Origin of the sequence: Actinoplanes sp. NPDC051494, assembly GCF_044454705.1 — a bacterium.
GTDB lineage: Bacteria > Actinomycetota > Actinomycetes > Mycobacteriales > Micromonosporaceae > Actinoplanes.
This window is the reverse complement of record NZ_JBITDZ010000002.1, coordinates 812979-870649: the sequence shown is the minus strand read 5'-3', so window position 1 is coordinate 870649 and position 57671 is coordinate 812979. Positions and strand designations below refer to the sequence as shown.

At 70.6% G+C, this 57671-nt stretch carries 45 protein-coding genes and 1 riboswitch (2 of these 46 cut by a window edge); of the genes, 28 read left to right on the top strand and 17 right to left on the bottom strand.

Annotated features, from left to right (window positions below; translation table 11 throughout):
• The 6 genes from ACIA6A_RS10585 to pstB all read left to right on the top strand — a co-directional run.
• Window positions 1-382: the 3' portion of a winged-helix domain-containing protein gene (locus ACIA6A_RS10585; protein WP_396097633.1), read on the top strand. The gene continues 335 nt to the left of window position 1, outside the view; only the last 382 of its 717 coding nucleotides appear in the window; its start codon lies beyond the left edge, outside the window; its stop codon occupies window positions 380-382.
• Window positions 383-387: 5 nt separating this feature from the next.
• Complete coding sequence (gene mshD, locus ACIA6A_RS10580) at window positions 388-1257, top strand: mycothiol synthase (protein ID WP_396097250.1); 870 nt, start codon at window positions 388-390, stop codon at window positions 1255-1257.
• Between the two features lie 365 nt (window positions 1258-1622).
• Entirely contained in the window at window positions 1623-2714 is a 1092-nt protein-coding gene (gene pstS, locus ACIA6A_RS10575) for a phosphate ABC transporter substrate-binding protein PstS (RefSeq protein WP_396097249.1), read from the top strand.
• Between the two features lie 36 nt (window positions 2715-2750).
• A complete protein-coding gene (gene pstC / locus ACIA6A_RS10570) occupies window positions 2751-3836 on the top strand; it encodes a phosphate ABC transporter permease subunit PstC (protein WP_396097248.1) in 1086 nt (361 codons plus the stop codon).
• A gap of 100 nt (window positions 3837-3936) precedes the next feature.
• Window positions 3937-4983: a phosphate ABC transporter permease PstA gene (gene pstA / locus ACIA6A_RS10565; RefSeq protein WP_396097632.1), complete on the top strand. Its 1047-nt coding sequence runs from the start codon at window positions 3937-3939 to the stop codon at window positions 4981-4983.
• 16 nt (window positions 4984-4999) lie between these two features.
• The gene (gene pstB / locus ACIA6A_RS10560; RefSeq protein WP_396097247.1) at window positions 5000-5776 is read left to right on the top strand and encodes a phosphate ABC transporter ATP-binding protein PstB; all 777 of its coding nucleotides are present in this window, start codon (window positions 5000-5002) and stop codon (window positions 5774-5776) included.
• A gap of 3 nt (window positions 5777-5779) precedes the next feature.
• Here the strand turns inward: pstB and ACIA6A_RS10555 are convergent, their stop codons facing one another.
• Window positions 5780-6553 carry an NUDIX hydrolase gene (locus tag ACIA6A_RS10555; protein ID WP_396097631.1) on the bottom strand — a complete coding sequence of 258 codons (774 nt, stop codon included), beginning with the start codon at window positions 6551-6553 and terminating at the stop codon, window positions 5780-5782.
• A gap of 60 nt (window positions 6554-6613) precedes the next feature.
• Between ACIA6A_RS10555 and ACIA6A_RS10550 the strand changes: the two genes are divergently transcribed.
• The 3 genes from ACIA6A_RS10550 to ACIA6A_RS10540 all read left to right on the top strand — a co-directional run bounded on the left by ACIA6A_RS10550 (window position 6614) and on the right by ACIA6A_RS10540 (window position 8516).
• Entirely contained in the window at window positions 6614-7594 is a 981-nt protein-coding gene (locus ACIA6A_RS10550; protein WP_396097246.1) for a Gfo/Idh/MocA family protein, read from the top strand.
• Window positions 7595-7658: 64 nt separating this feature from the next.
• Entirely contained in the window at window positions 7659-8090 is a 432-nt protein-coding gene (locus tag ACIA6A_RS10545; RefSeq protein ID WP_396097245.1) for a hypothetical protein, read from the top strand.
• A gap of 45 nt (window positions 8091-8135) precedes the next feature.
• Window positions 8136-8516: a helix-turn-helix domain-containing protein gene (locus tag ACIA6A_RS10540; RefSeq protein WP_396097243.1), complete on the top strand. Its 381-nt coding sequence runs from the start codon at window positions 8136-8138 to the stop codon at window positions 8514-8516.
• Here the strand turns inward: ACIA6A_RS10540 and ACIA6A_RS10535 are convergent.
• From ACIA6A_RS10535 to ACIA6A_RS10525, 3 genes are all read right to left on the bottom strand, one after another.
• Window positions 8486-9493 carry an anion permease gene (locus ACIA6A_RS10535; protein ID WP_396097242.1) on the bottom strand — a complete coding sequence of 336 codons (1008 nt, stop codon included), beginning with the start codon at window positions 9491-9493 and terminating at the stop codon, window positions 8486-8488. The two genes, ACIA6A_RS10540 and ACIA6A_RS10535, sit on opposite strands and share 31 nt — an antisense overlap.
• Window positions 9494-9496: 3 nt before the next feature.
• Window positions 9497-10123: a DUF47 domain-containing protein gene (locus tag ACIA6A_RS10530; RefSeq protein ID WP_396097241.1), complete on the bottom strand. Its 627-nt coding sequence runs from the start codon at window positions 10121-10123 to the stop codon at window positions 9497-9499.
• A gap of 146 nt (window positions 10124-10269) precedes the next feature.
• Window positions 10270-11199, bottom strand: a complete 930-nt coding sequence (locus ACIA6A_RS10525; protein WP_396097240.1) for a hypothetical protein — start codon at window positions 11197-11199, stop codon at window positions 10270-10272.
• Between the two features lie 127 nt (window positions 11200-11326).
• Here ACIA6A_RS10525 and sigJ point away from each other — a divergent pair, with 127 nt between their 5' ends.
• Window positions 11327-12211 (top strand): RNA polymerase sigma factor SigJ, encoded by an 885-nt coding sequence (sigJ, locus tag ACIA6A_RS10520; protein ID WP_396097239.1) that lies wholly within the window; start codon window positions 11327-11329, stop codon window positions 12209-12211.
• Here the strand turns inward: sigJ and ACIA6A_RS10515 are convergent.
• Window positions 12168-12677, bottom strand: coding sequence for a DUF402 domain-containing protein (locus ACIA6A_RS10515; protein WP_396097237.1), 510 nt, complete (start codon window positions 12675-12677; stop codon window positions 12168-12170). The genes sigJ and ACIA6A_RS10515 overlap by 44 nt on opposite strands.
• 165 nt (window positions 12678-12842) lie before the next feature.
• On the opposite strand from ACIA6A_RS10515, the gene ACIA6A_RS10510 reads away from it, so the two are divergent.
• Entirely contained in the window at window positions 12843-14774 is a 1932-nt protein-coding gene (locus ACIA6A_RS10510; protein WP_396097630.1) for an ATP-dependent DNA helicase, read from the top strand.
• 675 nt (window positions 14775-15449) lie between these two features.
• Here ACIA6A_RS10510 and ACIA6A_RS10505 read toward each other — a convergent pair.
• Window positions 15450-16706, bottom strand: a complete 1257-nt coding sequence (locus tag ACIA6A_RS10505; protein ID WP_396097629.1) for an AI-2E family transporter — start codon at window positions 16704-16706, stop codon at window positions 15450-15452.
• Window positions 16707-16866: 160 nt separating this feature from the next.
• Between ACIA6A_RS10505 and ACIA6A_RS10500 the strand changes: the two genes are divergently transcribed.
• On the top strand, window positions 16867-17163 hold the full coding sequence (locus ACIA6A_RS10500) for a GroES family chaperonin (protein WP_396097628.1): 297 nt from the start codon (window positions 16867-16869) through the stop codon (window positions 17161-17163).
• 4 nt (window positions 17164-17167) lie between these two features.
• Here ACIA6A_RS10500 and ACIA6A_RS10495 read toward each other — a convergent pair whose 3' ends face one another.
• A complete protein-coding gene (locus ACIA6A_RS10495) occupies window positions 17168-19288 on the bottom strand; it encodes a PrsW family glutamic-type intramembrane protease (RefSeq protein WP_396097236.1) in 2121 nt (706 codons plus the stop codon).
• A 99-nt stretch (window positions 19289-19387) separates the two neighbouring features.
• Window positions 19388-20647: an aromatic acid exporter family protein gene (locus tag ACIA6A_RS10490; RefSeq protein WP_396097235.1), complete on the bottom strand. Its 1260-nt coding sequence runs from the start codon at window positions 20645-20647 to the stop codon at window positions 19388-19390.
• 64 nt (window positions 20648-20711) lie between these two features.
• Between ACIA6A_RS10490 and ACIA6A_RS10485 the strand changes: the two genes are divergently transcribed.
• The gene (locus ACIA6A_RS10485) at window positions 20712-21356 is read left to right on the top strand and encodes a metal-dependent phosphohydrolase (RefSeq protein WP_396097233.1); all 645 of its coding nucleotides are present in this window, start codon (window positions 20712-20714) and stop codon (window positions 21354-21356) included.
• Here ACIA6A_RS10485 and ACIA6A_RS10480 read toward each other — a convergent pair.
• From ACIA6A_RS10480 to ACIA6A_RS10470, 3 genes are read right to left on the bottom strand one after another with little or no spacing between them, the layout of a single operon-like run.
• On the bottom strand, window positions 21334-21609 hold the full coding sequence (locus tag ACIA6A_RS10480; protein ID WP_396097232.1) for a DUF4031 domain-containing protein: 276 nt from the start codon (window positions 21607-21609) through the stop codon (window positions 21334-21336). The two genes, ACIA6A_RS10485 and ACIA6A_RS10480, sit on opposite strands and share 23 nt — an antisense overlap.
• Entirely contained in the window at window positions 21606-23402 is a 1797-nt protein-coding gene (locus ACIA6A_RS10475) for a glycerol-3-phosphate dehydrogenase/oxidase (protein ID WP_396097231.1), read from the bottom strand. The genes ACIA6A_RS10480 and ACIA6A_RS10475 overlap by 4 nt, the downstream gene beginning before the upstream one ends.
• 35 nt (window positions 23403-23437) lie before the next feature.
• Window positions 23438-24118, bottom strand: coding sequence for a redoxin domain-containing protein (locus ACIA6A_RS10470; RefSeq protein ID WP_396097230.1), 681 nt, complete (start codon window positions 24116-24118; stop codon window positions 23438-23440).
• 316 nt (window positions 24119-24434) lie between these two features.
• Between ACIA6A_RS10470 and ACIA6A_RS10465 the strand changes: the two genes are divergently transcribed.
• The 5 genes from ACIA6A_RS10465 (at window position 24435) to ACIA6A_RS10445 (ending at window position 37775) form a co-directional block, all read left to right on the top strand.
• Window positions 24435-24623: a hypothetical protein gene (locus ACIA6A_RS10465; protein ID WP_396097229.1), complete on the top strand. Its 189-nt coding sequence runs from the start codon at window positions 24435-24437 to the stop codon at window positions 24621-24623.
• Window positions 24624-24632: 9 nt separating this feature from the next.
• Complete coding sequence (locus tag ACIA6A_RS10460; protein ID WP_396097228.1) at window positions 24633-25553, top strand: GNAT family N-acetyltransferase; 921 nt, start codon at window positions 24633-24635, stop codon at window positions 25551-25553.
• A gap of 53 nt (window positions 25554-25606) precedes the next feature.
• Entirely contained in the window at window positions 25607-30958 is a 5352-nt protein-coding gene (locus ACIA6A_RS10455; RefSeq protein WP_396097227.1) for a beta strand repeat-containing protein, read from the top strand.
• Between the two features lie 128 nt (window positions 30959-31086).
• A complete protein-coding gene (locus tag ACIA6A_RS10450) occupies window positions 31087-36453 on the top strand; it encodes an Ig-like domain-containing protein (protein WP_396097226.1) in 5367 nt (1788 codons plus the stop codon).
• 68 nt (window positions 36454-36521) lie between these two features.
• The gene (locus ACIA6A_RS10445; RefSeq protein ID WP_396097225.1) at window positions 36522-37775 is read left to right on the top strand and encodes a Gfo/Idh/MocA family protein; all 1254 of its coding nucleotides are present in this window, start codon (window positions 36522-36524) and stop codon (window positions 37773-37775) included.
• Between the two features lie 926 nt (window positions 37776-38701).
• Here the strand turns inward: ACIA6A_RS10445 and groL are convergent.
• The gene (gene groL / locus ACIA6A_RS10440; protein WP_396097223.1) at window positions 38702-40321 is read right to left on the bottom strand and encodes a chaperonin GroEL; all 1620 of its coding nucleotides are present in this window, start codon (window positions 40319-40321) and stop codon (window positions 38702-38704) included.
• A 624-nt stretch (window positions 40322-40945) separates the two neighbouring features.
• On the opposite strand from groL, the gene ACIA6A_RS10435 reads away from it, so the two are divergent.
• Both ACIA6A_RS10435 and ACIA6A_RS10430 read left to right on the top strand, forming a co-directional pair.
• Entirely contained in the window at window positions 40946-41464 is a 519-nt protein-coding gene (locus tag ACIA6A_RS10435) for a GNAT family N-acetyltransferase (protein ID WP_396097222.1), read from the top strand.
• Window positions 41465-41517: 53 nt separating this feature from the next.
• Complete coding sequence (locus ACIA6A_RS10430) at window positions 41518-41955, top strand: hypothetical protein (protein WP_396097221.1); 438 nt, start codon at window positions 41518-41520, stop codon at window positions 41953-41955.
• A gap of 94 nt (window positions 41956-42049) precedes the next feature.
• On the opposite strand, the gene ACIA6A_RS10425 is transcribed toward ACIA6A_RS10430, so the two are convergent.
• Window positions 42050-43018: a GNAT family N-acetyltransferase gene (locus tag ACIA6A_RS10425; RefSeq protein ID WP_396097220.1), complete on the bottom strand. Its 969-nt coding sequence runs from the start codon at window positions 43016-43018 to the stop codon at window positions 42050-42052.
• Between the two features lie 240 nt (window positions 43019-43258).
• Window positions 43259-44539, bottom strand: coding sequence for a threonine synthase (thrC, locus tag ACIA6A_RS10420; protein ID WP_396097219.1), 1281 nt, complete (start codon window positions 44537-44539; stop codon window positions 43259-43261).
• Between the two features lie 10 nt (window positions 44540-44549).
• Window positions 44550-44658: riboswitch (SAM riboswitch) on the bottom strand.
• Window positions 44659-44897: 239 nt separating this feature from the next.
• Between thrC and ACIA6A_RS10415 the strand changes: the two genes are divergently transcribed.
• The 6 genes from ACIA6A_RS10415 to ACIA6A_RS10390 all read left to right on the top strand — a co-directional run bounded on the left by ACIA6A_RS10415 (window position 44898) and on the right by ACIA6A_RS10390 (window position 50327).
• Entirely contained in the window at window positions 44898-45428 is a 531-nt protein-coding gene (locus tag ACIA6A_RS10415) for a DUF4956 domain-containing protein (protein WP_396097217.1), read from the top strand.
• On the top strand, window positions 45425-46168 hold the full coding sequence (locus ACIA6A_RS10410) for a polyphosphate polymerase domain-containing protein (protein WP_396097215.1): 744 nt from the start codon (window positions 45425-45427) through the stop codon (window positions 46166-46168). Before ACIA6A_RS10415 ends, ACIA6A_RS10410 begins: the two co-directional genes overlap by 4 nt.
• 10 nt (window positions 46169-46178) lie before the next feature.
• Complete coding sequence (locus ACIA6A_RS10405; RefSeq protein ID WP_396097214.1) at window positions 46179-47846, top strand: carbohydrate-binding domain-containing protein; 1668 nt, start codon at window positions 46179-46181, stop codon at window positions 47844-47846.
• A gap of 117 nt (window positions 47847-47963) precedes the next feature.
• Window positions 47964-48962 (top strand): ATP-binding cassette domain-containing protein, encoded by a 999-nt coding sequence (locus ACIA6A_RS10400; protein WP_396097213.1) that lies wholly within the window; start codon window positions 47964-47966, stop codon window positions 48960-48962.
• Window positions 48959-49951, top strand: a complete 993-nt coding sequence (locus tag ACIA6A_RS10395) for an ABC transporter permease subunit (RefSeq protein ID WP_396097212.1) — start codon at window positions 48959-48961, stop codon at window positions 49949-49951. Before ACIA6A_RS10400 ends, ACIA6A_RS10395 begins: the two co-directional genes overlap by 4 nt.
• 94 nt (window positions 49952-50045) lie before the next feature.
• Window positions 50046-50327 carry a DUF3263 domain-containing protein gene (locus ACIA6A_RS10390; protein WP_396097211.1) on the top strand — a complete coding sequence of 94 codons (282 nt, stop codon included), beginning with the start codon at window positions 50046-50048 and terminating at the stop codon, window positions 50325-50327.
• Here the strand turns inward: ACIA6A_RS10390 and ACIA6A_RS10385 are convergent.
• Window positions 50324-52510, bottom strand: coding sequence for an AAA family ATPase (locus tag ACIA6A_RS10385; RefSeq protein WP_396097210.1), 2187 nt, complete (start codon window positions 52508-52510; stop codon window positions 50324-50326). The two genes, ACIA6A_RS10390 and ACIA6A_RS10385, sit on opposite strands and share 4 nt — an antisense overlap.
• 138 nt (window positions 52511-52648) lie before the next feature.
• Between ACIA6A_RS10385 and ACIA6A_RS10380 the strand changes: the two genes are divergently transcribed.
• Window positions 52649-55393, top strand: coding sequence for an alpha/beta fold hydrolase (locus tag ACIA6A_RS10380; protein WP_396097209.1), 2745 nt, complete (start codon window positions 52649-52651; stop codon window positions 55391-55393).
• Window positions 55390-56289: an ABC transporter permease gene (locus ACIA6A_RS10375; protein ID WP_396097208.1), complete on the top strand. Its 900-nt coding sequence runs from the start codon at window positions 55390-55392 to the stop codon at window positions 56287-56289. Before ACIA6A_RS10380 ends, ACIA6A_RS10375 begins: the two co-directional genes overlap by 4 nt.
• 78 nt (window positions 56290-56367) lie before the next feature.
• Here the strand turns inward: ACIA6A_RS10375 and ACIA6A_RS10370 are convergent, their stop codons facing one another.
• Window positions 56368-57522 (bottom strand): hypothetical protein, encoded by a 1155-nt coding sequence (locus ACIA6A_RS10370; RefSeq protein WP_396097207.1) that lies wholly within the window; start codon window positions 57520-57522, stop codon window positions 56368-56370.
• Window positions 57519-57671, bottom strand: the 3' portion of a protein-coding gene (locus ACIA6A_RS10365; protein ID WP_396097206.1) for a DUF4365 domain-containing protein. 414 nt of this gene lie beyond the right edge of the window; only the last 153 of its 567 coding nucleotides appear in the window; the start codon falls outside the window, past its right edge — the gene reads right to left on this strand; it ends in the stop codon at window positions 57519-57521. The genes ACIA6A_RS10370 and ACIA6A_RS10365 overlap by 4 nt, the downstream gene beginning before the upstream one ends.

The following is a 57671-nucleotide window of genomic DNA, read 5'->3' as shown; positions in this document are numbered from 1 at the left end:
TGTCGGCCGCCTGAACAACGCGACCGCGGGGGCCGGTGGCTCGATCCGCGCCGGCGAGCTCAACATCGACCCCGACACCTACGCCGCCAAGCTCAAGGGCCGGCCGCTCGACCTCACGTACAAGGAGTTCGAGCTGCTCAAGTTCCTGGCACAGCACCCGGGCCGGGTCTTCACCCGTGACCAGCTGCTGCGTGAGGTCTGGGGTTACGACTACTTCGGTGGCACCCGCACGGTCGACGTGCACGTGCGCCGGCTGCGGGCCAAGCTCGGCTCGGAGTACGAGTCGATGATCGGCACCGTGCGCCAGGTCGGCTACAAGTTCGTCGTGCCGCCGACCGGCCGTCAGCTCCCCGACAACGAGCCCGTCTCGCTGCCGGTCTGACCTTCATGATCGATATCCGGTCCTCGGACCGGCTCTCCGCTGCCGAGGTGGCCGACGTCTTCGCGTTGGCCACCGCGGCGGACGAAGCCGACGGCATCTCCCCGCTCTCCGAGGACGGGGTTCTGGGCCTGCGTGGCACCACCCACCATCACCTGCTGGCGATGGGTGAGGGTGGCGAGCTCGCCGGCTACGCCTACGTGAACGACAGCGGTGACGGCGAGCTCGTCGTGCACCCGAAGCACCGGCTGCGCGGGCACGGTTCCGCCCTGCTGGCCGCCGCCGGCGACGGTGAGCTGCATTTCTGGGCGCACGGCGATGATCCCGGCGCCCAGGTCTTCGCGGAGAAGGCCGGTTTCACCCGCGCCCGTGTGCTCTGGCAGATGCGCCGCTCGCTGCATGACCTTCCCGACGTGCCGCTGCCCGCCGAGGTCCGGATCCGCGCGTTCGTGCCGGGTTCCGACGACGAGGCCTGGCTGGGCGTCAACTCCCGGGCGTTCGCGCACCACCCCGAGCAGGGCCGCTGGAGCGCCGCCGACCTGCGCGTGCGCTTCGCCGAGCCGTGGTTCGATCCGGCCGGTTTCCTGCTCGCGGTCGATCCGGCCGACGACCACCTGCTCGGCTTCCACTGGACCAAGGTGCACCCCGCCGAGGGGGACGAGCCCGCCATCGGCGAGATCTACGTCCTCGGCGTCGACCCGGACGGTCACCGCCGCGGCCTCGGTGCCGCGCTGAGCGTCGCCGGCCTGCGCCATCTGGCGGGTCTGGGGCTCGGTGACGCCCTGCTCTACGTGGACGAGTCCAACGCCGCAGCGGTCGCTCTGTACCGCCGGCTGGGCTTCGAGGTCTTCTCCACCGACATCCAGTACGCCCGCTGACCCGTTCGGGTGATCAGCACGTGAACGGATCGGGTACCCCCGGGCCAACGATCGGTTAATGTCTCGGGGGTGACCCCGCTCACATATCAGGGGTAACTTCCGTCCCGAATCGGTCGGACCGGCCCGTCGTAGGCGAGGTCGACGCCCGTATTTGGCTGACATTTCGGTCAAAAAGCCTTCGGTTCACGTAACGGACAACCCCACCTCAGCAACAGGCAATACGAAGGCGCCTACGTGTTCACCCTGCGTTCATTTAGGCCGGGGAAGCCGGTCACCTGGCCCTTTTAACTTTCCGGTTGTGCCGATGAAAGTTCGGCACACCGGGACACGGAGCCCGGAGATGCGATCCATTCGAAGGGAACACCGTGAAGCTCCAGCGGTTCTACGTTGCTGGTATTGCCATGACCGCCGCCTTCGCGCTCACCGCGTGCGGCTCTGACAACGCCGAGCCCAGCTCGGCCGGCGGCGCCTCCGCCGCCAACGCGAGCTGCGCCGCGGGCGACCTGACCGCGCAGGGCTCGTCGGCGCAGAAGAACGCCATGGACGAGTGGATCAAGACCTACGCCAGCCAGTGCGCCGACGCCAAGATCGGCTACGAGGGCACCGGCTCCGGCGCGGGCATCCAGGCGTTCATCGCCGGGACCGCCGACTTCGCCGGCTCGGACTCCGCGCTCAAGGAGGAGGAGCAGCCGCAGGCCGACGCCAAGTGCCCCGGCGGTGCCGCGCTCAACCTCCCGATGGTGACCGGCCCGATCGCGGTCGTCTACAACGTCGACGGTGTCGACGCCCTCAACCTGTCGGCTTCGACGATCGCCAAGATCTTCGCCGGCACGATCAAGACCTGGAACGACCCGGCCATCGCCGCCGAGAACGCCGGCGTGACGCTGCCGGCCACGGCCATCGCGACCGTGCACCGCTCGGACGAGTCGGGCACCACCGACAACTTCACCAAGTACCTCAGCAAGTCCGCCGAGGCTGACTGGAGCTTCAGCAACGCCAAGGCGTGGAAGGCCCCGGGCGGCACCGGCGCCAAGGGCTCGGACGGCATCGCGCAGGCCGTCAAGAGCACCCCGGCCTCGATCTCCTACGTCGAGCTCTCCTTCGCGGAGAACAGCGACCTGAAGAAGGCCAAGGTCAAGAACGGTGCGGGTGAGTTCACCGAGCTGACCGGCGAGAGCGCCGGCAAGACCATCGCGGGCGCCAAGATCGAGGGCACCGGCGACGACCTGAAGCTGGCCATCGACTACAACACCACCGAGGCCGGCGCGTACCCGATCGTCCTCGTCACGTACGAGATCGCCTGCAGCAAGGGCAGCCCGAAGGCCGCCGCCATCAAGGGCTTCCTGACCTACACCGCGAGCACCGGCGGCCAGTCGGCCCTCGCCGAGCTCGGCTACGCGCCGCTCCCCGAGTCGGTGCGCAGCAAGGTCGAGGCCTCGGTCGCGAAGATCTCCTGAAGCACCCACCCCTCCTAGACGACAGCGAGCGAGCGAATGGGTGACAATCCCTCCCGCTCGGCGAGCACCAGCGCCGGTGGATCGGGTGTGACAGCGCGTCACACCCGGTCCGCCGGCAACGGCCTATCGCCGACCCCTCCCGACGACAGCTACGGAAACCGTCCGCCGCTGGGTGGCGGGAGTGCGCTGCCCAAGAAGGCCCGGTTCTCCATGGAGACCGGCTTCAAGGCACTCAGCACGGCCGCCGGTGCGATGGTGCTCGTCATCATCCTCGCCATCGCGATCTTCCTGATCTCGAAGGCCATCCCGGCCCTCAACGCCAACAACGCGAGCTTCCTGACGTCGAAGGAGTGGTTCCCGAACGAGACGGAACCGCGCTTCGGCATCGCCGCGCTCGCGTTCGGCACGGTGCTGAGCTCGGTGCTCGCGCTGCTCATCGCGGTGCCGATCGCGCTGGGGATCGCGCTGTTCCTGTCGCACTACGCGCCGAAGCGGCTGGCCACGCCGCTCGGCTTCACGATCGACCTGCTCGCCGCCGTACCCAGCGTGGTGTTCGGTCTCTGGGGCCGCGACGTCTTCCGGATCCCGGTGCAGGACTTCTCGGTGTGGCTCAACAAATACTTCAGCTGGATCCCGCTGTTCGGCGGCGACGGCCCGTTCGGCCGCTCGATCATGCTGGGCTCGCTGGTGCTGGCGATCATGGTGCTGCCGATCGTCACGTCGCTGTCGCGCGAGGTCTTCCAGCAGACCCCGCCGATGAACGAGGAGGCCGCGCTCGCGCTGGGCGCCACCAAGTGGGAGATGATCCGGACGTCGGTGCTGCCGTACGGCAAGCCCGGCGTGCTCGCCGCGGTCATGCTCGGCCTGGGCCGCGCGCTCGGTGAGACCATCGCCCTGGCGCTGACCCTCGGCATCACGTTCGGCATCTCGTTCAACCTGATCCAGAGCGGTGGCAACTCGATCGCCGCCAACATCGCCAACAGCTTCGGCGAGGCCAACGCCACCGGCCGCGGCGCGCTGATCGCCTCCGGTCTGGTGCTGTTCGCCATCACCCTGGTCGTCAACATGATCGCCCGGGCGATCATCTACCGGCGCCGCGAGTTCAGGGACAGTGCGGCATGACCGACTGCACCGGAGCGAGCTTGCGAGTGAAGGGCCACAAGGGCATGCAAAAGGTGAGCGCAGAATGAGCCTTCTCGAGCGTGAGACCCCGGGCGTCGTCATGACGCCGGACAACATCCGGTCGAAGAAACTGCCGCTGTTCGCCGACCTCGGCATCGCGGTCGCCGCCCTGGTCATCTCGGCCGCGCTGGTGCTGGGCACCGGCATCGGCAACTGGGTGCTGGTCGTCTTCCTCGGCGCCGTCTTCTACCTGGCCGGGCTGTACCTCGCCGCGAGCCGGGTGGAGGGCAGGCGGGCCGCCAAGAACAAGATCTGGCGCGCCATGATCTATTCGGCCTGCATCCTGGCGATCCTGCCGCTGGCCTCAGTGGTGTGGACGCTGCTCTCCAAGGGCGTGGGCCGCCTGGACGGCGACTTCTTCGGCACCTCGATGGCCAACATCGGGGCCCGGGACGCCAACGGCGGCGCCTACCACGCCATCATCGGCACGCTGGAGCAGGTCGGCATCGCCGCCCTGATGGCGGTGCCGGTGGGCGTGCTCGGCGCGATCTACCTCGTCGAGTACGGCCGGGGCAAGTTCGCGCTGACGGTCCGCTTCTTCGTCGACGTCATGACCGGCATCCCGTCGATCGTGGCCGGCCTGTTCGTGCTGTCGTTCTGGGTGCTCATCGTCAGCCCCTGGTTCAACGACGGCGTACCCCGCTTCTCCGGTTTCGCGGCCTCGCTCGCGCTGACCGTGCTGATGCTGCCGACCATCGTGCGGTCCACCGAGGAGATGCTGCGCCTGGTGCCCGGGCCGCTGCGCGAAGGCGCGTACGCGCTCGGCGTGCCGCAGTGGAAGACGATCCTCAAGGTCGTCCTGCCGACCGCGCTGCCCGGCATCGTCACCGGTGTCATGCTCTCCATCGCCCGGGCGGCCGGCGAGACCGCTCCGGTGCTGCTGGTCGCCGGCGGTGCCGCGGCGATCAACATGGACCCGTTCGCGGGCAACCAGTCCTCGCTGTCGCTCTTCGTGTACCAGCAGGCGGGCGACGCCTCCCGCTTCGCCCCCGACCGTGCCTGGACCGCCGCGCTGACGCTGGTCTCCCTGGTCCTGATCCTGACCATCGCAGCGAAGCTGCTCGCCCGCCGCAACCGGCTGTCCTGAGTAAGAGGTGACCTCCATGGCCAAGCGCATCGAGGCGAGCAACGTCTCGTCCTACTACGGCTCGTTCAAGGCGATCGACAGCATCTCGATGGCCGTCGAGCCGAAGACGATCACCGCCCTCATCGGCCCGTCGGGCTGCGGCAAGTCGACGTTCCTGCGGTCCATCAACCGCATGCACGAGGTGCTGCCGAACGCCCGCATCGAGGGCCGGCTGACCATCGACGACCAGAACATCTACGACGCCGACGTGGACGTCACGGCCGTACGCCGGATGATCGGCATGGTCTTCCAGCGCCCGAACCCGTTCCCGACGATGTCGATCTACGAGAACGCGGTCGCCGGCCTGAAGCTCAACGGCGTCAAGAAGAAGTCGCTGCTCGACGACGCCGCCGAGAAGTCGCTGCGCTCGGCGAACCTCTGGGACGAGGTCAAGGACCGGCTCAACCGGCCCGGCGCCGGCCTCTCCGGCGGTCAGCAGCAGCGGCTCTGCATCGCCCGTACCATCGCGGTCGAGCCGCAGGTCGTGCTCATGGACGAGCCCTGCTCGGCGCTCGACCCGATCTCGACGCTGGCGATCGAGGACCTGATGTTCAAGCTGAAGGACCAGTTCACGATCATCATCGTCACGCACAACATGCAGCAGGCCGCCCGGGTCAGCGACAAGACCGGGTTCTTCTCGATCGACAAGACCGGGGAGCCGGGCCGGCTCATCGAGTACGACGACACCCAGAAGATCTTCTCCAACCCCACCGAGAAGAAGACCGAGGACTACATCACCGGCCGTTTCGGCTGATCCTCAAAGCTCGGGAAGCGTCACCACAGCGCCGCCGTCCGCCGTCAGCTCCACCCGGGGCATGATCGGCACGGCGGCGTTCCGCTTCCGGCTGGCCAACATAAGATCATCAATGCTTCGGTACGACCTGAGCTGGCGCAAAGTCGTCCGCGTAGGTGGGAGCATGGTCAGGCCGTTGGCGGCCGCCGGGCTGATCCAGGTGGTCGAGCTCGCCTCCCCGGACACGTCCCGCGCGCGCTGAGCGGCGGGCAGCAACGCGACGAAGAACCACGTGTCGAACCGCTTCGGCTCGAACTCCGGCGTGACCCAGCGCGACCAGGGCAGCAGGAGATCGTCGCGCATCCGCAGCCCCCGCCGGGCCAGCAGCGTGGCCAGCGACAGCGAGTGGCCGGCCACCGCCGCCCGATCGGCCTCCCACGAGGGGCCGCTGACGTCGCCGACGGTGCGCTCCGGCTCCCCCACCGGCCCGGCCAGCAGCACACCGGACTCCTCGAACAGCTCCCGGACCGCCGCACCGACCACGGCGCGGGCCTGCTCGCCAGGCACCCCGAGCCGCTCCGGCCAGTCGGTGCGGATCGTCTCGGGACGGTCGGACGGGTCGACCCGCCCACCCGGGAAAGCGTGGACACCGCCGAAGACCATCGTGGTCGCGCGCTTCAGGACGTACACCTCGAAGGTTTCCGGGTCCAGGAGCACGACGGTGGCCGCGGGGCGCGCCGGAGCGGGCGGACCGGTGAAGTCCCTGGCCCGTCGCGCCATGGCCGGCGGCAGCGGCATGGATTCGCTCACACTCACGATCCTCCCACTGGGAGCGCGTGGGGCGATACCGTGGCGATCATGACCGCTCAGACCACCCGCTGGGGCATCCTCGGCACCGGGGGCATCGCCAGCACGTTCGCGTCCGACCTTCCGCTCGTGCCCGGCGCCGAGCTCGCCGCGGTCGGCTCCCGCACCCAGGCGGCCGCCGACGCGTTCGCGAGCAAGCACGGCGCCGCCCGCGCCCATGGCTCCTGGGCCGACCTGGCCGCCGACCCGGACGTCGACGTGATCTACGTGGCCACGCCGCACGCGTCGCACCATGCCGCGAGCATGGTCTGCCTCGAGGGCGGCAAGGCGGTGCTCATCGAGAAGCCGATGACGCTCGACCTGGCGCAGTCGGCGCAGCTCGTGCAGGAGGCCCGCACCCGCGGGCTGTTCCTGATGGAGGCCATGTGGATGCGGCTCAACCCGGCCGTCCGCAGGATCCGTGACCTGATCGGTGACGGTGCGATCGGCGACGTGGTGACGTTGCACGCCGATTTCGGCCTCCAGGGCCCGTTCGAGCCGAGCCACCGGCTGCGCGACCCGGCCCAGGGCGGCGGCGCGCTGCTCGACCTCGGCGTCTACCCGCTGCACTTCGCCGACCTGATGCTGGGCAACCCGTCGACCGTGCACAGCTGGGCCCGGCTGACCCCGGAGCAGGTGGACGAGACCACGGGTGTGCTGCTCGGTTACGCCTCCGGCGCGGTGGCGGCCCTGACCTGCAGCATCGCCGGAGAGTCCCGCAACAACGCCACCATCACCGGCACCCTGGGCCGCATCGAGCTGCCGTCGGGCTTCTTCAACCCGCAGGAGTTCACGCTGGTCCGGGGCGGCAAGGCGGAGACGTTCGAGCTGCCGTACCCGGGTCGCGGCTACCAGTTCGAGGCGATCGAGGTGCAGCGCTGCATGGCCGAGGGCGAGCTGGAGAGCCCGCTCGTGCCGCACACCACCACGCTGGATCTGATGACGTTGCTGGACACCATCCGCGCCGAGATCGGCGTCGTGTACGGGGGTTGATGCAGCAACTTGTCTCATGCATACTTTCCCTATGCACAGCTGTCATGGTTCAAGTGCACCCCCGGTGCACGACGCCACGGTGCATTGGAAGGTGCAGGTCCACGGGACACGCGGTGGACGCGAGCCGTTCACCGCGTTCCTCGACTCGCTCGACCCGTACCGGCGGGCGGTGCTCGCGATGGCGATCCGCACCGTCCTGGCCCGCCAGGGTCACCACGTCTGCGGCACGGAGTGGGGCCGCGCACTCGGCCAGAACCTGTACGAATTCCGGGTCCGGCGGGAGCTGGCGACCATCTGCCACGAGGCCGGCATCGAAGCGCCCGACGTCCCCGGCGGCGGCAAGGTGCTGCTGCGGGTGTTCTTCGCGGTCTACGGGGACCGCATCGTGCTGCTGCTCGGCGGCTACGACAAGGGCGCCGACCCGTCCGACCGGCGCCAGCAGAAGGAGATCCGGCGGGCCCGGGCGCTGCTGACGGAACCCCGCCGACACGTTTGACACCGCCATGCGTCAAAACGCATAATCCCTGGCGGGAGGTGCCCCGTGACGGGTCGTTCGTTCGACGAGGTGATGCGCGGCTACCCCGCGGACGACGCCGGGGTGCACCGGGTGGCCGACGCCGCCAGGGTCCACTTCGAGGCCGCCTACGAGCGGGATTTCGGGCTCGGTGAGCGCATCGCGGGCCGCCGGGAGGAGCTGGGGCTGACCCAGGAACAGGTCGCCGAGCGGTCCGGCGTGCGGCAGTCGGACATCTCGCGGATCGAGCGCGGCCGGGCCAACCCCACGCGGGCGACGTTGGAGAAGATCGCTGCGGCGCTGGGCGCTCAGCTCACGCTCGTACCCATGGGCGCGGTCCCGATCGAGACCGCGACCATGGATGCCGACCCGGACGGTCAGCTGAAGAGCGGGCGCACGCAGAAGTAGACGACGCAGGAGATCGTCGCCGCCGCCGGGAACGTGGTGACCCAGGCGACGATGATGTTGCCGGCGACGTTCCAGCGGACCGCATTGAGGCGCTTGGTCGCGCCGACACCCATGATCGCCGAGGTGATCGTGTGGGTGGTCGAGATCGGCGCGTGCAGGACCAGGGCGTTGAAGAACAGGACCGAGGCGGCCACGATCTCCGCGGCGAAGCCCTCGGCCGGGCCCAGGTCGATGATCTTGCGACCCAGGGTCCGGATGATCCGCCACCCGCCGGCGTACGTGCCCGCCGCCAGCACCGCCGCCGAGGTCCAGAAGACCCACCACGGGATCTCCGTGGAGCTGCTCTGGAAACCACCGGTGTACAGCGCGAGGACGACGATGCCCATGGTCTTGGCGGCGTCCTGCATGCCGTGACCGACCGACATGAACGCCGCCGAGACGGTCTGGGCGACGCGGAAGCCGCGGTTGAGCTTGCCCGGGTTGCCCCGGCGGAACGACCACAGCAGCGCCAGCATCACGCCGAAGCCGAGCAGCAGGCCCACCACCGGCGAGGCCACCATGGGGATCAGCACCTTCTCGGTGATGGTGCCCCACTCGATCTTCGCGTCGGCGGCGAAGAGGGTGGCGCCCACCAGGCCGCCGAAGAGCGCGTGCGAGGAGCTGGACGGCAGCCCGAAATACCAGGTGATGAGGTTCCAGGCGATGGCGCCGCAGACCCCGGCGAAGACCACCCCGAGGCTGGGCACGCCGGTGGGCAGCTTGACCAGCCCGTCACCGACGGTCTTGGCCACCTCGGCACCGAAGTGGGCGCCGATGAAGTTGCCGACCGCCGCCATGGCGAGGGCGACCCGCGGCGTGAGCGCGCGGGTGCTGACGCTGGTGGCGATGGCGTTCGCCGCGTCGTGGAAGCCGTTGGTGTAATCGAACGCCATCGCGGCGATGATCACCGCCGTGACGGCATAGAATTCCGGGGACAAGGCCTAGGACTCCTTGACCGTGATGGTCTCGACCGTGTTGGCCACGTGCTCGAACGCGTCGCAGGCGGCCTCCAGCTCGTCGGCCACCTCCTTCATCTTCAGCACGGTGAGCGCGTCGTACTCCCCCGAGAAGAGACGCACGAGCAGCATCCGGTATGCCCGGTCGCCCTCGTTCTCGAGACGGTTGATCTCGATCCAGTACTCCTCGAGACCCTTCATCGACCGCAGCCTCGGCATCGAGTCCGCGGTGATCTTGGCCTGCTGGTCGAGCACGTTGACCAGCTCGTGCATCTCCCGGGGCAGCGACGGCAGCTCGGTCAGCCCGTACAGGTACAGCAGGTTCCCGACCGCCTCGAGGTGGTCCATGACGTCGTCGAGCTGCGAGCCCAGCGAGTAGATGTCCTCGCGGTCGAACGGCGTGATGAACGTCGAGTTGATCTTCTTGTAGAGCGTGTGGGTGATCTCGTCGCTGTCGTGCTCGACATCGGTCAGCCGATCGCTGACGGATTGTACGTCGACGCCCGGGAGCGCCAGCTCATTGAGCAGCTCGGTGCCGCGCACGAGGTTCTGGGCTGCCCGGCTGAACAGCTCGTAGAAGGCGCCCTCGGTGGGGCGGAAGGAGAACTTCACGGCGCGGACCTCGCTGAAGGGTGGGCGGATTCGAGGGAATGCTAGGAAACGCCTCTCCGGTTGCCGAGCCCGCCTACCCCCGCTCAACACCAGTTCAGTGTTCGTTCACCTCTCGTTAACCTTGAACGCTCACTTATCCGTACTTTTCAGACGGACTGGGCGAGATCCCGGCGCGGAGTCGGCGACGGACGGCGCGGTGCCGCGGGGGGCGACGCGGCCGGCACCCGGCGATGGCGGCGCAGATACCGGGCCAGCCCGGCCTGATCGGGGTCGGCGATCACATCGACCCCCGCCTCGATCAGCTCGTGCCAGATCGCCCGGCGGGCCGGCCGGCCGGCGGGTGGCAGACCACCGACCCGGACCGTACGGCCCTCCTCGTGCGCGCCGGCGACCAGGGCGTGCAACAGATGGCGCTCCTCGGCCGGGAACGGCTCGCGGCCGTCCCAGCCGAACCGGCGGGCCCACTGCTCGCTGATCATCGGCACCAGGGCGGGCGGGGCGCCGTAGTTGCCGATGTCGTCGAACGAGCCGTCCGCGAACGCGTAGCGGCGGGGCTGGCCGGCGAGCAGCTCCCGCACGTCGACGATGCCGGCCACCGCGACGGTGACCGCGCCGGACTCCAGCCGGCCGTCCAGGCACCGGCTCAACAACGCGGCATGGTCCCGCAGTTGCTGGTCCAGCATCCGGTAGGCCCGGAGCAGCGTCTCCGCGTCCCGGGTCGGCCCGGCGAACTCGACCACCAGCCGGAACGGCACCCGCTGGTCGCGCGTCAGCCGCCCGCCCCGGGACCGGACCCGGGCGAACAGCGGCGCCAGCACGAGCCGGCGCAGGGTGTGCCCGGGCCGCGGGTTGCCCGGCCCGAGGAACAGCTCGCCGTGCGGGCCGGGTCGCACCGGCACGGTCAGTCCGGCCAGGCCGTGGCGCAGCACGTCCGGCAGCGGGTCCTCGACCCGCTCGGAGACCACCGCGTGCCCGGCCGGCAGATAGGGACGGGGCCGGCGCACCGCCGCGACACCGGCGGTCACCGCGCCGGTGACCCCGGCGAGCCCGGCCAGACCGCCCAGCAGGGTCGCCATGTCCTCCGCCACCGTCGTCCCCCGTTTCGCATCTACTGCTACGCAAATGAGTTCAAAACGCCTATACCGTTCACCACTGTGTCACATGTGACACCGGTGGCCGGGCAATGTCGCGCAGAATTCCACCATGACGACAGTGGCCGTGGACGAGTTCGAAGCCGAGCGGTCGCACCTGCTCGCCGTCGCCTACCGCATGCTCGGCAGCCGCGCCGAGGCCGAGGACGCCGTCCAGGAGGCCTGGCTGCGCTACGACCGGACCCGGCAGCACGGCGACGAGATCCGCGACCTGCGCGGATGGCTCACCACCATCACCGGCCGGATCTGCCTCGACGTGCTCAAATCCGCCCGGGTGCGCCGCGAGGCCTACCCCGGCCCATGGCTGCCCGAGCCGGTCGTCTCCCGCCTGGACGACCCCGCCGAACAGGTCGAACTGCACCAGGAGGTCAGCCTCGCCCTGCTCGTCGTCCTCGAGAAACTCAGCCCCGAACAGCGCGTCGCGGTGGTCCTGCACGACGCGTTCGGCCTGCCGCTCGACGAGGTCGCGGGCGTGCTCGGCACCAGCGTGCCGACCGCGCGCCAGCACGCCTCCCGCGGCCGCCGGGCGATCGCCGAAGGGGAGGCCCGGCACACCGCCGACGTCGCCGAACAGCGCCGCGTGCTGCAGGCGTTCCTGGCCGCGGCCGCCTCCGGTGACCTGAAGGCGCTCGCGGCCGTGCTCGCCCCCGACGTGGTGGCGCTGCACGACGGCGGCGGCGTGGTCAGCGCGGGCCGCAAACCGGTGTACGGCGCGGACCGGGTCGCCCGGTTCTATGCCGGGATCCTCGCCCGGCGCGGCGACGCCGACGCCATCAAGGCCGAACAGGTGCTGGTCAACGGCGCCGCCGGCATGCTCATCACCGGACCCGGCCTGCTGGCGGTGCTCACCGCGACGGTCGCCGACGGCCGCGTCACCGCCCTGTACAACCAGCTCAACCCGGAGAAACTGACAAGAGCCATTTCCGGTACGCGGTAGCGAACGGTTCGGTGCCGTCCCCCAACGCCGTGAAGAGCATCGTGGCCGCGGCGCGAGCCTCGGTGACCACCTCGTCGGGATAGCCGAACCCGACCCGGTGCTCCTCGAACTCGTCCTCGTCGCGCAGCTCGATCAGGCCCGAGTCACGCCGGCGCGACACGTCCAGGTCGAGGTCGACGAGGCGCACGGTGTCACCCTCCCAGCGCGCGGGAGTGGTGATGTCGCAGTAGACCTCGCTGGTCCGCGGCTGCGGGTTGAACATCCCGGTCCACCACGCGTGGTGCGGGATCAGCAGCACGAACGGGATCCGCTCGACGGACGGCCGGCCGTGGTAGACCGACGGCGTGCCACGGGTCACACCTACCCAGACGCCCAGGTCGTCCTCGCTGAGACGCCGGGCGAGATAGTCCCGGTGAGCCGAGCCGTCATACTTGCTGTAGACGACCCTGACCGTCGCACTCGCCATGACTCCGACCCTACTGGTGCGACGCTTCTGTCGGGGGTCCCGGGTACGGTCTTGACCGTGACAGCCCCCGCCAAGTCCCGCCGCACGAAAGCCTCCGCCAAGGACCTGCTCTCCGCAGCGGTCGGCGCGGTCCCGGGCGGCTCCACCCGCCCCGGCCAGGAGCAGATGGCGGAGGCGATCGAGAAGGCCGTGAAAGAGCGCGAGCACCTGCTCGTGCAGGCCGGCACCGGCACCGGCAAGTCCCTCGCCTACCTGACCCCGGCGCTGCTGGTCGACGGTCCCGTCGTGGTCTCGACGGCCACCCTGGCGCTGCAGCACCAGCTGATCGAGCGCGACCTGCCCCGCCTCGCCGACGCGGTCGAACCGGTCCTCGGCCGACGCCCCACGTTCGCCGTGCTCAAGGGCCGCCACCACTACCTGTGCCTGGCCAAGCTCGACCACGCCGACGAGGAGGCCCCCACCGACACGCTGTTCGACGACGCGCCGCCCCGGGCCACCCAGTGGCTGGGCGAGGCCGGCCGGCTCGGCAAACAGATCCTGCGCGTGCAGGACTGGGCGGAGAAGACCAAGACCGGCGACCGCGACGAGCTCGACCCGGGCGTCGACGAGACCGCGTGGCGTCAGGTCTCCATGCCGGCCCGCGACTGCGTGGGCGCGGCCCGCTGCCCGTACGGTGCGGACTGTTTCGCCGAGGCCTCCCGGGTCCGGGCCCGCGAGGCGGACATCGTGGTCACCAACCACAGCCTGCTCGCCGTCGACATGCTCGCGGAACGCCACATCGTCCCGCCGCACAAACTCCTCATCGTCGACGAGGCCCACGAGCTGGCCGACCGCGTCTCCTCCGCCTCCCAGGCCGAGCTGACCCCCGAAGCGGTCGAACGGGCCGCCCGGCGCTCCCGCACCCTGCTCCCCCAGGACGTCGCCGAGTCCCTCGCCTCGGCGGCCGACTCGCTCACCGTCGGCCTCGCCGACATCCCGGCCGGCCGGCTCACCACCGGCCTGCCCCCGCACCTGCACGAAGCGGTCATGCTGATCGAGGCGGCCACCCGCAAGGGCCTGGAGACCATCGGCGACATCAAGGCCGACGACCCCGACCCGGTCCGCAAACAGCAGGCCAAAGCCACTCTCGACGACATCTCCACCACCGCCCAGCGCCTCCTCGAGGAAAACGACCACGACGTGGCCTGGATCGAGAAGAACGACCTCGGCAGCGGCCGCCGCGCGCTGGTCGTCGCCCCGCTCTCGGTGGCCGGCACGCTCGCCTCCCGGCTGTACGAAGACCGCACCGTGGTCGCGACCTCGGCCACCCTCACGCTCGGCGGCCGCTTCGACACGGTGGCCCGGGCCCTCGGTCTGCCCGCCGGAACCCCCGCCCAGGTCCCGTCCCCCCGCGGCCTCACCCCGGACGCCCCACCGGTCGCCGGCGACGGCTGGACCTCCATGGACGTCGGCTCACCCTTCGACTACCCCAAGCAGGGCATCCTGTACGTCGCGTCGCACCTGCCCCGCCCCGCCGCCTCCGGCCTCCCCGACAAGGCCGGGGAGGAACTCCTCCAGCTGGTCGAAGCGCTCGGGGGGCGCACCCTGGGGCTGTTCTCCTCCCGCAAGGCGGCCACCCAGGCGGCCGAGCTCGTCCGCAGCCGCACCGACCTCCCGGTGCTGCTCCAGGGTGAGGAAACCCTCCCGATCCTGGTCCGCAAGTTCAAGGAACAGAAGGAAAGCTGCCTGTTCGGCGTCATGTCCCTCTGGCAGGGCGTCGACGTCCCCGGCGACGCGTGCCAGCTGGTGGTGATCGACCGCCTCCCGTTCCCCCGCCCCGACGAACCCCTGGCTGCGGCCCGGGCCGCAGCGGTCGATGCCACCGGAGGCTCCGGCTTCGCCTCGGTGAGCGTCCCGATCGCGGCGATCCGCCTGGCCCAGGGCGTGGGCCGCCTGATCCGCTCCACCGGCGACAAGGGCGTGGTCGCGGTCCTCGACTCCCGCCTGGAAACCGCCCGGGGCTACGGCGCCTTCCTCCGCAAATCCCTGCCCCCGTTCTGGTACACCACCCGCCAGGAAGTAGCGATCGGCGCCCTCCAGCGCCTCGCCAAGAGCTGACCACCGGCACGTGACCGACGTCACTCCGCAGGAATCCCGGGTTGCGCGGCGCTGGTCAGGCTTCCCACGGCGCCGACAATGGCGTCCGCGCAATTACACGGCGCTTTATCGCGACTTGCTCGACCGCGCAATCGTGGGTAGCTTTTCCTCAGCATTGCATTAACCCCCTTCGACGCCAGCTGCTTGCAGCCAACCGGTGGCCAGTAATCGCTGGCACAACCGAGGGGGGTAAAGCGGTGCACAAAGAAAGAAGTAAGCCGGGCAGGTCGGCCAGTCGCCGGGAACCGGAGCGCGGGTGGCTGTCGCGGCAGCTTTCCACGCTTGAACAGGCACTACGTGTCCTGTTCATGGTGGCGCAGCTGGTGCACCTGCTCCACGAGGGCCCCCTGACGGGAGCCCTCGCCGAAGTACTGAACGCGATCAAGAGCTGACGGGCCTGAGATCGCTTCACCGGTCGGGGTCCGTTCACTGCGGGCCCCGACCGTTTATTCCGCCTCAAGTATGTCCAGCAACGTTCCGCATCGCAAGCACTTCGGCCGACTCGATGCAAGAATCTCTCACCGAAGTCGATACAACTCTTTCCGAAGTCCATTCACCGCAACTCTCACCGAAGAGCAATACCAACTCTTATCGCTTTACCCATTGAGCGGAACACCTTCGGTAAGGCGCAGCAACTCAGGAGACAGCTGGGTCGCCGCTGGCGGTTACCACTACGGCGTGGGGTGGGATCTCGGGGCGGCGGCGGGCCAGGCGGCGGATGCCGGTGTTCAGGACCGCGATCAGCGGGACCGCCACCAGGGCTCCGATGATGCCGGCCAGGACCACGCCCGAGGCGATGCCGATGATCACGACCAACGGGTGGATCGCTACCGCGCGGCCCATGATCAGGGGCTGCAGGATGTGACCCTCTACCTGCTGGACCAGGATCACCGCACCGAGCACGATCAGGGCCACGATCCAGCCCTGGTCGACGAGGGCGATCAGCACCGCCACCGCGCCCGAGACGCTCGCGCCGACGATGGGCACGAACGCGCCGAGGAAGACCAGGGCCGCGAGCGGGAACGGGAACGGGACGTCCAGGACCACCAGGGCCAGGCCGATGCCGGTCGCGTCGATGAACGCGACCAGGACCGTCGCCCGGACATAGGCGCCGAGCGTCGCCCACGAGGCGTCCCCGGCATCCGACAGGTTCCAGCGCACGTTGACCGGGAACAGGCGGACCAGGAAACGCCAGATCTTGCGGCCGTCACGTAGGAAGAAGAACGTCGCGAACAGGACCAGCAGCATGCCCGCCGCCAGCTCGAACAGGGTCGCCGCGGTGGCCACCCCGGTCGCGGTGAGCTGGGAGGTGTTGGCGTTCACCCAGGTCTGCGCGGAGTCGATCGCCTGGTTGACCTGCTCGTCGGAGAGGTGCAACGGACCGGTCCGGGCCCAGTCCTGGATCTGCCGGACACCCCGGCTCGCGTTGTCGGTCAGCTGCGGCAGACCGTCCACGAACTGGTTGATCACCAGGGTCAGCGTCCCGGCGACCCCGGCGAGACCGCCGATCAGCACCAGGAACGTCGCCAGCGACGGGGGCAGGCGGGCCTTCAGCAGCCACCCGACAGCGGGGGCCAGCAACGCTGAGAGCAGCATCGCGATGGCGAGCGGGATGACCACGATGCTGATGACGCTGATGAACCGCAGCAACACCCACCCGACCACCCCGACCACGATCAGCCGCCACGACCAGGCGGCCGAGATCCGCAGCGAATGTGGCACCTCGGCGTCGTCCCGGCTGGCCGTCGAAAGGTGCTCGAACTCCGGCGGGGCGGCGGGCAGTTCGTACGCGACCTCGGGCTCCTCGGCCGCGAGTTCCGCGGCCCGGGCCGTCCGCACCGATTCCCGGCCCGCGTTGTAGGCCCTGCGCAGGTTCGCCCGGACCCGTTGCAAGCGGCTCAACCCGAAGACCCCCTCGCCGTAGTCACCCTGCCCATGGTGGGCAAGCCCTCAGCCACCGTAGTCGAGTCCGGCACACGTGCACGTCAGGCGCGGGCGTACCGTCCTAGCCGTGAGCACCGACACCCAGACCGAGGCCGGACTCCCGATCCGCATGCTGCACGACCGGGTCCTCGTCCGCCTCGACGGCAGCGAAGGCGAACGCCGCTCCAGCGCCGGGATCCTCATCCCCGCCACCGCGTCCATGGGCCGACGATTGTCCTGGGCCAAGGCCGTCGGCGTGGGCCCGAACGTCCGCTCCATCGTCGTCGGCGACCGGGTCCTCTTCGATCCCGAGGAACGCTCCGAGGTGGAGTTGCACGGTCAGGCCTACGTCCTGCTCCGCGAGCGGGACGTGCACGCGGTGGCGGCCAGCCGGGTGGAACCGGACGGCACCGGCCTCTACCTCTGAGCCCTCACCAGGGCGACTCGCCGCCGGCCTGGCCCTCGGTCTGGCCATCGGTCTGGCCCTCGGGCCGGCCGCTGGTCCGGTTACCGGTCTGGTTACCGGGAGACGCCGTCCCATGCCCGGCCTGCTGATCCGGCTGCGGGCCCGGAACCTGACCACCCGACTGCCCATGAGCGGGCTGACCCTGCGGCTGACCGTAGGCAGGCTGCCCCTGCGCTTGACCATAGGCAGGCTGACCGTAGGACGGCTGCACCTGCGCCTGACCGTAGCCAGGCTGACCGTAGCCAGGCTGACCGTAGGACTGCTGGCCATAAAAAGGCGGGCCATAGGAGGGCGGGCCGTAGGAAGGCGGGCCGTAGGAAGGCGGGCCGTAAGACGTCTGACCGTGGGCATTTTGACCGTTGGAAGGCTGCCCCGGCGGCTGGGCGTAGGACGGCTGACCGTAAACCTGCTGACCGTGGGGGGGCTGGGCGTAGGACTGGCCGTAGGGCGGCTGACCAGGACCGTAGGCGGGTTGCTGACCATACGGTGACGCGTAGCCGGGCTGCTGGCCGTAGGGCGTCGGGTAGCCCGGTTGCTGACCGTGAGCCGCGTACGCGGGCTGTTGGGCGTAGGTGGGGCCGTACCCCGCGTACACGGGGATCTGGGGTGGCAGGCGGACCGGGAGGGGCACGACCGGCTCGAGGGGCGCTCCTACCGTGCGGGTCACGCCGTCCGGGAAGGCTATCTGGTAAGCGTTGCCGTCCCAGAATGCTCGCGGCGCCTGGGGGTCGCGGCCGACGAAGATCGCGCGGAAGCCGGAGATGTCCGCGAGCAGTTTGCGTTCCTCCTCCTGGGCTCGGAGCAGGTCCTGCGGGTCGCTCCGGAGCCCGCGCTGCATCCCGTCCCGCAGCAGGGCGAGCTGGGTGGAGGCAAGCTGGAAGCCGCGCATGGCCCGCAGGCCGCTCTCGCCCGCGACCCGTTTTGCCCATTGCCGGGCCGAGTTGCGGCGGCCGAGGCTGCCGAGCGTGGCCACCTCGGGTGGGGACAGCCAGCCGGCCCGGACGTAGTGCGGGAGGATCCGCTCGCTCAGCCGGCCTTCGTATCCTCGGAGCGCGATGGCGAACCCGACCGCCGCGAAGAAGAAGGGGACCATGAAACCGAGGTACCCGTACAGCATGATGATGGTCTGGCCCGTCGCCGCCGAGATGGTCGGCAGCAGGTTGAACGTGCCGTGCAGGATCATCGCGAGCAGCAGGCCGGCGAGCGGGGCGAGCCAGCGGACCCAGCGGGCGGCCGAGCGCGACGCGAGGCCCAGGCCGATGCCGGTCATCGCGGTGAACAGCGGGTGGGCGAAGCCGGTGAAGACGATGCGGACGATGAAAATCAGGAAGACGTTCTGCACGCCGGTCGCCGGTCCGTACTGGTCGGCGCCCGCGGCGTAGCCGTGACCGCCGAGGTAGAGCACATTTTCCACCATGGCGAAGCCGAGCGCGGAGAGCCCGCAGTAGACGATGCCGTCGGTGATCCCGGACCATTCCTTGCGGCGGCGCCAGAACAGCAGGACCGGGCCGAGCGCCTTCATCGACTCCTCGATGAAGGGGGCCACGAGCACCGCGACCAGCGCCTCGGGCAGGCCCCAGCTGTCGAAAAGCTTGGCGGTGCCGGTGTTGACGCCGATCGCCACCAGGGTCGCGACCACCGCACCCCAGGCGAAACTGAACGCAAGGTAGCGGAACGGCTCGGGCTCGTAGCGGTCGAGCCACAGGAACGCGCTGGCCAGCAGCGGCACCGGCAGGATCGCCGCGGTCAGGCCGATGACCAGGCCGGTCGGGCCGTTGCTCGAGCCCAGAATGATCAGCATCGCGATCGAGCACGCCGCGAAGAAGACGATGATCCCGGTCAGCGGCAACCAGCGCCGCCATCCGGCCCGGCGGCCGGTCGTGACCGGAAGAGCAGACCCGGATTCCATCGGTACGACGTGAGCGCCGCCGACCGTGGCGAACCCCAACGAAGCGAGCCCCTCGGAACCCGCGCCGGACGCCGCACCACCAAGGCCGGCCGATGCCGGGGCGGGCTGGTCGGCGGGCGTCCCGGAGGTCGGATGCTGTTCCGGGGCGGGCGCGCTGCCCGGCGCTACGTCGGCCATGCCGTCAGCGTAGCCACCCGGCGGCACCCAGGTAGGTCCCCGCCGGTCTCCCTGCCGCCAAACGGATCTTCATCGGAATAAAGCCGACAAAACAACCAATCAGACCGAGTTCGACCCGGATGCGTCGCGCGGCTCGACCCGTCCGACCGCCGGCGGCGTCGGAGAAGCGGGCGCGTTGGTGGGTTGGGTGGGGCGGTCTTTGCGGCGGGTGGTGCGGGGGCGGTTGTGGTGGCCTACCGCCCGGCGGACCAGGCGGGGGGCCTCGGCGTAGTTGATGCCGGTCGCCCGGAGGAGGTCGGAGACCGTGGTGCGGACCTGGGCGACCACCACACCGCCGGAGAAACCTACGCCCTCGGAGTAGGCCCGGCCGGATTCGGCCGCGGCTCGGAGCGCTCGCTCCCGGGTCGCCTCGGGTTCGGTGCCCCGGGACCATTCTTCGCGGAGGAGTTCGATCGCGTCGCCCAGGAAAGATACCGAGGTCGGGAGGCAGTCCGGGATGGTCTCGTTGTCGTCCAGGGCGGTGATGACCCGGCGGGTGAGGACCCGGACGTTGCGCAGTGCGTGGGTCAGGTGGGGTGCGCCTTCCACATACTGGGCGAGCGCTCCTCGGGAACGCCAGCGGGCCGGGGCGAAGGCGATGTTCTCGCTGGCCGCTGTCACCGCCGCGGCGAAGGCGGTGAAGGCTCCCTCGGCTGTTCGGAGTTGTTCCAGGGCCGCTCGGACCCGGTCGTTGTCGTCGGATCTCATGCCGGTGGCGACCGCGTGCAGGCCCTCGGTCATCGCCGCGAGGGCCGGGTCGGCGGCTCGGCGGACCACGGTCAGGGGGTTGAGTGGCAGCAGGACCGTCATGACGACCAGGCCGACCGCGCCGCCGACCAGGGCGTCGAAGAAGCGGGTGTAGGGCAGGTTGGCGCCCGAGGTCAGGGTGGCGACCAGGATCGCCGAGGAGGCGGACTGCACCACGAGCGGGGTGCCGCCGCCGACCGCCGCCGCGACGGTGACGGCGAGGATCACGACCAGGCCGATCTGCCAGGGGCCGGCGCCGATGAGCAGGATGATCCCGTCGCCGATGGCGATGCCGATGGCCACGCCGACGACGAGTTCGATGGTGCGCCGGGCGCGCTGCCCGACCGAGGAGGCCAGGGTGATCACCGCGGCGATCGGGGCGAAGAACGGGCTGGGGCGGCCGATCAGGTCGTGGGCGATGTACCAGGCGATACCGGCCGCGACCCCGGCCTGGACGGCGAGGGCGAAGCCGCCGCGCGCCCGGGCCCAGCCGGCCCGGATGCCGGTACGGGAGCGGCCGTGCAGGTCGGTGAGCACCGCGGGCAAACCACTCTGCGACCCGGCGTCCGTCATGCTTCAGAACCCTAATCGCAGGGCGCGGCGGACCGGCGGCGCCCGCGGGAGAACAATGGTGTCCGTGACATCACTTCTCGACCGGTGGGTCGATGCCGTGCGTGGGGCCGGGGCGACCGCCGAGGAGCAGGATCTGGCCGCGGCCGGCGCCTATCTGCTGGGGCGCTGGTCCGAGCCACAGCGGCAGTATCACGACGTGCACCATCTGAGCGCGGTGCTCGACGTCGTGGACGAGCATGCCGGTCTGGTGCCCCATCCGGACCGGGTGCGGCTGGCCGCGTGGATGCATGACGCGATCTACGATCCGCGGGCGCTCGGGGACGCGAACGAGCGGGACAGCGCCGAGTTCGCCGAGGGGCTGCTGACGACCGTGGGCATGCCGGCCGAGGTGTCCGCGGAGGTGGCCCGCCTCGTGGGGCTGACCGCGGGGCACGCGACCGGCGACGACGATCCGGACGGCGAGCTGCTCTGCGACGCCGACCTGGCGATCCTGGCCACGGACCACGAGCGGTACACGGCGTACACCGCGGCGATCCGGCGGGAGTACGCGCACATCTCGGACGACACGTTCCGGGCGGCGCGGGCCCAGGTGCTGGTCTCGTTGCTGGAGCTGCCGGCGATCTACCGCCATGCGCCGTTGCGGGAGCGGTGGGAGGCCACCGCCCGGCGGAACATGGAGGCCGAACTCAGGGTGCTGGCCGCCGGTTGAGGTGTTTGGGGCGGCGCAGGCCGGCCGCCCGGAGCCGGGCGGCGATGTCACGGGACGCCACGAGCTGGGCGCCCTGCGACAGCGCCGCCGGGAACAGCGACTCCGGGATGTCGTAGTGGTCGCGGTCGAACCCGCGGCGGGGCACGCCCAGCATCGCGGCGAAGACGTGCAGTTCGTCGTACGAGACGTCGCTGACCAGGTGTGACCAGAGCCGGCCGCGGCCCGGCCAGCGCGGCTCGTCGACCAGGATCAAAGGTCGGCTTCGAGCAGGTCCACGCCCCGGTCGGCGGCGTAGCCCCGGACGTCCTGCACGCCGAGGCGGGCGGCGTCGGCGGTGAGGTCGTCGGGCATCTTCTGGGACTGGCGTTCGGCCTCGACCCGGGCCAGGTAGTGCTCGACCTCGCGGTCGCGGACGGCTTCGTCCCAGCCCAGCGCGTCGCCCATGATGGCGGCGGCGTGCCGGGCGGTCTCGGCGCCGCGGTGGGCGGTCTCGAACGAGATCCGGGTCCGCCGGGTGAGCACGTCGTCGAGGTGCAGGGCACCCTCGGCGGTCGCCGCGTACGCCACCTCGGCGGCCAGGTACTCCGGGGCACCGGCGAGCGGGGCGGCCAGCGCGGGATCCGCGGCGATCATGGCGAGCAGGTGGGTGGTGAGCGTGCCGTACCGCTCGAGAAGGTGTTCGATGACGCCCGCGGTGATGCCGTGGCGCCGGGCCGCGTCCTGCCGGTCGCGCCAGGCGGAGGCGTAGCCGTCGGCGCCGAGCAGGGGCAGCTGGTCGGTGCGCGACGGCCGGGTCACGCCGAGCCGGCGGGCGGCCACGTCGATCACGTCGGCGGCCATCACCCGGTAGGTCGTGTACTTGCCGCCGGCCACGAGCAGCAGGCCCAGCATCGGCTCGACCACGGCGTGCTCGCGGGAGAGCTTCGAGGTGGAGTCGGCCTCGCCGGAGAGCAGCGGCCGCAGCCCGGCGTAGACGCCTTCGATGTCGTCGGTGGTCAGCGGGCGTTCGAGGATCGTGTTGACCTGGTCGAGGAGGTACGTGATGTCGCGGGCGGACGCGGCCGGGTGCGAGCGGTCGAGTTCCCAGTCGGTGTCGGTGGTGCCGATGATCCAGTGCCCGCCCCACGGGATGACGAACAGCACCGAGGTCGGGGTGCGCAGGATCAGCCCGGCGTCACCGGTGATGGCCGAGCGGGGCACCACGAGGTGGACGCCCTTGGACGCGCGGACCCGCAGGCCCTGTTTGACGCCGACGTCGCTGAGCATGCGGCCCATGTCGTCGCTCCACACGCCGGTGGCGGCGACGACCTGCCGGGCGCGTACCTCGAACTCGGGCTCGTCGGGTGATTCCAGGTCGCGAACCTTGACGCCGACGACCTGGCGGGCCTCGCGGACGAAGCCGGTGACCCGGGCGCTGGTGACCACGGCCGCGCCGAGGCTGGCGGCGGTGCGGCCGAGGGTGACCACGAGGCGGGCGTCGTCGACCTGGCCGTCGTAGTAGCGGATCGAGCCGGTCACCTTGTCGGCGCGCAGGCTCGGGAACAGCTGGCGGGTGCCGTCGCGGCTGAGGTGCTTGTGCAGCGGCATGCCGCGGCCGGAGCCGAAGACGCCGGCGAACACGTCGTACGCCGCGACGCCGAGCCCGTAGTAGAACCGGTGCCAGACCCGGGCGGGCGGCGAGGCGGTCTCCAGCGGCACCAGCAGCGGCACGGGTCGCACCAGGTGCGGTGCGAGGCGGCTGGTGAGCAGCCCGCGCTCGGTGAGCGCCTCGTGCACCAGGTGCAGCTCGAGCTGCTCGAGGTAGCGCAGGCCGCCGTGGATGAGTTTGCTGGACCGGCTGGACGTGCCGGCGGCCAGGTCGCGGGCCTCGACGAGGGCGACCTTCAGGCCACGGGACGCGGCGTCCAGGGCAGCGCCGGCGCCGGTGACACCGCCGCCGATGACGAGCACGTCGAACTGCTCGTCGCGCAGGCGGCGCAGGTCGGCGACGCGTCGTACCGGTGAGAGCCGTCCGGCGGAGTACCGGGAATCCGAGGGAGAACGCACGTCCCCACCGTAGCGCCGTGATGCCGTGCGCCGTATCAGTGCCGGACCCGATGCAGCATCTCGTCGACGGAACCGGCCGGATCGGGCACCGGGAACTGGACGCTCCGGACGATCGCACCCGCGTCGACGAGCAGGGTGAGGCGCTTGAACCGGTCGGTGCCGCCGGCCCGGAACGTGGGCAGCCGCAGGCTCGCGGCGAGTCTGCCGTCCTGGTCCGAGACCAGCGGGAACGGCAGGTTCGCGTGTTCCGCGAACGCGGCCTGCTGGTCGGGGCGCTGCGAGCTCACCCCGGTGATGTGTACGCCCAGTGCGGCGAATTCCGCGGCCCGGGTCGCGTACGTACGGGCTTCGAGCGTGCACCCCGCCGTGCCCGGGATGTCGCCCCATCCGGGTGGGTACGCCTGCGCGCCGGGTGCGAAGGCCCCGGGGAAGAAGAAGAGGACGGTCGGCCCGTCGACGGTGATCGGCACCCGATGCCCGACGAGGTCGTGGACGCGGCGGATCTCCTCGGAGCCCGGGGCCGCGGTGAGCGAGCCGTCGCCCATGACGTGCCGGGTACCCCGGTCCTGGAGCGCGATCAGCACCGGCAGCAGGCCCTCGCCCTTGGCGGTGAGCAGGTAGTCGTAGCGCGGCGGGCGGTCGGAATACGCGGCGCGGCGCAGGACCCCGTGCTCGACGAGGCTGCTCAGCCGCTCGGTGAGCGCGCGCCGGCTCATGATTGGAACTCACTCGAGGCGGTCATGGTGAGCGTTTTCTGGCGGTGGTGGCTGGCCGGGACCAGCAGCGAGCTGGGCTCGGCGGTCGGGGGTGTCGCGCTCCCGCTGACGGCGCTCGCACTCGGCACCGGACGCAGCTTGCTGATCCTCGGTGTGGTCGAGGTCGCCGGCTCCTTCCTCATTCCGGCCGGCACCGGCCGGGCGGCCTACGCGGCCTTCACCGCCGGGGTTCTGCTGTTCGCCGGCGGGAGCGTGGTGGGCAGCGTGACCACCCGGACGTACCGGCAGGTCGAGCCCGCCGGAGCTGCTGGCCCGGGTGATGGCGACGGTCCGGTTCGTCTCCTGGGGTGCCATCCCGGTCGGCGGCCTGGTCGCCGGCGCGCTGGCCGGGCCGCTCGGCGCCCGGGCCGCGCTGCTGATCGTGGCGGTGGTCTCGGTCGCCGGGCCCCTGGTCCTGTGGTTCTCCCCCGTCCGCACCGAAAGGGATCTGGCAGCTGTTGGGTAGGTTCGCTGCGTGGACGACGAGTTCTGGATCTCCGAGCTGACCGACGACGACGTGCCGGCGGTCGTCGCCCTGTGCGGTGTCGCGCTCGACCTGCCCGAGGACGCGGCCGAGGCGGCGGAGATCGTGCTGCGGCTGCGCGAGACCACCGGCACGGAGGGCTGGTCCCGGACGCCCCGCCGGCTGACCGGGTTCGTCGCGGTGCGCCCGGGCAACGAGGTGATCGGCGTGGTCCTCGGCTCGGTGTCGCACCGGGACCCCTCGATCGGGCACGTCGACCTGATCGCGGTCGACCCGCGGGAGCGCCGCCGCGGGGTGGGCCGGGCGCTGCTGGCCCGGGTCGAGGGCGCGCTGGCCGGGCTCGGCGCCGGCGACGTGGTGCTGGCCGGCAACGCGCCCTACTATGCGTGGCCGGGCATCGACGTGCGATACACCCCGGCGGTCTGCGCGGCGATGGCGCTGGGCTTCGAGCAGGACCAGCAGCCGGCCTGGAACATGACGGTCCAGCTGACGGAGACCCCGGAACCGCAGATCGCGCCGGGGGTCACCGTACGCCGGGCCGCGCTCGACGACGTACCGATGCTGATCGCCTTCGCCCTGGCGAACTTCGGCGAGGGCTGGGCCGGCGAGATCGCGCATTCGGTCGGCCGGGCCCGCGCCGGATGCCACGTCGCGTTCGACAAGGACGGCGCCATGCTGGGCTTCGCCGCGTACGGCAGCTCCCGGCCGAGCTGGTTCGGCCCGATGGGCACCGACCCGGCGGCCCGCGGGCTCGGCATCGGCAACCTGCTGCTGCACCGTTGCCTCGCCGATCAGCGGGCCGAGGGCCACGACCGGGTGCAGATCGGCTGGGTGGGCCCGTTGCCGTTCTACGCGAAGGCGGTCGGCGCCCGGGTCGAGCGGGTCTTCCTGCAATACCGCAAACAGCTCTGAGCCGGCGCCTCGGCTGCACCTGAACGGCACTTCCCGGTCCCTAGCTTCAGGGAATGCTTGTTCTGCGCTCCAGGCCGAAACGCGCGCTCGCCGTCCTCGTCGTGCTGGCCCTCGGCCTCACCATGACGCTGTATATGAGCCGGGCCGAGGCCGTCATCACGACGGCGTTCGGTCAGGAGTTCGGGACCAACGCGAACGGCGCGATCCTGATGCGGGGCAACGTCAACCTCGTGTGCCCCGCCGCGGCGACCGGCTGTTCGGGAGCCCAGGGCGGCACCGGGTCGACCTCGGACGAGACGTTGAACAACAACGGTTACGTCATGGAGGCCACCGGCGCCGACGCCGGCAACGGCATCATCAACTCCAGCAACGCCACCATCACCATGCCCGCGAACAGCACCGTGCTCTTCGCCGGGCTGTACTGGAGCGCGAACACGGCGGCCGGAACGAGCGGCGCGGCGGCCCTGACCGAGGCCGACAAGAACAAGGTAAAGATCACCGTGCCGAAGACGGCCGGCTGGCAGACCGTCACCGCCTCGCGGGTGGACGTCACCAACACGACGATCTACCAGGGCTTCGCGGACGTGACCTCGATGGTCGCCGGCGCCGGCAACGGGTTGTACTCGGTGGGCAACATCCAGGCCGGGACGGGCAAGGACCGGTACGCGGCGTGGTCGCTCGTCATCGCGTACCAGAACGCCTCGCTGCCCATGCGCGACCTGCGGGTGTACGACGGTTTCGGGATCGTCAGCAACAGCTCCACCAGCGTGGACATCACCGTCAACGGCTTCCTGACGCCCCCGGGCGGCAACGTCACCACCACCATCGGCACGGTCGTCTACGAGGGTGACCTCGGCAAGACCGGTGACGCGCTGAAGCTCAACGGCACCGCGCTGTCCGACGCGCGCAACCCCGCGGACAACTTCTTCAACAGCACCATCAGCGAGGGCGGCGCCCTGGTCACCGACCGGACGCCGGGCTTCTCCAACACGATGGGCCTGGACGTCGACCAGTTCGACGCGAGCAACAAGCTGGCGAACAGCGCCACCAGCGCGACGCTGACCCTGACCACGGCCGGGGAGATCTTCTATCCCGGTGTCGTCACGTTCACCACCGACCTCTACGCCCCCGACCTCACCGCCACGCTCACCGGCACCGACAAGACCGGCGACGCGGGCCGGCTGATGCCCGGCGACGAGATCGAGTACTCGATCAGCGTCAACAACAAGGGCAGCGACAACAGCGTCGCGACCGTGCTGACCGACGCGATCCCGGCCGGGACCACGTACGTCCCGGGTTCGCTGAAGATCGACGGCACCGCGAAGACCGATGCCGCCTCGGACGACACCGCCGACTACAGCAGCGGCCAGGGCAAGACCACGTTCCGGCTCGGCACCGGCGCCACCGCGTCCGCCGGCGGCACCCTGACCTCGAACGCGACCACCGTGGTGACGTACCGCGTCAAGGTCAACGACAACACCCCGTCCGCCACCGTCATCACCAACGTCGCGTCGCTGGCGTACAACGGTGACCACACCGGCCGCATGCTCACCGGCACGAGCAACGTCGTCACCGCGACCGTCGACAAGCCGGTCGCCGACCTGTCCGCCACGCTGACCGTCGGCCCCACCACGGTCCAGCGGGACGGCACCCCGGACGCGGTCGTCTACCAGATGTCGGTGAAGAACAACGGCACCGACCGCGAGCCGCTCGCCGTCGCGAAACTGACCCTGCCGGCCGGGGTCACCCCGGACTCGCTGCCGGCCGGCTGCACCCAGTCGGGCCAGGACATCACGTGTGCCCTGGGCGCGATCGTCGGCGGCGCCACCACGACCGTGGTGCTCAACACGCACGCCGGCAACACCGGGCCGCGCAGCTCGGTGGCGACCGCGGTCGCGTCCGGCTCCGGCACGGACAACACGGCCGGCAACAACACCGCCACCGCGACGCTGATCGTGAACACCCCGCCGAAGGCCGTCGACGACACCGTCACCACGAACACCGGCGTCGCCAAGATCATCACCGTGCTCGCCAACGACACCGACGACGACGGCGACACGCTGACCGTCGCCACCGGCACCGCCCCCGGGCACGGCACGCTGGTCGTCAACCCGGACAAGACCATCACGTACACCCCGGAAGCGGCGTGGGCCGGCAGCGACACCTTCACGTACGTCCTGAGCGACGGCAACAACGGCAGCTCGACGGCCACCGTCGTCGTGCACGTGGACAACGCGCCCCCGGTCGCCAACGCCGACCCGGCAAGCACCCCGGCGGGCACGATGGTCCCGATCGCGGTGCTCGCCAACGACACCGACGCGAACGGCGACCCGCTCTCCATCCTCTCGTTCACCCAGCCCGCCAAGGGTTCGGTGGTCCAGAACGGCACGTCGCTGGAATTCACCCCGAGCTCGGACCTCAAGGGCAACGCCACGTTCACGTACACCGTGTCGGACGGCCGGGGCGGCACCGCCGTCGGCACCGTCACGGTCACCGTCGCCAACGCCGGGCCGGTCGCCACGAACGACAGCACCACCACGGCGTACCTCACCGACGCGGTGATCGACGTGCTGGCCAACGACACCGACCCGAACGGCGACCCGAAAGCCATCGTCTCGGTCACCCAGCCGGCCAACGGCACCACCACGATCACCGCCGGGAAGATCACGTACAAGCCGGCGGCCACGTTCTCCGGCGTCGACACGTTCACTTACGTGATGGAGGACGACGAGCACGCCACCTCCACCGCGACGGTCACGGTGACCGTGCTGAACGCCCCGCCGACCGCCACCGGCACGGCCGTGAGCACCAACTACGCGGCCCCGGTCACGATCAACTGGGTCCCGCTGACCAACGACCCCAACGGGGACACCCTGCACGTCTCCGGCACCGGCACCCCGGCGCACGGCACCGTCGCGCTGGACGGCACCGGGAAGATCGTCTACACCCCGGCGAACGGGTACTCGGGCCCGGACTCGTTCGGTTACACCGTCTCGGACGGCAAGCCCGGTGGCACCGCCACCGCCACGATCACCGTCACGGTCGCCAACGGCGTCCCGGTGGCCACCCCCGACGTGGTGACCGCCCAGCGCAACGTCCCGCTGAGCGTGGCGGTGCTGGCCAACGACACCGACCCGAACGGCGACCCGCTGACCGTGACGGTCGACGTCGCACCGGCCCACGGCACCGCGGTGGTCCAGCCGGACGGCACCGTGCTGTACACCCCGGCGGCCGGGTACCAGGGCGCCGACACGTTCCACTACACGATCTCCGACGGCAAGCCCGGTGGCACCGCCGGCGCCACGGTCACGCTCGCCGTGGTGAACTCGGCGCCGATGGCCCAGCCGGACGCCGCGGTCACCCCGACGTCGACCCCGGTCACCATCGCCGTGCTCACCAACGACACCGACCCGAACGGCGACCTGCTCAGCGTCATCGGCACCACCGCCCCCGGGCACGGCACCGTCACGGTGTCCGGTGGTTCGCTGCTCTACACGCCGGCGCTCGGCTTCGCGGGGACCGACACGTTCACGTACACGATCGAGGACCCGGGCCACCTGACCGGCACCGCCGTGGTCACCGTGACCGTGCAGAACGCCAACCCGATCGCGGTCCCGGACACCGCCGTCGCCAAGGCCGGCTCCTCGGTCGTGGTCAAGGTGCTGGCCAACGACACCGACCCGAACCTGGGCCAGGTCCTGCGGGTGCTCTCGGTGACCAAGCCGGCGCACGGCACCGCGACCGTCAACCCCGACGGCACGGTCACGTACAGGTCCGACCCGGGCAGCACCGGCACCGACACCTTCGACTACGTCGTCACCGACGACCAGGGTGGCACCGACGTCGGCAGCGTGACCGTCACGATCGACGCGCCGCCGGTCGCGACGCCCGACAAGGCCACGACGAAGCCGGGCGCCGCCACGGTGATCGACGTGCTCGGCAACGACACCGACAGCAAGGGCTCGGCGCTGACGCTGGTCTCGGTCACCGCACCGAAGCACGGCACGGTGAAGATCGTCAACGGCAAGGTCAGCTACACCCCGGACGCCGGGTACGCGGGCCCGGACACCTTCACCTACCTCGTGCGCGACGCCGACGGTGGGGAGTCCACCGGCCAGGTCTCGGTGGACGTCGCGAACGCCGACCCGGTGGCGGTCACCGACCGCGCCGCGGTGATCAAGAACGGCAGGGCCGACATCGACGTGCTGGCCAACGACACCGACGTGAACACCGGGCAGAAACTCACCGTGACCTCGGTCGGGCCGCCGGCCCACGGCAAGGCCACGGTGACCGCCGACGGCAGGATCCGGTACGTGCCGGACGCGGGCTTCACCGGCACCGACACGTTCACCTACGTGATCAGCGACGGCAACGGCGGCAGCGCGACCGCCACGGTCTCGGTGACGGTCACCGACAGCGCGCCGGTCGCGCTGCCCGACGAGCGCACCACCGCGTACGAGCAGGCCGTGCGGATCAAGGTGCTCGGCAACGACATGGACCCGAACGGCGACCCGCTGACCGTGGTCGGCGTGACCCAGCCGGAGCACGGCACGGTGACGTTCACCGGGACGTCGGTGAAGTACACGCCGCCGAAGGGCTGGTCCGGGACCGCGTCGTTCACGTACACGATCAGCGACGGGAGCACGACCTCGACGTCCACGGTCACGGTCACGGTCGGTGCACCGCCGGCCGTACCGGACAAGACCGCGACCGCCCTGCCGTCCACCCCGGTCAAGATCGACCTGCCGACGGTGGACAAGCACAACACCGAGGTCACCGTGGTCAGGATCGGCAAGCCCGCGCACGGCACGGCGAAGCTGAACGCCGACGGCACGGTCACCTACACGCCGGACGACGGCTTCGCGGGGGCGGACAGCTTCTCGTACTCCGCGGTCGACGCCTACGGCAACATCGCCAGTGGCACGGTCAAGGTCACCGTGACCGGGCCGAACGCCGCGCCGAAGGCCAAGGACGACGCGGCCGCGGTCAAGGCCGGCAAGTCCGTGGTGATCAAGGTGCGGGACAACGACAAGGATCCGAACGAGGACCCGCTGACGGTGGTCAAGGTCAGCAAGCCCCGGCACGGCAACGCCGTGGTCAACGCCGACGGGACCATCACGTACGCGCCGGACGACGCGTACCTCGGCGGGAAGGACACGTTCACGTACACGGTCAGCGACGGCCGCGGGGGCACCGACACCGCGACGGTGACCGTGTCCGTGCACCAGGCGGGCAGCCAGAATACCGACGGCGGGTTCCGGCTCCCGAAGACCGGTGCCGACATCGCGTCGGTCGGTGGGGTCGGCATCCTGACCCTGATCGTCGGAGCCGCGCTGTTCTTCTTCGGCGACCGCAACCAGGGCCCCGGCCGGCACCGCCCGGGCAGGCACGCCGGCAGCCGATGAAATGAGCCTGCGCCCCCGCCGCACCCGAACCGCACCCGGCGGTTCATAACGTCAGACGAGCCCGGACCACCAGGTCCGGGCTCTTCTGTGCGCCCGTGATCCGGGTGCCTGGACCGACAAGGGCTCGCATGCCTGCTCTGCGCACCGCACCGCACCGCGCGCTCGCCATCCTGGTGGTGATCGCCGTCGGCATCGCCATGACCTTCTACGTGAGCCGGGCCCAGGCGGTCATCACCACCCCGTTCGCCACGACGTTCGCCATCAACACCAACGGTGCGATCGCCCTGCGCGGCAATGCGAACCTCACCTGCCCGACCGCGGCGACCGGCTGCACCGACGCGCTCAACGCCGTCGGCACGGGCGAGGCGCTGAACAACAACAACTACGTCATGGCCAACGTCGGTGCGGACGCCGGCCAGGGCATCTTCAACTCCAGCAGCGCCACGGTGGCGCTGTCGGCGGACAGCACGGTCCTGTTCGCCGGGCTGTACTGGAGCGCGAACACCACGGCCGGGACCTCCGGTGCGGTGGCGCCCTCGGCCGCGGACAAGGACAAGGTCAAGTTCCAGGTCCCCGGTTCGGCGACCTGGACCACCGTCACGTCCACGGAGACCAACGTCGACCCGTCCACCAGCGCCTACCAGGGTTACGCGGACGTCACCTCGATGGTCACCGGAGCCGGCAACGGGTCGTACGCGGTCGGCAACATCCAGGCCGGCACCGGCAAGGACCGCTACGCCGGGTGGGCGCTCGTCATCGCGTACCGCAATCCCGCCCTGCCCATGCGCGACCTGCGCGTCTACGACGGTTTCGGCGTCGTCAGCAGCGGCTCGAGCAGCGTCAACATCACCGTCGACGGCTTCCAGACCCCGCAGTACGGCACGGTCACCACCGCGATCGGCACCGTCGTCTACGAGGGTGACCTCGGCAAGAACGGTGACGTGCTGAAGCTCAACGGCACCGCGATGACCGACGCCAAGAACCCGGCCGACAACTTCTTCAACAGCACGGTCAGCGAGGCCGGCGCGTCGATCGGCTCGCGGACGCCGAACAACCTCAACCTGCTCGGCGTCGACGTGGACCAGTTCGACGCGTCCGGGCGGCTGGCCAACAACGCCACCAGTGCGACGCTGACGCTCACCACCACCAACGAGACGTTCTACCCGGGCGTCATCACGTTCAGCACCGACCTGTACGCGCCGAACCTGACCGCCACGATGACCAGCTCGGATGTCAACGGCGGCGACCTGATGCCGGGCGACGAGATCGAGTACGTGGTCTCGGTGATCAACGACGGCACCGACGACGCGATCGAGTCGGTGCTGACCGACGCGATCCCGGCCGGTACCACGTACGTCCCGGGCTCGATGAAGATCGCCTCCACCGCGGTCACCGACGCGACCGGCGACGACACCGGCGAGTTCGTCACCGACTCCGCGCAGGGCACCGGCACGTACCGGATCGGCACCGGAGCCACCTCCAGCGCCGGCGGCATGCTGATCCCGAACGCCACCACGACCATCACCTTCCGGGTACGGGTGAACGACTCCGTCCCGACCGGCTTCACCGTCACCAACCTCGCGAACGTGTCGTACACCGGAGCGCACACCGGCCGGAAGATCGCCGGGTCGAGCAGCGCCACCGGGGTCGCCGTGACCCAGCCGCAGTCGGATCTGTCCGCCGCGCTGACCGTCGCTCCCGGCATCGTGCAGCGCTCGTCCTCGCCGGCCGCGGTCACGTACACGGTCTCGGCCACCAACAACGGCCCGCAGCGGGAGCCCCGCGCGGTCGCGATCCTGACCCTGCCGGCCGGCGTCACCGCGGGCACACTGCCCGCCGGTTGTGTCGCGGCCGGCCAGGTCGTCACGTGTCAGCTGGGCGCGCTCGCGATCAACACCACCGGCACCGCGCAGATCCCCGCCACGGTCGCGAACACCGCCGCCGCCTCCGCGGTGGCCTCCGCGACCGTGTCCGGCGGCGGCAACGACAGCAGCGGGGGCAACAACACCGTCACCCGTACGCTCGCCGTCAACACCGCCCCGCAGGTGCGCGACGACCCGGGCCGCACCACGAACACGGACCAGGCCGTCACGGTGACCGTGCTGGCCAACGACACCGACGCGGACAACGATCCGCTGAGCAGCAGCGTCGCCACCGCACCCGGGCACGGCACCGCGGTCGCGAACGCCGACGGGACCGTCACGTACACGCCGGCCGCCGGCTGGGCGGGGACCGACACGTTCACGTACCTCGCCGCCGACGGGCGCGGCGGCAGCGGCACGGCCACCGTGACCGTGATCGTCGCCAACGCCGCACCGGTCGCCACCGACGACACCACCGGCACCCCGGCAGCCACATCGGTCACGCTGAACCCGCTGACCAACGACACCGACGCGAACGGTGACACCCTGTCGGTCACCGCGGTCACCCAGCCCGCCTCCGGCACGGTCACGTTCACCGCGACCTCGGTCACGTACGTCCCCACGGCGAGCTTCGCCGGGGTGGCCACGTTCGGGTACACCGTCTCCGACGGCCGGGGTGGCACCGCGACCGGCCAGATCCGGGTCACCGTGGCCAACGCCGCGCCGGTCGCGGCGAACGACGTCGCGACCACGGATTACCACACCGACGTGGTGATCGACGTGCTCGGCAACGACACCGACGCCAACGGTGACACCCTCGGCATCACCGCGGCCGCCCAGCCCGCGCACGGCACCACGGTCGTGGCGTCGGGCAAGGTCACGTACCAGCCGGCCGCCGGGTTCTCCGGGACGGACACGTTCACGTACACGATCTCCGACGGCCACGGCGGCACCGGCACCGCCACCGTCAGCGTGACCGTGGCGAACGCCCGGCCCACCGTGACGACCACGAACCTGACCGCCCCGACCGGGTACGGCACCCCGGTCACCGTCGACGTGCTGGCCACCGCCACCGACCCGAACGGCGACCCGCTCGGCGTCACCGGTGTCACCGCCCCGGCGCACGGCACCGTCGTGCTCGACGGGACCGGCAAGCTCGTCTACACGCCGGCGACCGGGTACTCGGGACCGGACAGCTTCGATTACACGATCTCCGACGGCAACGGGGGCACGGTCACCGGCACGGTCAGCGTGACCGTCGCCAACGGCATCCCGGTGGCGCTGCCCGACGCGGTCACCGGCGAGGCCAACACCCCGGTCACCATCGCGGTGCTCGCCAACGACAGCGACCCCAACAACGACCCGTTGACCGTGACGATCGACCAGGCCCCGGCCCACGGCACCGCGACCGTCGGCGCCGACGGCACGGTCGTGTACACCCCGGTGGCCGGCTTCCGTGGCGGCGACGGCTTCCATTACACGATCTCCGACGGCCGGGGCGGCACCGCCGGCGCCGCGGTCACCATCACCGTGGTGAACTCGCCGCCGACCGCCGGCCCGGACTCCGGCAGCACGCCCACCGACACCCCGCTGACGCTCGACGTGCTCGCCAACGACACCGACCCCAGCGGTGACGCGATGACGATCACCGGGTTCACCAACGGCGGCCACGGCACGGTCGCGCTGACCGCCGGGAAGCTCGTGTACACCCCGCACAAGGGCTTCGCCGGGCCGGACACGTTCACGTACGCCATCGAGGACCCGGCGCACGGCACGTCCACCGCCGTCGTCACCGTCACCGTGCAGAACGCCAAGCCGATCGCGGTGCCGGACTCCGCGTTGGCCCAGCCGGGCATGACGATCACCGTCAAGGTGCTGGCCAACGACACCGACCCGAACATCGGCCAGACGCTGCGGGTGGCCTCGGTCAGCACCCCGGCCAAGGGCATCGCCGCGGTCCGCCCGGACCAGACGATCTCGTACACCGCGGACCCGACGAGCACCGGCACGGACACGTTCGACTACGAGGTCACCGACGACGCCGGCGGCACCGACACCACGACCGTCACGATCATCATCAACTCGCTGCCGATCGCGGCCGCCGACAAGGCCACCGCGCCGTCCGGCAAGCCGGTGGACATCGACGTGCTCGCCAACGACACCGACTTCGACGGCGAGGCGATCGGCCTGGTCTCGGTGACCCAGCCGAAGCACGGCACCGTCGCGATCGTCAACGGCAAGGCCCGCTACACCCCCGAACCCGGGTACGCCGGGGCGGACGCGTTCACATACCTCGTGCGCGACGCCTCCGGTGGCCAGTCCACCGGCCGGGTGTCGGTGACCGTGGACAACGCCGACCCGCTCGCCGCACTCGACCAGGGCGCGGTGGCCAAGGGCGGGAAGACCGTCATCGCCGTGCTCGCCAACGACAGCGACGTCAACCCGGGCCAGCAGCTCACCGTCACGACGATCGGCACCCCGGCGCACGGCCGGGCCACGCTGACCGCTGACGGCAAGATCCTGTACGTGCCGGACGCCGGTTACCAGGGCAGCGACCGCTTCGACTACACGATCAGCGACGGCAACGGCGGCACCTCCACCGGCACCGTCGTGGTGACGGTCACCGGCAGCGCCCCGGTCGCGCTGCCGGACACGCGGGAGACGCCGTACCAGCGCTCGCTCGCGATCCCGGTGCTGGACAACGACATGGACCCGGACGGCGACGCGCTGACCGTCATCGGTGTGACCCAGCCGGCCGACGGGACCACCACGTTCACCGCCGGCGCGGTCACGTACTTCCCGCCCGCGCGCTGGTCGGGCAAGGCGTCGTTCACGTACACGATCAGCGACGGCACCGAGAAGTCGACGTCCACGGTCACCGTCGTGGTCGGGGACCCGCCGGCCGTACCGGACAAGGCGGCGCAGGCCCCGCCGGCCACCCCGGTCACGATCGCGCTGCCGGTCAAGGACAACAACGACAAGGCGGTCACCGTGGTCAAGGTGGGTCGACCCGCCCACGGCACGGCCAAGCTGAACGCCGACGGGTCGGTCACGTACACGCCGGAACCGGGCTTCGCGGGCGCGGACAGCTTCTCGTACTCCGCGATCGACGCGAACGGCAACATGGCCACCGGCACGGTCAAGGTCACCGTCGCCGGGCCGAACGCCGCGCCGAGGGCCACCGACGACACGGCCGCCGTCGACGCCGGGAAATCCGTGGTGATCAAGGTGCGGGACAACGACAAGGACCCGAACGAGGACCCGTTGACGGTGGTCAAGGTCAGCAAGCCCCGGCACGGCAACGCGGTGGTCAACGCCGACGGGACCATCACGTACGCGCCGGACGACGCGTACCAGGGCGGGAAGGACACGTTCACGTACACGATCAGCGACGGCCAGGGCGGCACCGCCACGGCGACCGTCACCGTGACCGTGCGCCAGGTGTCCACCACCCCGACCACCACCGAGGCGGGATTCAACCTGCCCAGGACCGGCGCCGACGCCATGACGGTCGGCGGGATCGGCGTCCTCACCCTGATCGTAGGCGCGGCGCTGGTCTTCTTCGGCGGCACGACCGGTCAGCGTGGGCCGGGCCGGCACCGGCCGGGCAAGCACAGCGGGGTCAACCCGTGACGGCTTCCCCGATCCACGCCGGTCCCCTTTAATGAGGATCTCCACTCCAACCCGGCCCGGAGGCGCCCATGCCCGCAGTGACTCTGGCCATCGCCGGGGCCGGCCTCCGGGGCGAGACCTACGCCCGGCACGCGATCGCCGGCGGACGCGGCCGGGTCGTGGCGATCGCCGAGCCCGACACCCACCGACGGCACCGCCTCATGGCCGAATTCGACATCGACCCCCAGCACGCGTACGAGGACTGGCGCGACCTGGCCGCCCAACCGCGCCTGGCCGACGCGGTGATCGTCGCCACTCAGGACCGCATGCACGCCGGGCCGGCCGTGGCCTTCGCCGACCTCGGCTACCACATCCTGCTCGAGAAGCCGATGGCCCCGACCGAACCGGAAGCCACCGCGATCGCTGAAGCCGCGATCCGCAACAAGGTGATCTTCGCTGTCTGTCATGTGCTGCGCTACACGCCGTATACGCGAATGGTCCGGCAGTTGCTCGCCGAGGGAAAAATCGGCCGGCTGGTCAGCGTGCAGCACCTCGAACCGGTCGGCTGGTGGCATCACGCGCACTCGTTCGTGCGGGGCAACTGGCGGCGCTCCGACACCTCCGGGCCGATGCTGCTCACCAAGAGCTGCCACGACATCGACTGGCTCGTCCACCTTTTCGGCAGCAACCCGACCCGGGTCAGCTCCTTCGGCAGCCTCACCCACTTCCGGGCCTCCGAGCGCCCCGCCGAGGCCGCCGACCGGTGCATGGACTGCCCGCTGAAGCAGACCTGCCCGTACTCCGCGGAGAAGTTCTACCTGGCCGCCCTCGCCGACGAGTCCCAGCACTTCTGGCCCCTGGGCGCGATCACCACCGAGTTCACCGAGCCCGCCGTCCGCGAGGCGCTGCGCACCGGCCCGTACGGCCGCTGCGTGTACGCGAGCGACAACGACGTGGTCGACCATCAGGTGGTGACCATGGAGTTCGCGGACGGGGCCACGTGCTCGTTCACGATGAGCGCGTTCACCCCGGCGGAACACCGGCACACCCGGCTCCTCGGCACCCACGGCTACCTTGACGGAGACGGCCGCTCGGTCCGCTACGTCGACTTCCGGACCGGCCACGAGGAGACCATCGACGCTTTCGGCGAGGCCGGCCCGACCGCGGCGGACGGCCACGGTGGCGGCGACGAGGCCCTGACCGAGGCATTTTTGGCAGCGGTGGCGGCGGGCGACCCGAGCCTGCTGTCCTCGGACGCAACCCAGAGCCTGGCCACCCACCGAGTGGTCTGGGCCGCCGAGGAAGCCCGCCGCACCGGAACCGTAATCACCCTCGCCGGCTGAACCGGTCCCGATCAGGCTCAACCGCCCTCCACAATGCCTGGCAGGCACGCGCCAGCTGCCAGTGTGGCGACCACACCCCGCCAGGCACGGTCAGCACGCGTCACTGCCGCCGGATTTGTTCGGGTATCGGCCCCGCCAGGCTTGATTGGCACGCACCACCCCTGCCGGACTTGGGTGGGTATCTGCCTCAGCGGGCCCGGACGGTATGCACCACAACTGCGGACTTGGCCTTTGTGTGCCACCGCCGACGGGACGCTCCACCCGGCCGGCCCTGACCGGCGAACGCCATAGCCGCGCTTGGGCGGTACGCGCGCGCCACCACCGCCGGGCCTGGCCAGCAAGTCCACCGCCGGGCTTGTGCGGCAAACGTCACCGCTGGGCTTGGGCGGCAAGTCCACCGCCGGGCCTGGCCAGCAAGTCCACCGCCGGGCCTGGGCAGCAAGTCCACCGCAGGGCCTGGGCAGCACACTTCACTGCCGGGCTTGGGCCGGCACACGAGCCACCCCGGCCGACCCTGACCGGCAAACGCCACCGCCCGACTTTGACAGCACGCGCCACCCCCGCCGGCTTCGGCCGGCAACCGCCATCGCCGCGCTTGGACGGTACGCGCCGCCCCTGCCAGGCTCAGACGGTGACCACCACGCCGGACTTGGGCTGAATGCTCCACCCACCGGGCTTATCGGGTGACCACCACGCCGGGCTTGGGCGGGACGCTCCACCCGCCAGGCTCAAAGGGTGACCACCAACCGCTGAGCCTGGGCGGAACGCTCCACCCCGCCGGGTTCAAAGGGTGACCACCACCGCTGAGCCTGGGCGGGACGCTCCACCCCGCCGGGATTGGGCGAGAGGGCCGTCGGTGGGCACGGAAAAGCGGGCCATCCCGGAGGACGGCCCGCTTTCTCAGATGGTGCCTGGTGGGGCTGGACTCAGAAGTCCATGTCCCCGCCGCCGGGGGCGGCCGGGGCCGGGTTCTTCTCCGGCTTGTCGGCCACGACGGCCTCGGTGGTGAGGAACAGCGCGGCGATCGACGCGGCGTTCTGCAGCGCCGAGCGGGTGACCTTGGCCGGGTCGATGATGCCCGCGGCCAGGAGGTCGACGTACTCGCCGGTCGCGGCGTTCAGGCCGAAACCGAGCTCGAGGTTGCGCACCTTCTCGGAGACGACGCCACCCTCGAGGCCGGCGTTGACGGCGATCTGACGCAGCGGGGCGTCGAGCGCGACGCGCACGATGTTCGCGCCGGTGGCCTCGTCGCCGACCAGGTCGAGCTTGTCGAACGCGGTCTTGCCGGCCTGGACCAGCGCCACGCCACCGCCGGGGACGATGCCCTCCTCGACGGCCGCCTTCGCGTTGCGAACGGCGTCCTCGATGCGGTGCTTGCGCTCCTTGAGCTCGACCTCGGTGGCCGCGCCGACCTTGATGACCGCAACGCCGCCAGCCAGCTTGGCCAGGCGCTCCTGCAGCTTCTCGCGGTCGTAGTCGGAGTCCGACTTCTCGATCTCGGCGCGGATCTGGTTGACCCGGCCCTGGATCTGCTCGGCGTTGCCGGCACCGTCGACGATGGTCGTCTCGTCCTTGGTGATGACGATCTTGCGGGCCGAGCCGAGCAGGCTCAGGTCGGCGGCGTCGAGCTTGAGGCCGACCTCTTCGCTGATGACCGTGCCACCGGTGAGGATGGCGATGTCGTCCAGCATGGCCTTGCGGCGGTCACCGAAGCCCGGGGCCTTGACGGCGACGGACTTGAAGGTGCCACGGACCTTGTTGACGACCAGGGTGGCCAGGGCCTCGCCCTCGACGTCCTCGGCGATGATCACGAGGGGCTTGCCGCCCTGCATGACCTTCTCCAGGACGGGGAGCAGGTCCTTGACCGCGGAGATCTTGCTGTTCGCGATGAGGATGTACGGGTCGTCGAAGACGGCCTCCATACGCTCCGCGTCGGTCATGAAGTAGGCCGAGACGTAGCCCTTGTCGAAGCGCATGCCCTCGGTGAGCTCGAGCTCGAGACCGAAGGTGTTGCTCTCCTCGACGGTGATGACGCCTTCCTTGCCGACCTTGTCCATGGCCTCGGCGATGATCTCGCCGACCGTGGAGTCACCGGCGGAGATGGAGGCGGTGGAGGCGATCTGCTCCTTCGTCTCCACGTCCTTCGCGATCTTGCTCAGCTCGTCGGAGACAGAGGCGACAGCGGCCTCGATGCCCCGCTTGAGGGCCATCGGGTTCGCGCCGGCCGCGACGTTGCGCAGACCCTCGCGGACCAGCGCCTGGGCCAGCACGGTCGCCGTCGTCGTGCCGTCACCGGCGACGTCGTCGGTCTTCTTGGCGACCTCCTTGACCAGCTCGGCGCCGATCTTCTCGAAGGTCCCCTCGAGCTCGATCTCCTTGGCGATCGACACACCATCGTTGGTGATGGTGGGAGCGCCCCACTTCTTTTCAAGGACGACGTTGCGGCCCTTGGGACCGAGCGTCACCTTGACGGCGTCGGCGAGCTGGTTCATACCACTCTCGAGGCCGCGACGAGCTTCCTCGTCAAATGCGATGATCTTGGCCATACGGCTGTGTCCTCCTGGACATTCGCGGTGCCGGGCCTCCTCGGCCCCGCTCTCCGCTGGTTGCGGAACGCTGCGGACGTCGCCACCTGGCGATGCGACGTCCTCAGGTCGAGCCGGCTAGCCCGCGACGACCGGTCCCGTGCCTCGGCGCCGATGGCAGCACCTCGGCCGTGACCCCACCGGGTCGACCTGTTTGGCACTCACATGTCGCGAGTGCCAATGACCTGTTTAGCACTCTGGGGGGTCGAGTGCAAGGACAACAGCCATGTCCGGAGGGGCTGCGCAACACCTTCTTGATCACGATGCGTGAACGATCCTGGGTACCGGGGTCCAACGTCGCGGACGGAGGTGACGGCGGTCACCCGTACCGGCGATGGACCGATCGACCAAAAGCCCGTATTGCCGTCTATCCATGCGCGAATAGTGTTCCCCTGTGGGCTTTTTGCCGGTTTTTACATAGACGCGTACGGGAGTCCGGCAGCAAGTCCGCAGCCTCCCCGACCCCACGCGGAGCGCCTCTCCACAGTATCGCGAAAGCGGTGCGATAGTTACTGAACGTCACCACCTCCGGGAGCCCCGTGGCCCGGGCTTGCCGCACGTCGCCGCAGGGGGTATTCAAAAAACATGACCAGCACTCTGGCCCCACCGATGACCGTGCACCGGGTCACCCCCGAGGACGCGGCCCGGATGCGTGCCCTGCGCCTCGAGATGCTGGCCGACAGCCCGCTGGCTTTCCTCGAGACGCTGGCCCAGGCGGCGGCCCGCCCACACGCCGACTACCGGCGCCGGATCGTGCAGGCCTCCAGAGGCGACCAGCTCGCCCAGTTCGTCGCGGACCCGGGCGGCCGACTGGTGGGCCACGCGGGCGGCACCGTCCTGCCCGAGTGGCCGGGCGCCACCGTGGTGTTCGCGGTCTACATCACGCCGGCCTTCCGCGGCCGGGGCGTGCTCGGCGCGCTCGTGGACGCGGTCGCGGAATGGTCGCTGGCGATCGGGCGCAGCGAACTGGTGCTCGAGGTCGTGGTCGGCAACGACCGGGCGGTCCGGGCCTACGAACGGCTCGGCTTCGAGGACACCGGCGCCCGGGTCCCCCACCCGTCGGTGCCCGGTCTCAAGGAACTCCAGATGCGCCGCCGGGCATGAACCGGCCCGCCGCCACCGGGTGGTGGGCACGGACGCGGGCGGTACTCAACGCGGTGAACGGTACGACCGGGGTGGGGCTCGCCGTGGCCGTGCTCAGCGGTGCCCGGGTGCGGCGGGGACGGGACGGCATCCTGGTGGCCGAGGGCTACCGGCGCCGGGTGCCACCGGCGCACTGTTTCACCATCGGGTCGGTGGTGATCACCCGCCGGAGCGCCGAGTGGCTGTTGCACGGGGATCGCGCCGGGCTGTTCGCGCATGAGGCCCGGCACGCGGGGCAGTATGCCGCGCTCGGGCCGGTCTTCTGGCCGGCCTACTGGGTGGCCTGCGGTTACTCGTGGGCGACGACCGGCTGTTACGGCAGTCGCAACGTGTTCGAGCGGCATGCCGGGCTGAGCGGCGGCGGCTACGTGGAATCCCCGCTGCGCCCGGCCCTGCGCCGGGTCACGCGGCAAGCCGAAAGCCCAAGGCGAGGCACGCCGACCAGCCGGTGAGGCGGCGCGCCGGCCGCGCAGGAGAGCCGCGAATCGGGCAGCGACCGGCCAGCAGCAGCGCAGCGAACACCGGCCGGCGAGGCAGCGGGGGTGGTCAGATGGTTGCCTGCCACTGGGTCCAGGTTTCGCGGCGCTGGAAGCCGAGGGAATCGTTCACTCGGAGCATCGCGGCGTTGGCGCTCGCGTTGAAGGTGTCGATCGCCTGAAGGTCGGGGCGGGCGCTGCGGGCGTACGAGAGGTTGCTGATCTTGATGGTCCGGCCCAGGCCGTGGCCGCGGTGGTCCGGGTCGACGATGGTGATCTGTTGCCAGGCCTGCCAGCGGATGTCGTTGGGGCAGGTCAGCTGGGTCCACGCGATGGCGCGGCCGGTTTCGGTGTGTATCGCCGCGACGTTGAAGGACGTGCGGTTGCGGGACACTATCGCCTGCTCGGACTGACGGAACCGGGTGGCGTCGATCTTCTCGGCCTCCACCGCCAGGTCTCCGTTGGGCGCGTCCGTCATGAGCCGGCTGTCGAGGTAGGCGAGGTCGTCGACGTGCTCGTCGGGCGCGTGGTCGGTCCAGTGGGCGAGGCGGTAGCCGTCCGCTACCGGAGCGGTGAGACCCAGGGCGTCGAAGTCGGCCACGTCGAGGCGGCTGCGGGTCTCGGCCAGACCCGCCGTGGCACCCATCGCGGTGGCGAAGGCCGGGCCGTCCGGGAGGCGGTCGACGGTCGGGGCGATCAGGTGGGACCGGCCGTGGGCGTGGGCGCGTTCGGTGGCCAGTGTGTACAGCGCGCGGCCGAGGCCCTGGCGCCTACGAGAAGGGTGCACCGCCAGCTGGACGTGGCCGAGGGTGAGGTTGTCGAGGGTCGGGAAGTTCAGTTCGAGCACGCCCGCGACATGCCCGTCGCCGGCTCGGGCGATGTAGTGCTCGCACGTGTGTCCCGGCCAGGGCTGATGGATGCGGGCGCGGAACGCCGCGTGTGACCAGTAGGGGATGTCCGGGGTGTCCGCCTCGGCGGAGGCCTGGTTGACGAGATAGGCCGCGTCTTCGTCGGTGGGGCTGAGCGGGGTGATGTCCACCCGGCGTATGGTCCCCCGGAAAGGGGGCCGGCGTAAGCGAATTTTGGTCGAGAGGGCGCGCGCACAGTGCCTCCGGCGCTGGGTCGTTGGGCCCCTAGGAGATTGTCGCCAAGCTCAAAGGTGGGGCCTCGTACGGCGTCGCGCCCTCCCGCGTAGAGCATCCTGCCGATCCCGTGGGTCCCGCGCAAGACCTCGCGGGTAGGAATTCTCGACAGTGGGCAGAGAGCTGGTTACGCAGAGTCAGCCGAGCAGGCCGGCCTCGCGGGCGCCCTTCAGGGACGGCTTGATCGTGTGGGTCGGGCCGACCAGACCGGCGACCGCGTCGATGGTCTTGAGGCCTTCGCCGGTGTTGTAGACGACGGTTTCCTTCTCGGGGTCGAGCTTGCCACTCTCGACGAGCTTCTTGAGCACCGCGACGGTGGTGCCGCCGGCGGTCTCGGCGAAGACACCGGTGGTACGCGCGAGCAGCCGGATGCCCTCGCGGATCTCGTCGTCGTCGGCGTAGTCCATCCAGCCGCCGGTGCGCTTGACCGCTTCGATGGCGTACACGCCGGCCGCCGGGTCGCCGATGTTGAGCGACTTGGCGATACCGGTGGGCTTGACCGGGGTGATCGTGTCGGTGTCCCGGTGCAGCGCGGTGGCGATCGGGTTGCAGCCGGCCGACTGGGCGCCGAAGACCGTCCAGCCACCCTCGGGCGCGTCGACCAGGCCGATCTCGACGAGTTCGCTGAACGCCTTGTCCACCTTGGTGAGCAGTTCGCCGGAGGCCATCGGGATGACGACCTGGGCCGGGATGCGCCAGCCGAGCTGTTCGGCGACCTCGTAGCCCAGCGTCTTGGAGCCCTCGGCGTAGAACGGGCGCACGTTGACGTTGACGAACGCGGTGTCCTCGAACTCGTCGGTCTCGACCAGCTCGCCGCAGAGACGGTTGACGTCGTCGTACGAGCCCTCGATGGCGACCAGCTCCCCGCCGTACACCGCGGTGGTGATGATTTTGCCGGGTTCGAGATCGCTCGGGATGAACGTGATGGAGGGGACGCCGGCCCGGGCGGCGTGTGCGGCGACCGAGTTGGCCAGGTTGCCGGTGGACGCGCAGGCGAAGCGGGCGAAGCCGAGCTCGCGGGCGGCGGTCAGGGCGACGGAGACGACCCGGTCCTTGAACGAGTGGGTCGGGTTGGCGGAGTCGTCCTTGACCCACAGCGGGGCGCGCAGGCCGATCTCGGCGGCCAGGGCCGGGGCGCTGACCAGCGGGGTCATGCCGGGGTCGAGGGTGACCCGGGTGGCCGGGTCCTGACCGGCGGGCAGCAGCGCGGCGTAGCGCCAGATGTTCTGCGGGCCGGCTTCGATCTGCTCGCGGGTCACCGCGGCGAGGGCGGCCTGGTCGTAGGCGACTTCCAGGGGGCCGAAACACTCGTAACACGCGTGCTGCGCGGCGAGCGGGAATTCCGCACCGCAACCGCGGCAGACAAGCGCGCGGGCGGGGCTGGTGGTGGTGCTGGGGGCGTCGACGGTCGACGTCATGGCGGGCTCCTTCTCATCTTCCCCGGCTCGGAACGCCGGGACGGAATTAGCACCTGCCACGAGCGTGGTGGTTGCCGGGGTTTCATCGGGCCGTGTCCCTCTACCCCTCTGGATGAGGTATTCAGTTGTGTGACGGCCAGTTTACGTGGCGGTACGGCGTAGAAGCCCACGCAATCCCGAGGTGTGAGCGAACCCTCGTTGATTAAATCGACATACATCGATGGATTCACAGCTGATTCTTAGGTTCGGATCCGCCGGGACACCCTAACCTCCATAGACAGTCATGGATTGTTAGCGCTCTGTTCACCTGGAGGTCCCGGTGCCCCGGCTCACGCTGTTTCTGATCGACCTTGTCGCCGTGAGCGTCCTGGTCTTCGGCCTCTACTTCCCCCGGCACCGGCGTCGTGACCTGGTGACCGCGTACCTGGGCGTCAACGTCGGCGTGCTCGCCGTAGCCGGGGCGCTGACCTCCAGCACCGTCGGCGCCGGGCTCGGCCTCGGCCTGTTCGGCGTGCTCTCGATCATCCGGCTGCGCTCGACCGAGCTCGACCAGCACGAGGTCGCGTACTACTTCTCCGCCCTGGCCCTGGGCATCCTCGGACCGCTCGGCGGCGACGTCATCTGGGTCCCGCCGGTGCTGATGGCCCTGGTCATCGGCGTGATGTACGTCGGCGACCACCCCCGGATCTTCCGCAGCTACCGGCGCCAGACCGTGGTGCTCGACGAGGCCATCACCGACGAGACCGCGCTGACCGCCCGGCTCGAACAGGTGCTCGGCGGGCGGGTGCACAAGGTCACGGTCGAACGCGTCGACCTGGTCACCGAGACCACCACGGTCGAGGTGCGCTACTCCCATCCCGTACTCGTGAAAGAGAGCGTGCCCGCGTGATCGCCGAGACCCTGGACCGGCTCGCCCCGATCGGGCTGGCCGAGCTGACCGACCGCGCCGAGCTGATGACCCGCCGGGACCGCAAGTACGTGCTGCGCCGGGCCGACCTGCACGCCCTGCTGCCGGCCCTCACCCGCAACGCCCGGCCGCTCGACATCGACGGCCTGCGACTGTTCCGCTACGCCTCGGTGTATTTCGACACCCCGGAGCTGACCAGTTACCGCCTCACCGCGCTGCGCCGGCGCCGCCGGTTCAAGGTCCGGACCAGGACGTACGTGGATTCCGGCACCTGCTGGCTGGAGGTCAAGACCGAGGCCGGCCGCGGGGGCACCGCCAAGAACCGGCTCCCGCACCCGCCGGACGACCATCACGACGTGACCCCGGGCCGCTGGTTCGTCGACCGCCTGCTCGGGGCGGAACCGGGACTGCTGGGACCGGTCGTGGCCACGCACTACCACCGGGCGACGTTGTTCCTGCCCGACTCGCAGAGCCGGCTGACCATCGACGTCGACCTGACCTGGTCCGACCTGGGCACCGCCACCCAGCTCAGCCTGCCGGACCTCGTGGTGGTCGAGACGAAGACCCGGACCGTGGCGGCCGAGGCCGACCGGCTGCTCTGGGCGCACGGACACCGCCCGATCGCGATCTCGAAGTACGCGACCGGCCTCGCGGCGATGCGCCCCGACCTCCCCTCAGGACCGTGGCGCCGCCTCCTCCGGCGTCATTTCTCCCCCTCTTAAGGAGCGCTGAATGCGCAAGACCCTCGTCCCCGTCGCCGTTCTGATGGCGACCCTCATCGCGGTCCCGGCACCGGTGTATGCGGCGGCCGGCCCCGCCGCGGCTCAAGCCCTGGCGGCCAACGCCCCGGATCACGACGATCCGGCCGACCACACCTGGAGCACCGCCACCGAGATCGCGGTCACCCTGACCGGCACCGGAGCCACCTCCACCGGACCGGGCGTCACCATCAGCGGCAGCACGGTGACGGTCACCGCCGCCGGGACCTACCGCTTCTCGGGGTCGCTCACCAACGGGCGGATCGTCGTGAACAGCACCGGCACCGGCATCGTGCGGCTGATCCTGGCCGGCACGAGCGTCACCAGCGCCACCGCGGCGCCGCTCGCGGTGACCGCCGCCGACGAGATCATGGTGGTGCTGGCCGACGGCACCACCAACAGCCTCACCGACGCCGCCGCGTCGACCCAGACCGCGGCCCTGTTCAGCGAGGCGGACCTCACCCTCACCGGCAACGGCGCACTGACCGTACGGGGTAACGCCGCGGACGGTATCGCCACCGAGGACGGCCTGGTCATCGACGCCGGGGCGCTCACGGTCAACGCCGCCGACGACGGGATCCGGGGCCAGGACTATGTCTATCTGACCGGCGGCACGCAGCAGGTCACCGCCGGTGGCGACGGGATCAAGTCCAACGAGGACACCGACACCACGAAGGGGTACGTGTACCTGGGCCCCGGAACCCGTACGGTCACCGCCGCCGGGGACGGTGTCGACGCGACCACCGACGTGATCGTCGCGGGCGGCGGCCTGTCCGCGACCACCGGCGGCGGCGCCACCACGACCCCGGGGGAGAACTCGGCCAAGGGCGTCAAGGGCGGTGCGCTCGTGGTGCTCAGCGACGGCACGGTCAACGTCAACTCCTCCGACGACGGCGTGCACTCCAACGTGCGGATCACCATCGACGGCGGCGCCCTGACCGCGGCCAGCGGTGACGACGCGGTGCACGCCGACACGGCGCTCACCGTCTCGGCCGGCACGGTCACGGTGACCAGGTCGTACGAGGGACTGGAAGCCATGCAGACCACGCTGGCCGGCGGCACGATCACCGTCACCGCGACCGACGACGCCGTGAACGCGGCCGAGGAGGGCGTGCCCGAGATGCAGAACGCCCCCAACGCGTTCATCAAGGTGACCGGCGGCGTGGTCACCGTCAACGGCGGCACCGACGGCCTGGACAGCAACGGCATCCTGGCCATCTCCGGCGGGACGGTGGTGGCCAACGGCTCGCCGACCCGGGGTGGTGGCGAGGGCGGTCTGGACTCCAACGGCGCGCTGACGATGACCGGCGGCACCATCGTGGCCACCGGCGTGACCGCGTCGACCAGCACGCTGCCGACCAGCGGGCAGGGCTGGGTGGCGTACTCGTTCTCCGCCAACCAGCCCGCCGGCACGGTGTTCCACCTGGCCACGACGTCCGGCACCCAGCTGGCGTCGTTCCGGTCGACCCGGGTGCTGAAGGGCGTGATCTTCGACCTGAGCACGATCACCCGGGGCACCCAGTACCGCGTCTACACCGGCGGTTCGGTGTCGGGCACCGCGGTCGGCGGCGGCCTGTACACGGGCGGCACGCTCTCCGGCACCCTGGTCGCCACGGTGACGGCCGGCTCGGGACGCGCCTGATCGCAGCGCCGAGCCCTCATATGCCTGCTTTGTGGGGGTTCGGCGCGCTTCAGGAACGGGGTGGCGCCGGGTGCATAGGGTGACGCACGTCATCGTCGCCCCATGAGGAGGTCCGGCTTGAGTGCCGTGCTGGAGATAGCGGGTCTGCAGAAGACCTACCGCAGCCGGAAGGGGGTGCGTAAGGCCCTCGACGGCTTCGACATGGTCGTCGAGGCCGGGCAGGTGGACGGCTTCCTCGGACCCAACGGATCCGGCAAGACCACCACCCTGCGTACGCTGCTCGGTCTGATCCGCCCCAACGGCGGCCGGATGGCGATCCTCGGCCAGGAGGTGCCCCGGGCCCTGCCCGAGGTCTCCAAGCAGGTCGGCGCGATCGTGGAGAGCCCGCAGTTCTTCGGGAACTTCTCCGCCCACGACACCCTGTCACTGCTCGCCGACGCCGGTGGCATCGAGAAGCGCCGGGTCGTCGAGGTGCTCGAACTGGTCGGCCTGCGGGACCGTTCCAAGGACCGGGTCAAGACGTACTCGCTGGGCATGAAGCAGCGGCTCGCGGTCGCGTCGGCCCTGCTCAAGAACCCGAAGCTGCTGATCCTGGACGAGCCGGCGAACGGCCTCGACCCGGGCGGCATCCGGGAGATGCGCACCCTGATGGCGGACCTCTCCGCCTCGGGCATGACGGTCCTGCTCTCCAGCCACATCCTCGGCGAGATCCAGCTGATCTGCGACTCGGTCACGGTCATCTCGGCCGGGCGCCGGGTCGCCGCCGGGTCGGTCAGCGACATCCTGGCCCAGCACGCCACTTCTTCCGTACGCGTCCGGCTGGAAGCGGTCGCCGACCTGACCGCCTCGGCCGCCGCGTTGCGGGACATCGGGGGTCAGGTCGTCGTCGAGACGGACCACCTCACGGTCACCGGGATCGCCCAGCCCAGCGCGATCACCCGGACGCTGGCCGGCCGCGGCGTCTACGTCAGCGAGCTCAGCCCGGTGTCGGTCGACCTGGAGAGCGTCTTCCTGGAGCTGACCGGCACCGCGCCGGTCCAGGGCGAGAATCGGCAGGTGGACCAGTCGGCGCTGTCGGCGGCCGCCCCGGCACAGGGCGGCGGGTGGGGACGATGAGCCTGTACACAGCGGAGACCCGGCGGCTCACCAAGCGCCGTTTCACCCGGTTCTTCTCCATCGGCGTGGTGCTCGTGCTGGCCGCGATCGTGGTCGGCATGTTCTTCACGAACAACAAGCTCACCCCCGAGCGGATGGCGGGCGCCCAGGTCGAGGCCGACCAGGCGTACCAGCAGGCGATCAAGGACTCCGCCGAGCAGAAGAAGCTCTGCCTGGCCAACTCGCCGAACCCCGACGTGGAGTGCGCGAACTGGTACGAACCGCAGCCCGAGGACTTCCAGGCCGAGTGGTACATGCCGGCCACGTTCCTGTTCGAGGAGCAGTTCCCGCTGCTGGTCACCGCGCTGGCGGCGATCCTGGCGGTCGCCGCGTTCGTGATCGGGGCGACGTTCGTCGGGGCCGAATGGCACAGCGGCGGCATGATGAACCTGCTGCTCTGGCGGCCCCGGCGGCTCCAGGTGCTGGGCACCAAGCTGGGCGCGCTGCTCGTCGCGCTGACCGCGGCCACGGTGGTGTTGTCGATCGTCTACACCGGCCTGCTGGCGCTGGTCGCGAACCTGCGCGGCACGCTCGACGGGATGACGTCGGGCACCTGGCAGTCGTTCGCGCTGATGGAGCTGCGCGGGCTGGTCGTGGTGCTGGTCGCCGGTGCGATCGGGTTCGGGCTCGCCTCGATCGGCCGGCACACCGCGGTGGCGATGGGCGTCATCATCGGCGTCCTGGTCGTGTTCCAGTTCGGCCTGGGCACCATCCTGGCGATCGCGGAGGTGAAGTTCGTCGAGGCATACCTCATCCCGGCGTGGCTCAGCGCCTGGATGGACAAGGAGATCAAGCTCGAGGACTACAACAGCTGCGTGCCCACGCCGACCGGGTGCGAGTCGGACACGCTGACCCTGCACTGGCCGGCCGCCGGCGGCATCATGGCGTTCCTGCTGGTCGCCGTGGTGGGCACCGCTATGTGGACCATGCGTAAGCGCGACATCACATAAGGCGACATTGCCTGGAAGGCGCGCGTGGGGGACCGTCGGCTGCGAGTATTACGGCGGTCCCCCTTTCGTGTTCGGCCGCCGCTGAGGAACCCGCATGCAACCCGACATCCCCGCACCTCGCGACGGCGAGGAACCGGCCCCGGCCCCGGCGCTCTCCGACCGTGAACAGCAGATCCTCGCGTTCGAGCAGAAGTGGTGGAAACACGCGGGCGCCAAGGAGCAGGCGATCCGGGACGCCTTCGAGCTGTCGTCGACCCGCTACTACCAGTTGCTGAACGGACTGCTCGACAACCCGGCCGCGCTGGAGCACGACCCGGTGCTGATCGGCCGGCTGCGCCGCCTGCGATCGACCCGGGCCCGCACCCGCCGTCGTTAATGCGTCGACGCGTACGCGGCCAGCGCCGCCACCTGGCCGGGATCGAGTGACGCCCGCACCCGCTTGCGCGCGGTCGCCACGTTGTCCGCCGTCACGGTCGTCGCGTCGAGCGACTCCCGCATCGCCGACAGCGCCGCTTCTCTGATCAGGGCCGCGCAGTCCGCGGCCGAGAAACCCTCCAGGTCGATGGCGAGCGCGTCCAGGTCCACCGCCTCGTCCAGCGGCACCGTCTTGGCCGACGCCCGCAGGATCGCCGCGCGGGCCTCGGCGTCCGGTGGCGGCACGAACACCAGGCGCTCCAGCCGGCCCGGGCGCAGCAGCGCCGGGTCGATCAGGTCCGGGCGGTTGGTCGCGCCGATCACCACCACGTTGCGCAGCGCCTCGACGCCGTCCAGCTCGGTGAGCAGCGCCGCCACCACCCGGTCGGTCGTGCCGCCGTCGGTGGACTGGCCCCGGGTCGGCGCCAGGGCGTCCACCTCGTCGAGGAAGACCAGGGTCGGGGCGGCCTCCCGGGCGCGGCGGAACAGCTCCCGGACGGCCCGCTCGCTGTCACCGACCCATTTGCTCAGCAACTCGGCACCCTTGACCGACAACACGTTCGCCTTTCCCGTACCCGCGATGGCTTTGACCAGGAAGGTCTTGCCACACCCGGGCGGGCCGTAGAGGAGCACGCCGCGCGGTGGCTGCACGCCGAGGCGGGCGAACGTGTCCGGATAGGTCAGCGGCCACAGCACCGACTCGGTCAGCACCTCCTTGACCTCGGCCATGTCGCCGACGTCGTCGAGCGTGACCTGGGCGACCTCCAGCGTGGACTCGGCCATCGAGGTGGGCCGGACCACGTCCAGCGCGGCCTCGAAATCGTCCATCGTGACGGTCGGCGACTCGGCGTCCTTCTGCCGCAGCGCCGCGTGCACCCCGGCCTCCCGGGCCAGCGCACCCAGGTCGGCGGCCACAAAGCCCGGGGTCCGCCCGGCCACGTCGTCCAGCCGCACGTCCTCGGCCAGCGGCATCCCCCGGGTCAGCACCCGCAGCTGCTCGCGGCGCATCGCGGCATCGGGCAACGGCACCGCGAGTTGTACGGCCAGCAGGTCCGGAGCCCGCAACGTCGGGTCCACCGACTCGGGGCGGCTGGTCGTGCACACCACGGCCGCGCCGGAACCCACCAGGTCGGTCAGGACCTGCCGGAACACGGTAGCGAGCGGTCCCGGGTCGGCACGGGGCGCGAGCGCCTCCACGTCGCTGATCAGTAGCAGGCCCCGTGCGGTGTTCTTGACGTCCCGGGCCAGGTCCCGCAGCCGGGTCGCGGCGGAGTCGTTCGTCAACGCGGCCAGCTCCGGTGCCCACACCGCGCGCACCTCGGCGCCCACGCCCGCGCCGACCGCGCGGACCAGGGCCGACTTGCCCGAACCGGCCGGACCGGTGACCAGCACGCCCAGCGAGACCGTGGTGCCGAGCCGGCTGAGCACCTCACCGTGGTGGAAGCCGAGGTCCAGCAACTCGGTGAGCTCCTGCGCCTGGGCCCGCAGCCCGGGCAGGTCGTCCAGGCTCGGCGGGGGCGTGGCCGGGTCGGTCGAGGCCGGTTCCTGGGCCGCCACGGGCGCGGGCTCGGTGCGTGCCGAATAGGGCTCCTGACCCTGCCAGCCGACCACGGTGTCCATCGTCACCAGCGCGGCGTCCTGCTCGGCCACGTCGACCACCTGCAGCAACTGACTCGTCCACAGGTAGCCGACCCGGTTGGACAGACTCCGCTTGGCGCCCTCGACCAGCGCGCGGTGCTGGGGCACGTCCTGCGGCAGCAGCGACACGTCGTCCCCGGCGGTGACCACCTTGCCGAGCAGCGCCAGCCGCAGCATCTCGCTGGTCACCACCGCGGTGATCTCCGGCGGCCCGGCCAGCGTGACCCGCCGGGCTGCCACGACCGGCACCGGCCGCACGGTCACCTCGTCGCCGTCGCGCAGCTGCAGGTTGCCGATGGTCAGGTCGTCGGCGTACAGGGCCGCGCGGCTCGCCCCCGCCTCGGCCCGGGCCGCGACCGCCGCCGAGGTGCGCCGCCCGGTGAGCCGCAGCGGGTCGCCGGGGTTGATCGCCAGCGCGGCCATCACCTCCGGATGCAGCCGCACGATGCCCCGCCGCGGGAGCTGGCCGGGTCGTTCGTGCACGGTCAGGGTGAGGTCTTCGGGCACGGGAAGCCTTCCGTGGGTGGTGACGTGCGGCTGGTTGACACGGTATCCCCGCGGTACGAACGGCGGCCGGATGAACCTGCGGGTTGTTGAGGCACGTTCACAGCTCGCGCTCAGGGGCACGCCGATAGCGTGATCGGCATGTCTGCCCTGACGACCCGGCTGCGCCGAGCCCTGCCCCGCGTCTCGCGGCGCAGAGCCGTGGCCGGTGGCGTGGTTCTCGTGCTCGTGGCCGCGCTGGTGACCTGGGCCGCGCTGCCCGAACGGCACTCCTGGAACGCCACCGACGAGATGATCACGGTGAACTCCGGGCCGTCCGGCACCGAGCCGGTCTCCCTCGACACCCGCTTCTACCTGCCCCGGGACACCGACGGCAAGGTCCCGGCGGTGCTGCTCGCGCACGGCTTCGGGGGCACGAAGGACTCCGTCAGCGACGACGCCGAGGCCCTCGCGGACCGCGGTTACGCGGTGCTGACCTGGACCGCGCGCGGTTTCGGGCGCAGCGGCGGCGAGATCCATCTGGACAGCCCGGACTACGAGGTCAAGGACGCCCAGCGGCTGCTCGACTGGCTGGCCGCCCGGCCCGAGGTGCGCACCGACGCCACCGGGGACCCCCGGGTCGGCGTGGTCGGCGGCTCCTACGGCGGCGCGCTGTCGCTGCTGCTCGCCGGGCAGGACCCCCGGGTCGACGCGATCGTCCCGCAGATCACCTGGAACGACCTGGAACGTTCGTTCTTCCCGCAGGCCGCGGCGGACAGCGCGGCCCCGGCCGGCGTGTTCAAGAAGAGCTGGGCCGGCCTGTTCTTCGGCTCCGGTTCCGCTACCGACCAGCCCACCGGTCAGCCGGTAGCCGACCCCGCCTGCGGCCGGTTCGCGGCCGACGTCTGCGCCGCGTATCTCAAGATGGCGACCAACGGGACACCGGACGCGGCCACCACCGCGCTGCTGCGCAAGTCCAGCCCGGCCACCGTGCTCGACAAGATCAAGGCACCGTCGCTGCTCATCCAGGGCGCGGTCGACACGCTGTTCCCGCTGTCCGAGGCGGACGCCAACGCGCGGGGCATCGCCGCCACCGGCACGCCCGTGCGGGTCGCCTGGTTCACCGGCGGGCACGACGGCGGTGCCGGGCCGCAGACCGATGAGGACCGGGCCAAGGCGCTCACCGCCCAGTGGCTCGACCACTACGTGAAGGGCGAGGGATCCGCCCCGGAGAACAGCTTCACCTACTCCCGGGTCGCCGGGTTCAGCGCCCTGGACCGGGGGCTGGTCACCAACGGGTACTCCGATCCGACGTACCCCGGCCTGGGCGGGACCGGTCGTACCGAGGTCTCCGTCACCGGCGACGCGCAGCGGATCGCCGTGCCGCCCAACGGCAACCCCGGCGCGCTCTCCTCGCTGCCCGGCGTCGGCGGACAGCTCAGCTCGCTGCTCGGCAGCGTCGCCGGCGACGTCGGCGGCCAGCACGCCACGTTCGAGTCCGCGCCGGTGACCAGCGCGATCGAGGTCGTGGGTGCGCCCAGCGTGCAGCTGCGGGTGGCGTCACCGACCGGCGCGGCCACCGTCTTCGTGAAGCTCTACGACGTCGACCCGAACGGCACCGAGACGCTCAGCGGCGGCCTGATCGCGCCGGTCCGGCTCACCGGCCTGCCGGCCGACATCACCACGGCCCAGCCGGTCACCGTCACGCTGCCGGCCATCGTCCGCCGGATCGACCAGGGCCATACCGTACGCGTCGTCGTGGCCACCTCCGACCAGGCGTTCCTCACCCCGGCCGACCCCGCCGTCTACACCGTCGCGGTGGAACCCGCGGTGTCGCTGCCGACCGTGGTGGGCACGCCCATCGCCAACCCGCAGGTGCTGTGGCGCTGGGTCCTGCTCGGCGTGCTGGTCCTGATCGTCGCCGGCGTGCTGGCGACAGTGCTGATCACCCGCCGCCGGGCCCCCGCACCGGTCCCGGAGTTCGCCGACACCCCGCTCGTGGTCCGCGACCTGCGCAAGGCGTACGACGACGGCTTCGTGGCGGTGGAGAAGGTCGCGTTCCAGGTCGAGCGCGGCCAGGTCGTCGGCCTGCTCGGCCCCAACGGCGCGGGCAAGACCACCACGTTGCGGGTGCTCATGGGCCTGACCATGCCGACCTCCGGCGACGCGCTGGTGTTCGGCCAGCCGCTGGTGCCCGGCGCACCGATCCTGTCCCGGGTCGGCGCGCTCGTCGAGGGCCCCGGCTTCCTGCCGCATCTCAGCGGCTACGAGAACCTGACGGCGTACTGGCAGGCGACCGGGCGCCCACTCGCCGACGCCCGCTTCGACGAGGCGCTCGAGATCGCCGGGCTGGGCGCGTCCGTGCACCGCCGCACCAAGAACTACAGCCACGGCATGCGCCAGCGGCTGGCCATCGCCCAGGCCATGCTCGGCCTGCCGGAGCTGCTGGTGCTCGACGAACCCACGGACGGCCTCGACCCGCCGCAGATCGCCGAGATGCGCCGGGTGCTGCGCCGTTACGCCACCGACGGCCGCGCGGTCCTCGTCTCCAGCCACCTGCTCGCCGAGGTGGAACAGACCTGCACGCACGCGGTGGTGGTCAACAAGGGCCGGATCGTCGCGTCCGGCCCGGTCGACGACATCGTCGGCGACTCCCCGTCGGTGCAGCTCAGCGTCGACGACGTCGCGGCCGCCACGACGGTGCTGGCCACGCTGAACGTCAAGGAAGTGCGCCAGGACGGCCCGTCCGACCTGATCGTGGACATGAACGGCACACCCCGTGAGGAGATGGTGGCCTCCCTGGTCCGGGCCGGCGTCGGTGTGGACCGGGTCATGCCCCGCCGCCGCCTCGAAGACGCATTCCTCGCCCTGGTCGGCGACAACTCGCGAGGAAGTGGAGACCGATGACCCGTCCAACCACCCCGGCCACCGCCCCTGGCCGGACTGAAGGCAGCGTCATGGCAGCCGAGGGCTACAAGCCGACGGCGACGTTGCCGATCCGGGCGGAGATCCGGCGGCAGGCGTCGCGCCGGCGTACCCAACTGGCCCTGGGTTTCATGGTCCTGCTGCCGTTGATCATCCTGATCGCGTTCGAGTTCGGCGACGACGACGGACCCGACCGGGGCAACGCGTTCTCGTCCCTGAACGACCTGGCGACCTCCGGCGGCCTCAACTTCGCCCTCTTCACCATCCTGGTCTCGGCCAGTTTCCTGCTGGTGGTGGTCGTCGCCCTGTTCTGCGGCGACACCGTCGCCTCGGAGGCCAGCTGGGGCAGCCTGCGATACCTGCTGGCGATCCCGGTGCCCCGCGCCCGCCTGCTCGCGGTCAAGCTGATCGTGGCGCTGGGCTACTCGCTGGTCGCCCTGCTCACGCTCGTCGGCACCGCGCTGCTGGTGGGCACGCTGCGCTACGGCTGGCACCCGCTCAGCAGTACGGTCGCGGCGGAGATCCCGGCCGGCGATGGCGTGCTCCGGCTGCTCGGCATCGTCGGCTACCTCGCGGTGGTCATGCTCGGCGTGGCCGGCCTGGCCTTCCTGCTCTCGGTCGCGACCGACGCGGCCCTCGGCGCGGTGGGCGGGGCGGTGCTGCTCTGGATCCTGTCCAGCATCCTCGACCAGATCGAGGCCCTGGGTTCGATCCGCAACTTCCTCCCCACCCACTACAGCGACGCGTGGCTGGGCCTGCTCTCCAGCCCCATGCAGACCGACGACGTGGTCAAGGGTGCGATCTCAGCGGTCTGTTACGCGACGCTGTTCTGGTCGCTGGCCTTCTACCGCTTCACCCGCAAGGACATCACGTCGTAACTCAGATGATCGGCCCGGTGACGGTGAGTCGGGTCAGATCGTGGCTGCCCTGGCCTTCCTCCACAGCGGCCGGGCACCCTAGTCGCCGTCGCCATCCGGCACGATCCGGAATCCGGCGGGGTTCCTGAGGAAGATCCGGGTGCCACGCCGGACCAGATCACCACGTACGGAGACGTTGACCATCTGCTCATGGGCGCGGGTCGCCTGCAGGTAGTAGTCCGCGGAAAGGTTCATCCACACCCGTCGCAGGCGGTCGTCCCCATCCACCGTTCCGGCGATACTGATCTCGCCCGAACCCGAGCCCTCGCGGTGCAGACGCACGACACTTCCGGTCACCACCACGCCTTCCTCCGCGACGCGTTCCCGCAGCTCCTGCGCGGCGGCTTGGAGCACCGGCAGGTGGTCGTGGCGGAATCGGACAGGTGCGATCTTTCGCTGGAGCAGCGGCCTGGACGCGGCCAGCGACAGTTCGAGCTCGAACGGATGCCCGGCTTCCCCGCCGAGCCCCACCAGCGCTTCACAGAGATTCGCGCTGACACCCCGCCGAACCGAAGTGGTGAAAGCGTCCAGCCCGTCAACGCTGTCCAGCGCTTCGTTCGCGGCGTTGTAAGCGGCCCGCACAGCGTCGTACACCCGCAAGGAAACCCTGCGCTCGAACGGTTCGGAAGGCTCGAGCGCACCCCCGTCCGAGCTCAGCCGCGGCGGGATGAGCGTGTGCGCGGTCACGATGAAGCTGCCCTCCGCGCTCGGGCCGATCCGGACATCCCGGAGAAACCTCAAGACCTCTGCCGGCTTACGCGCAGGTTGCACAGCTTGCGGTTGGCTCGCACTCACCGAGCAGGCGGCGGCGACGATCACATTCCGCAGGCTCTCGAATGCCTGCACGCCGTCGTCCAGCCCGATCATGCCGGGCGGGCTGTCGGCCGGGAAAGCACGAATACTGTGAATGTCCATCGAGACATGAGAGATGTCCCGGAGCACGTCCAACTGCGAGCGCTGCTCGACGATCCCGAGGGTGCGCAGCACATCCAGAATGCGCGGGCTGTAATCCCGGAGCCCGGAGTCGATGGGCTGGACCACCTCGTACTCTTCGCCATCGACGTCTTTCGTCCACTGCACGCAGACCGCGTCCCGCTCCCGGGTCACCCAGCCGCGCGAGCGAAGGTACATCGCGACCTCGATCGGTGATCGAGCAGCGGCAGCATCACGGTCCGTGACCTGAGCATGGATCATGCCGACGCCCCTTCGAAATCACCGATCAACAGCGCACGCAGTGTCGTGGGCGTCAACAGATTCATTGTCGGCACCTCGAGCACAATGCTGCCGACGCCTCCCGCATCGCCGGACACCGGTGGAAAATCAGCCATCGAGAGCCAATAACC

Bases quoted from the DNA above. Each gene is read 5' to 3' on its own strand.
- ACIA6A_RS10435 (WP_396097222.1), top strand. From the start codon at position 40,946: ATGACCAGCACTCTGGCCCCACCGATGACCGTGCACCGGGTCACCCCC.
- ACIA6A_RS10550 (WP_396097246.1), top strand. From the start codon at position 6,614: ATGACCGCTCAGACCACCCGCTGGGGCATCCTCGGCACCGGGGGCATC.
- ACIA6A_RS10525 (WP_396097240.1), bottom strand. From the start codon at position 11,199: ATGGCGACCCTGCTGGGCGGTCTGGCCGGGCTCGCCGGGGTCACCGGC.
- ACIA6A_RS10515 (WP_396097237.1), bottom strand. From the start codon at position 12,677: ATGGCGAGTGCGACGGTCAGGGTCGTCTACAGCAAGTATGACGGCTCG.
- ACIA6A_RS10470 (WP_396097230.1), bottom strand. From the start codon at position 24,118: ATGAGCCGGCGCGCGCTCACCGAGCGGCTGAGCAGCCTCGTCGAGCAC.
- sigJ (WP_396097239.1), top strand. From the start codon at position 11,327: ATGACGACAGTGGCCGTGGACGAGTTCGAAGCCGAGCGGTCGCACCTG.
- ACIA6A_RS10395 (WP_396097212.1), top strand. From the start codon at position 48,959: ATGAGCCTGTACACAGCGGAGACCCGGCGGCTCACCAAGCGCCGTTTC.
- ACIA6A_RS10555 (WP_396097631.1), bottom strand. From the start codon at position 6,553: ATGCCGCTGCCGCCGGCCATGGCGCGACGGGCCAGGGACTTCACCGGT.
- ACIA6A_RS10495 (WP_396097236.1), bottom strand. From the start codon at position 19,288: ATGGCCGACGTAGCGCCGGGCAGCGCGCCCGCCCCGGAACAGCATCCG.
- ACIA6A_RS10500 (WP_396097628.1), top strand. From the start codon at position 16,867: ATGCTGCACGACCGGGTCCTCGTCCGCCTCGACGGCAGCGAAGGCGAA.
- ACIA6A_RS10510 (WP_396097630.1), top strand. From the start codon at position 12,843: ATGGCGGAGGCGATCGAGAAGGCCGTGAAAGAGCGCGAGCACCTGCTC.
- ACIA6A_RS10445 (WP_396097225.1), top strand. From the start codon at position 36,522: ATGCCCGCAGTGACTCTGGCCATCGCCGGGGCCGGCCTCCGGGGCGAG.
- ACIA6A_RS10370 (WP_396097207.1), bottom strand. From the start codon at position 57,522: ATGATCCATGCTCAGGTCACGGACCGTGATGCTGCCGCTGCTCGATCA.
- ACIA6A_RS10390 (WP_396097211.1), top strand. From the start codon at position 50,046: ATGCAACCCGACATCCCCGCACCTCGCGACGGCGAGGAACCGGCCCCG.
- thrC (WP_396097219.1), bottom strand. From the start codon at position 44,539: ATGACGTCGACCGTCGACGCCCCCAGCACCACCACCAGCCCCGCCCGC.
- groL (WP_396097223.1), bottom strand. From the start codon at position 40,321: ATGGCCAAGATCATCGCATTTGACGAGGAAGCTCGTCGCGGCCTCGAG.
- ACIA6A_RS10375 (WP_396097208.1), top strand. From the start codon at position 55,390: ATGACCCGTCCAACCACCCCGGCCACCGCCCCTGGCCGGACTGAAGGC.
- ACIA6A_RS10405 (WP_396097214.1), top strand. From the start codon at position 46,179: ATGCGCAAGACCCTCGTCCCCGTCGCCGTTCTGATGGCGACCCTCATC.
- pstA (WP_396097632.1), top strand. From the start codon at position 3,937: ATGACGCCGGACAACATCCGGTCGAAGAAACTGCCGCTGTTCGCCGAC.
- ACIA6A_RS10380 (WP_396097209.1), top strand. From the start codon at position 52,649: ATGTCTGCCCTGACGACCCGGCTGCGCCGAGCCCTGCCCCGCGTCTCG.
- ACIA6A_RS10490 (WP_396097235.1), bottom strand. From the start codon at position 20,647: ATGACGGACGCCGGGTCGCAGAGTGGTTTGCCCGCGGTGCTCACCGAC.
- pstC (WP_396097248.1), top strand. From the start codon at position 2,751: ATGGGTGACAATCCCTCCCGCTCGGCGAGCACCAGCGCCGGTGGATCG.
- pstB (WP_396097247.1), top strand. From the start codon at position 5,000: ATGGCCAAGCGCATCGAGGCGAGCAACGTCTCGTCCTACTACGGCTCG.
- mshD (WP_396097250.1), top strand. From the start codon at position 388: ATGATCGATATCCGGTCCTCGGACCGGCTCTCCGCTGCCGAGGTGGCC.
- ACIA6A_RS10450 (WP_396097226.1), top strand. From the start codon at position 31,087: ATGCCTGCTCTGCGCACCGCACCGCACCGCGCGCTCGCCATCCTGGTG.
- ACIA6A_RS10455 (WP_396097227.1), top strand. From the start codon at position 25,607: ATGCTTGTTCTGCGCTCCAGGCCGAAACGCGCGCTCGCCGTCCTCGTC.